Here is a 57,671-nt window from a genome sequence, read left to right on the forward strand (position 1 = left end):
AATCGGCAGCATGATTGCCTCGGCCGCTCCACTTAAAAATCTCAGAAAACTGTCCGAACGAGTGAGGCCACCTCTGAACGGCCAGGTAATCTCCAGATCGATAAGTCATCGCTTTCGGAAGTTTCAATTCAATGTGCTTTTTAGAGCGGCTGCCAGCGACGCTAATGTCGACCAGCTCTCTATTGTCGACGATGGACGCATGCGCCATGTCGCCCAAATTAAGCACCTTTTCACGGGAACTCCCGGCGAAGCTTACTTTCAATGCGACATCGTCATGTTGACTGACCGAGACTTCCTTCCCGGCGCTAATTGCAAAGCGATTCCACATTTCGGTGTACCAACAGTCAAATTCACCAAAGAAGTCGCCACCGGAGTCGAGTTCGCCTCTGAAGTGCACTCGCGTAGCACCGGCCTTCTCGAGCGCTTCATCGACGCGCTTGGGAATCGCCTGGTACGTCCGCGCCCATTGTTTGTTGCCGCACCCAAGAACCGAAAAATGAACGCCGTCCAGCGCACCCTCGTCCAGTGCTTCGACATACGGGACGAATGATTTTGCGTTGTCCGGAGGCTGTCCTTCGTAGGAGGCCGTGACGATCACGATTGCGGGATATCCGCCGAGTTTTCCTGCGAAGTCGTCGAGGGGCGCGCACGTGGCGTGAAATCCGTGACGACTCGCGTCCCCTGCAATGCGTCGTGCAAAGGATTCGGCGGAGCCTGTATTTCCCCCAAAGAGGACGAGCAGATTCGACACATCTTCGCCGGTAGGGATCGACTGAACCGGAGCGACGCTGGGGCTTTGAGCGTGCGAGCGGGTGCGAAGGGCCGTATCGGGCACTTTAAGCGCACCTCGGGCTCGCGGTTTCACGTTCACCCGGAAACCGGCTGGCTTCAGCGTCAGCGTTTCGGCGACGTCCAGCTCGTAGTCCGGATCGGCGAAAGAGAAATCGAATCGCTGAAGCAGCATGATCAGAACGAGATGGGCTTCCTGCATGGCAAAAGGACGGCCGATACAGGCACGTGCACCATTGCCGAAGGGTTTCCATGAATTGGGCGGGAGTTGCTCCGCATTCTCCGGGGCAAATCGCTCCGGACGAAACGCCTCGACGTCCTCGCCCCAGACGCTCACATCCCGATGCAACATGGGCGTCAGGATCATGATGATGTCGTCGGGAGAAACGGCGTATTTCCCGCCGAACGTGGTGTCGGCGAGCGGTTTCACGGCGAATCCCGGCGCCGTCGGCCAGATTCGCAACGTCTCCATGAGGATTTGTTCGACGTAGCGAAGTCGTGCGAGATGCTCGATCCGTGGTGTCTCGCTGCCAACGACCTCGTCGACCATGTCCCGTGCTTTTTGCAGGATGTCCGGGTTTTTGAGGAGGAAATAGGTGGCAAAGGACAGGAGCCCGCTTGTCGTTTCATGTCCTGCGATGAGAAACGTGATCATCTGAAAGACGATGTTCTCATCATCAAGCTTCTCGCCGGTCACCGGATCGATGCCGTTCAGCATGCGGTCAAGCAGGTCCATCGACTCTTCGCTGTCGTGCGGGTTCTTCCGCCGGTCTTCGATCATTTTGGTCGCAAGCGATCGCATGACTTCGATGTCCGCGTCGAACTTTCGACTGCGATTGACCATCAACTTCGAAACGAGTTTCGGTCGCAACTCGCGCTTTCCCGCCTCGCTGAGGGTGTTGACCATGGCATCGACAAACGGATGCTGGTCTTCGCGGTAGAAGCTGTTGAAACGACAATCAAACGCACAAAGGGCAATCGTGTCGAGCGTCAGTCGAGTCATGTGATCGGACACATCGACCGGCGTCTCCGGGCCGAACCGCTCCCAATGGAGAAACATCTGGTCGGCGATGTCGACCATCTTGTCGAACATCGACCAGATACTGAGCGGGCCGAACGCCTGCATCAGCACACGATGTGCTTTGGCCCAGTTCGGTTCGTCACCGAATGCCGTAAATAGCCCGTCCCCGATCGCGGGTCTGAGTTCGAGCAGCGACTGGTGTACACACTTCTGAAATCGGCTTTCGTCACACGCTTCATTCACAAGTGTTTGCCCGCTGACAACGTAGTAACCTTGCCCGAACACCTCGAACCAATAGACCGGCCCGTAAGTGCGCGCGAGATCCATCATCTTTGCGAGTGGAGATGGCCCGAGGACCTCCATCAGGTGACCGATGACGGGTTTCAGGGGCGGCTGGGGGACGAGGGATGAGGATTTCATTTCAATAGCCTTTCAGAGGTGTGTCGGCGCATCGCATCTCAATCTATTGAACGAATGTAAAATAGACAAAACCACGTGTCCAGAGCTTTTTATGCCACCTGATGTAAGCCCTAATACCGCCGATCCTCGCTTTCAACGGAGTTACGACGCGCTCGTTCGCGCCGTGACCGAACTGCTCGACGACGCGCCGCTGAACACACTCAGCATTGCTCAATTGGTGCAGCGCGCGGGCGTCGCGCGTCCGACGTTCTATCAGCACTTTCCCGATCTTCACGCCGCCGCTCAGCGGGCGGCGCTGGTGAGACTCGACAATGCGTTCGCGTTCGTCGAGGAGCAGGGCAAACTGCTGAACCAGCCGAACGACGCCTTCATCAAGTCAATGGAAATGGAAACCGCGCTGATTCTCGAGCATCTGCATGCGCATCAGTCTTTCTATCTGACCGTATTCAACGACGCGGCGACATCGGCGTTTTTTGATGAACTGGTGACGTTCGTCGCCGGCCGCATCCTTCCGCCCTATGAAGGTGTTCGCACGGAAGCAGAACAGGATTGCCTGACGGTGCTTGGCGGGGGATTGGTCTGGACGGCGGTGCACTGGCTTCGCCAGGGCGCCACGCGCGAGACCCCGGAGGAAATGGCGAAGCGAATGGCTACGACTGCGGTAACGATCCTCGATGCGTTCGGTCTTACGCTCGGGTTCTCGCAGGCGGATTCAGCGTAGCGCGAGGCGGTGCACGGGAAGCGGGCAGGTTGATCGACATGCGCCGCTCAGGTGCTGAATCGACTTGCACGCGAACTCACTGCCCAGGAATGGCATCTTCAGTCGTATCACCGACCGACAGATATTGATCGATGCGGATGATCGCGAGGCTCGGTCGGTGTGATCTTCACTTTGAAAAATAGTTTGTACTACTTGTTGTGTATACGTTGGCTGCGATGGCTTATCGCACTGCTTCTACATATTCAGAAAACGAAATGCGGCAGGGAACGCTAGCGCAGCATGCCGTGCCATCGCACCCATTCCCACCAGCGATCACCGATCCCCGCTTCATCGCTTCCGCCTTTTGAGCGTATGTCGTGTTGGCGCCGACTGATAAAATCGCCTCCAAGGGCCGGATCGGAGGGCCATGCCAGTATTGACTCCCGGCACGCGCGCCAGCCAAAGTTAAATCAATTGTGACGTCCGGGGTGTTCCGTCAGGGCAATCGCACGAAGGGGCTTACCAGCCAAGGAGTTGGGCGCGATAGTTATCGCTGGTCGCGGCCTTGAGCCAGCGGATTTTGAGCCCCGCTTTGGTTTGCGTATCCTTGCGCAGCAGGTTCATCGTGATGCGACGCAGAATGGCAAAGTTCTGTGCCGCATGTTCGAGCCGCACCCTGCATTGATCTTCGCCGAACGCCACGTCGAGCACCCAGTGCATCGAGTTCTCGATCCGCCAGTGCGAGCGCACGGAATGTGCAATGCGCGTTGCATCGGGGGGCAGGCTGCTCACGTAATATCGACGCTCAACCGTCACCGTGTCGCCGATCTCGCGCGTGGCCTAGACCATCGCGATCGATCGCATGCCCGACCAGAGGGCGGCCGTGCGCCATGTGTTCATCACGTCACTGACCAGGCAACGACGTGTTTCGATCCGACCATGATCCTTCTCGACGTCCCGATATTCGCTCGAACAGTCCCGTCGATCAGCGGGATGGAGGCGATCGATGGCTTCAAGCGTCGAGCGAATTTCCACCGGCAGCGTCGGCTGGTTCTCTTTGACCGCCAACACATAATCGGCACCATTCGCGACCAGTTGCCGTCGATCGCAATGACCTCGCCGGACAAGGTTGGAAACGCGCGGCTCAATCAGCGCGTGAAGCACGCCTCGAACTGACGCGGGTCGAGGGCAGCGAACACCTGGCCAAACGTGTCGTGAGACGGGATGCCGTTGCGCAGCCTCACGTAGCCGCGCAGCCACTCTAGTGTCTCTTCCCCCAGATCTGAATGGCCACCCAGCTATCCGCTCCCGATAGAATCGCGCACAGCGCCACGACCAGCATCTCTGACAAGTCGTGGGCGGGCGTTCGGCTTTGCGGGTCACGTAACTCGCCGAACGCGTCTTCGATGCTCAGGGCTTGCGTTTCCTCCATCCGATGCCTCCGCAAAAGATAGTAGTAAACGCTTGATTCGCTTCGGTTTACAAACCCGTCTGTAACTCCTTGATTGTTAACGCCCCTTCGTGCGATTGCCCTGGCCACCATGCGGATAAACCGCCAACGGTCGATTTTCCTGAAACGTTAGGATTCCGTGGATATTAACCGTCCACTTGTTCCACACACGGAGATCCCTGATGAAAAAGCACTTTGCAGTTGCAGCATTGGTCGGCCTGTTTTCGCTCGCGGCGTTCGCACAAGCGTCGAATCCCCAGGTGGCGCCCGCACAAGGTGGCGCGGCAACGCCCGCACCGATGGCGCAGACTCCTGCAACGGCGCAGATGAGCCAGCCGGCTGACAAGGCCGCGCCGGCAAAGCGCAAGCATCACCGCCATCACCGCCATCACCGCCACCATCACAAGGCGGCAGTGAACGCCGCAAGCAACGCCGGCGCGTAATAAGCCCGAAGGGAGCGGCGAGGCACTGCCTTTAGCGAACCACGTCGCACCGCTCCTTTCAACTCTGCACATAAAGCGCGGCGGCGGTGGTAACGCATCCGCAGGAATCGACACGAGTGACGCGTTCGGCCAGCGCTGGGTCGATGGAATGACGGTCGGCACGCTCGAGGTCTTGTGGCACCCGCTCAGGCACGCGTGGCACGGCACGACATTGATCTTCGTGTCACAGAGGTATGAACAAGGTTCGTGATTATGCTCTGCAGTGCATAATCACGAACCTTGTTCATTCCCCCACAATGATCCACTTGGATGACTTGCACGTCGTCGTCCCGTAGCAAGTTGGCGCTGACCTTTAACCGGCCTCAGCACACGAAATTCCTGACACGTCCCGACCCGCCTGCGAAGCCACGCCGCCGGACGCATGCTCAACTGTCTGAAGCGCCACCTAGGCTGCGTGGATCAATATGAACGATCCACCGCGGACCGGTCTGAAGCTCCACCCAGGTGGCGTCGATCGCCGTGTATGCTACGCCGCTGATCCCGACCAGCGCGTACTTCGACTGCTTGGCAGTGTGGATCATTCGATTCAGAACCGTTCCGAGTCTGACCACGTTCCCTTGGCTGGCGCCGGCAGGCGGCACGCGCGCCCCCACGCCGCGCAGGTGAGCGACGCCGGCGGTCAGCGTCCCGGTAAGCAGGCCGGAGAGGATCGTGTTGCGCAGCTGTGCACCGCTGATCCCCTGATGGTCGATCGCGGCAGAGGCGACTTCCGCCCCGGCGACATTAGCCCCCGCGTTCACGGCCGCTCCCGCGATCACCTTGATGACCCAGTTGTCGGTCAGGGCGGGTGTGATCGGGGCGAGGAATCCACTGATCCATCCCGACACGGAGCCAGAAGCTGCGCCCAGCGACATGGCATGCGACAGGCCGCTCCAATTCCACGAACGAGTGTGCGTGTTCAGATACCCCAGGCCGGAACTGCCTGCGCCGGTCGCCGCGCCGCTCAGGGCCCCCCCGGTGGCTTTGATCGCCATGCGGCTGGCCACGGCCCTGCCGCTTTGGCGCTCGGCCGCGGAGGCGGCCTGCTGGCCCGCGAGATCGGCGTCGCTGGCGATACCCGCATCCAGGTCAGCGGCGACCTCGTCAGACACCCCGCCCGTCACCAGCGAGCCGGCCACCCCCAATGCTGTCAATACGCCCATGCCCAGATACGCGCCGAACAGGCTCCAACTGAAATGCCCCGTCGGGTCGATGTGATTCGGCGGGCCGTTGAGTTCGAAGGCAAAGCGGTTCCACGCATCGGCGCGCTCCGGGCTGCGGGAGCCAAGCCTCGCATCCGGGGTGAGGAACCGGCCTGTCGCGGGAGCATAGCAACGGGCGCCGAAGTCATACAGGCCGGTCTTCGCGTCCCATGTCTTGCCTTCGTAGCGCGCCGGCCCGGCCCTCTGGGCGCGGATCGCCTCGGGCAGACCAAAGCCGTCGAAGGCGGTGACCTCGACCAGGGCTCCATCCTCAGCAAAGACATGCGTGATGTTACCTTTGCGGTCGCGGCGGAAATACCGGCGCTGGGTCGCCGATCCGGCCGTCTCGATCGACGCGGCCTGTCCCAGCCTGTCGATCAGCAATTTCACCACACGGGAGCCGCCGTCGGTGCCGACCTGCTCCTGGTAGACCGGACCCAGGTAGTAGATCGTGCTGCCGTCCTCCCGCACTTCCCTCAGGCGCTGCCCGAGTTCATCGGACCAGATGCGCCGCAACACCGTCTCGGCCTGCGTCACACTCGCCAGCCGCCCCAGGCCGTCGTAGCCGAACCGGAGCGAGTCGCCGCGAGATTCGTGGCTCGCCGTGCGCCCGCAGGCATCCTGCGTGGCGCGGTAGATCACGTCCTCGCCCTTGAGGATCGTGCGGGGAAAGTGGCCGCTGTAGTCGGAATAGCGGTTGCCGTCCTTGGAGAGCAGGTTGCCGCCGGGCCCGTAGACGTAGCGGCCATTGCCGTCCGGGAACCCGGGAACCTCGGCCGACACCAGCCGCTTGTCCACGTAGGTGAACGACTCGGTGCGGCGTGCGATGTGCTCGACCTCGCAGGTCAACTGGCCGAGCAGGTCGTAGTCCAACGAGAAATCCAGCCGCGCGACGCCGTCCTGGCCGGCGACCGTCTCGCCGTAACGGAGACCTAGAGGGCTGTAGCTGTACTCGATGCCGAGTTGGCCGCCCAGTTCCACCCGTCCCGGGTTCCCCATGGGCGTGGCCCGCTCCAGCGGATAGACGATCGACACGCCATCCAGGTCCTGCCGCGTCATCAGTCCGTCGCGATATTGCCGGATCAGCCGGGTGCCGTCCGGATAGCACTGCGACGTCACCCTGCCGAGCGGGTCGAATTCCGTCGTTGTGACGAAGGGAGCACGTGCGCCGGCGATCGCCAACGTCTCCTGATACGCTTTGCCATAGCAATCGTAGGCAAAGCGTCGCGACAGTTCCAAGGTGTCGTCCGCCGCAATGATGGTCACGGCACACAGCGCGCCATTGCCGTTGACGCCCTCGTCGTAGGCCTGCCTGAACACCCGTCCGTCAGCCATGCGGCGGCGGATCACGCGACCCAGCGCATCGTATTCGTAGCGGTCGATGCCACCCGCCGCATCGGTGATGGACGCCAGCAGACCCGTGTCGGCATCGTAGCGGTAACTCAGTGCATCGCCACGCGCCGTCGTGTTCTGGTCAGGGTTGTCATAGCGTGTCTTGCGGTCCAGCGCGTCGTAGGCGATGGTGTTGACCACGCCGGCGGCGTCCGTGGACCGCAGCATGCGGCCCAGCGCATCGTAATCGAAACGAGTTTCGTCCTGTCCTCGCGGATCCGACGCGACGCTCACCCGCAGGTCACCGTGGAAGAGGTGCGCGGTTGTCTGCCGAGCGTACGCCTCCGGCGCGCCGAAGGCCTCCGTAACCGTCTCGCGCTGGCCGGCATGGTATTCCCAGGCGCACACGGCCGAACGCTCGCCGGCCGATCCGGCGGGCACGACCAGCCGGATCGGCCGGCCCTGTATGTCGTATTGGCAGGTCATCTCCTGTGGCGCGGTCGGCCTGGACAAATCCGGCGCGAAGAACGGCACGCTGCGCGTGCGCGGCTTGCCGCAATCGGCATAAGTCGTCAGGACCGCTACGTTGCCCTGCGTGCCGTCGCGTTGCGTCGCCGTGAGGGTGATTCGAGCCAGTCCGTCGATATAGCGGCGTTCCCAGCTCGTCGCGCGCGCGGTGCTATCCGCGAACGATTGCAGGACGTTGCGCTGCGTATACAGGCCGATCACGCCGTCATCCAGATAGTCCCGTGACTCCAGGGTCAGCACGACCGCTTCGCGAAAATCCAGCGCGCCGGTGACCAGCGCCGTTACCTGATTCGGATCCCGCTGCGCGCAGTCTTGCGGCACCGGCCCTTGCCGGCATGCCTCGCGTCCGAAACTGTCCAGGCCGACGATATGCGTGAAGCCGTTCTCGTCCCGCTCCGCCACCTTGACGCCGAATCGCGGGTCGTAGCCGTGGTGAACGGCGAGCGAAACGCCCCGTTCGTTCGCCGGTGCAATGACCGTGGCGGGGTAGGTGTGATAGGCAGCCTCGAACTCGATTGTCGTGGTGGCGCCGCCCGGCCGCGTCTCGGCGACTCGATTGCCGCACGCGTCATATGCCAGCCGGGTGGTCAGGAATACTTCATTGGTGTCGTCCCAGCGGCTCAGCGTCAGCAAATCGCGGGTCTGTGGCGCGTATGCGTAGGCCGTGAGCTGGTAGTCGCCTGGCCGGAAACTCGAGATTCGGTCATCGCTGGCGTTGGCGGACAGCTTCTCATATAACAGGTAACCCAGCGCCCAGGAATCGCGCGGGCCCGCCGCGTCGTTCTGGAACAGACGGTGCGTATGAACGACTTCGTCCACGGCCAGCGGCTGGACGGCGGGGAAGGGCGCCGTCGAGTCGATGCCGGACGGGTCGATCCAGGCCACGTAGCCATGCCACACACATGTGTTCGGGTTGCCATAGTTGTCATAGCCGGTGCTGCTGGCCACCGCGTAATCCGGCACGCCGTAGTCGTAGCGGCAGGCCAGCGTGCCGGTCCGACGCACCTCGTACACGGCTGCCGCCGGCACCGGCCGCGACGCCTGATAGGTGTTGACCGAGAGACCCAGCACCACGTCCCGCCTGGCGGCCGTCACCCGGACATCCTGGGAAATCGAGGCGTCGGCTTCCAGGCACTCGCTGGCCAGATGCCCCAGATAAGGAAAGTCCTGCAGATAGCGCTGCACGTGACGCAATCCGGTTTGCAGATCCGTGCTTTCCACCTCGCCAAAACCCTCCCAGCCTCGGCCATTGAGATCGATGCGCGCATTGGCATAGTGCATGCGGAAGCTGCGTGCATAGGCGTATCGATTCACCTTGTCATCGTTGGTCAACGTGTAGTTCGAGACGACATAAATGGCTTGCCCGATCACCTCCTGCGTCGGGAACTGCGCGGGCGACAGATGGGCGGGGTAGCGCCGCGCGCTGACATGCGGGTACGCGAGTCTCGCATCCAAGCAATAGGTACCCGAATCGCTTAGCGATGTATAGTGGATCGAGACACGGCCACCCAGCCCGTTGGTGATCTGATTGACCAGATCCGGAACCGGACCGGTGGAGAGTAGTGGCTGCGCCAGTATATTGTTCTCGGGATCTGGGTAGGTGCAGATCAGGTCCGCCTTGCCGTCGCCATTGGCGTCGCCGATCTGGCAGTTGAGCGTAGTGGCGCCGCTCCCGGTATCGAGCGACGCGAGTTGCCGGAAGCTGCCGTCGGGCAGGGATCCATACACGGTCGCATTCAGGACGCTCTGCGTATCGCGCCAGCAATTCAGCAGACACGTTTGCGATCCGCCATTGAAGCCCATGGGGAGGAGGCCGGAGGTCGAGACCACTTGTCCGGAGAAACTCGACGACGGCCCTGTCACGAACCCGCCCGCCGCGTCCGACAGGAATGACTGGATCGTGAGCGGTGTCGACGAGGACTGGCAAACCTGAACGATGTCGACGATGCCGTCGCCATTGGCGTCCGCAGGCAGGATGAGGACCTGGTTCACCGCTGACACGTTCAGACACGACGACACCGCGCGGGCGAAGAACGTCACGCCGTTCGCACTGCTTTGCGTGACGAAGGACGTGGTATTGACGAAGCCGTCGCGGTCGTTCCACAGCAGTACCATGTCCACCATGCCGTCGCCGTTGACGTCAACGGGCCACAGCGCGTTTTGCGACTCTGGCGCCGGCGATTCGGTGACCGTGGTCAACGCTGGCGTGCGCAACCCGCCGCTATCGCCCGAGAATTGCGACAGGTAGGTGTCGAAGGCGAGTCGGCCCCACTGATCGGCATAAGCCACCACGAAGTCCGTGCGCCCGTCGGCATCGGCATCGAGCGGGTAGAGTCCAACCCACCCCCCCTTCCAGGGATCTTGTGTCAGCGTGTTTTTCGACTCGCTAAAGCCGTCTCCCGTGGACAGGAAGACATCAAATGCCAGGCACCCCTGGTCCGAGTACGCAATCACGAGATCCGTCAGGCCATCGCCGTTGACATCTCCGGGCAGGACTTGGTAGTCCGAGGTCGAACCATAGGCGCCCAATGTGCAATCCTGGCCCTGGACATAGGTCACCCGGCCCTGGTCGACGCGCGCCAGAAAGACCGTGGCATGCAGCACCGCGTTGGGATCGGCACTGATTTGCACGATATCGGTGATGCCATCGCCGTTGACATCCATGGAAATGGTCTGCAATACGTCGACGCTGTTCAACAGCTGGCTGGACGGCTGCGTGGTGTCGAAGCCCGGCTGGGACACGTCCTGCCAGCCGGCATGAATCAATGGCAGTGTGGCGCCATCGGCGCCCACGGCCGTGACGGTTTCAAGGCAGCTCAGCCGAGTTACGTTGCTGGTCCGATACGTCAGCGCGTATTTGCGCACCGGGACGCCGCCAGCGAGCGACACGGCGATCGTCTCCAGCAGATATGAGGTGGTGACGGCATGGCCGCCCAGATACGTGCGCATGACGTCCGGTCGTACTTGCGCACCGTAAGTGAAATCTATATAGCGGTTTGCCGCCAGATCGGCGCGGGCGGTATAGCTGATATGGGAGAGATAAAAGGCGCCGGTATCCTGGCTCCCCGCCACGGGCTTGTTCGTATAGCGGTATTCGATCCGGTTGCCGTGCAAGTCCTCCGTGGCGGCGAGCGCCCAGACGCGGACATGCCGGGTATTCCCCGCCAGGATGAGGCTATCCGGCGTCGTGCCGTACTCGTGTCTCGTCCCGTTCTTCAGGTAGACGATAAAGCCGTCCTGCGGCGTCACCCCGGCCACGACCTTGGACCAGTCGTGGATCTCGGCGTAGTACACCGTGCCGGCTTGCCCGTATGCGCCCGATACCGCGATCAAACGCTGTCCGTCGAGCAGGTACCGGTCGTCGGGGCCGTAGTCGACACAGCCGTTGAAGCCATCGACATCGAGCGTGGCTTTCGTGCGCGTGATCGCCGACAGTCCCGTCAGGCTCCAGCCCACGCCCAGCACGCTGTTGCCTTGCTGGTGCCCGTACGCCAGGCCGATGCACGGGTGCACCCCCGCGATGCCGGGAGGCACTTCAATGGGCAGGTGATAAGTGGCCTGCCCATTGGCGTCGACATCGAACTTGCCTTGCCGCAGACCCACTGCGGATCGAGTCAGTGTCATGGATGCCCCGCGCCAGATTTACGTGGATTGTTTCGGCTTCTTGATGTCCCACACGATCACCGAGCCTGGATAACCGTCGCTCTGCACCGTCGCGACGCAAGTTCTGGCAGTCGGCAGCATCCAGATACTGACGTTGTTCGGCGCGTGGGACTTCTTGTCGGTCCAGACCAGATTTGTGTCGCTGGAAAGCGTGACCTGTTCGCACAGATCCTGCCGGACGCATATCAATGCCGGAAAGGTTGTGAGGCCCGGCGGGTCGTTGAAATCCATGACCGCGATGCAGCCGAGCGCAAGGAAGCCGTTAGGCGGGACCGGCATATAAATCCCCAAATTGCTCGACTGGCGGTTACCGGTGCAGGTCCAGACTTCCACAATCGCGGAGGGAGTCGACACTCCACCAGCCTGGTCGCACCTGTAAACGTTTTGAGTCACCGATGGAGGAGCATTGTAGTTAGGCGTCGCGGTCATTCCCAGCATGCCCCAGTCGAGGGGGACCACCGGGCACCAGAATGAAATGGCGGCTTCTGCACCCGATCCGACGTCCGTGACCGGGGTCGGTGAGAAAGTACTGACGGCTTGACTTATCATATTTGGGTTAGCCATGTGTGCCTCCAGGGAGTTAGCTTCAAATAATAGTTCCCGCCTAGCCGCTGCGGTATTCACGAGAAATCATCGCGCCACCATCAACACATCATTCAATAATTTATTTGAAATAATAGTGATTGCCGCTCGTGGGGTGGAAGAGGTATATAGAGGTTTATTGTGAAGTTATTGATTAAAGGCAAGCGAGTGCGCAGTGTTCCAGGGTCGGTTTGCTTCATGTGCCACATGCTCTCCGGCTCGACGATTCATTGCAAGCAACCCCGGGCGCCAGTTGCGTAAGGTTTCCTCGGGTTCGCGGCCAGCCCGGCAATGGATCGTGCAGGCGGCATCGAGTGTCAGGTACGCCGGCGAGCTTGATCACATGACTGGTGTATAAGGGGATGCGCTATCGGCCGTCGATACGTCAGCCATTTCTTGTGCAACGAATAACTGGTTGGCCGCGAACGCTACCAGGATTGTCCAACCAGGCAATCGCCGACTGCGTTGGGCCGCAGACTCCCGTCGCGTCCATTTTTCCATTTGCGTGAATGTCGATGCTAAGGTTGCTGCCACCCATGCTGAACAACAGGCTTGCACCGGCGGAAGCGCAGGAAGATTGATTTATCAGGATCCCTCGTTTTATATGAATTGAGTAGCGATGTTGTTATGGCCTTGGTTCGAATTTTCAGTTGTGCGGCGGTGCTCATCTCAGCTTGCTGATATGCATTTATATTTGATTTTTGAAAAATGGCAAGCTTTTTCTCTTGTAAGCAGATCTATCCGTCGTTGCTGGCAATGTATTCAAGGTGGAAAGTCGATTTTAGATTTTCATCATAACTTTCCTGGGGGTTGTTTCTATTTCTAAAATTATCACCACGGGCGAACATAGGGGGCGGGTTGAGCAACTCGCGGCGACGCCGACGTGGACGACCAAGATAGGATTTCGTTTCGACAAACCCACGCACGTCATTTAACAAAATTAGCACTGTCATCGGGAGCGCGTGCAGCAGTCTTCGCGATCCCGTGCGTGACCCGACGGTATCGATGACGGTGTCTCTACAATGGCCGTCATCGAGATGTGCGGTCTTCGTGGATCTTCAACGAAAACATGCCTTGATTTTCCGGTGCGGTCTCTCCAGTGCCGACAGCAGCCAGCCGGATGCTTCGGCATCTTTGACGGTAGTCGCTACGCGACCGCGCGGAAGCGCCGTCTCCACAAAGGTTCAGCCCATCGATTGACAATCGAGTGGGCGTGCTTTCACGCCGAGGCGCATGCCGTTGTACTTCGACTGCTACTCGGGCTAACGCTGTCCAGCTTCCGCGAATGTGGTGCATGACGGCATCGGTATCTGTACCGATTCGTTCCATGAGAATATGGTCTGCCCAGCCGGTGCGTGAGGATACGTAGATTGGCCGGCATAGCTATATAGCGACACGTCACAGCTTCTGCGTCGGAGAAATGGTCGTCATAGGCGGCACGGCGACAGACGTCGTGGCGACGGGGGGCGCTGAGGTAGCAGCAAGCACCACGGATTTTCATCGAGATGCGGGGGCGTGCTCCATCGCTCAGAACGTGTCGCGTCTGCTTTTTAGTGTTCGGACTGCGGTAAGGGAAGTTTCGTTTTAGGGGCCGCAGCGGAAAGCCTTGCGGGCATTGGCTCAGATCACGGCCACGATTCAAAGTTAAATGAAATGTGATCACTCCCCGCCGCAAAATTTTGCACAATGGCGGCAGCGCGGCCCGTTGCCGCGCTTCACCCCCGGGAACCCGGCCAGCCGGACCGGGGCCGGCCCGAACCGATACCCGACCTCGGCACCGACGTGCCGCCGCCTGCCGCCATGGACCAACCGAAACGCATCCTGATCGTCGAGGACGACGCCGATATCGCCGACGTGCTGAGCCTGCACCTGCGCGACGAGCGCTACGAGGTCGTGCACAGCGCTGATGGCGCGGAAGGGCTGCGCCTGCTCGAACAGGGCGGCTGGGATGCGCTGATCCTCGACCTGATGCTGCCGGGCGTCGACGGCCTCGAAATCTGCCGGCGCGCACGTGCGATGACGCGCTACACGCCGATCATCATCACGAGCGCGCGTTCGAGCGAGGTGCACCGGATCCTCGGCCTCGAGCTCGGCGCCGATGACTATCTGGCCAAGCCGTTTTCGGTGCTGGAACTCGTCGCACGCGTGAAGGCGCTGCTGCGGCGTGTCGACGCGCTCGCGCGCGATTCGCGGATCGACGCGGGCACGCTCGACGTCGCGGGGCTGGCGATCGACCCGATCGCACGCGAGGCGAGCGTCGACGGCGCGCGGATCGACCTCACGCCGCGCGAATTCGACCTGTTGTATTTCTTCGCGCGGCACCCGGGCAAGGTGTTCTCGCGGATGGACCTGCTCAATGCCGTGTGGGGCTACCAGCACGAAGGCTACGAACACACGGTCAACACCCACATCAACCGGCTGCGCGCGAAGATCGAGGCCGATCCGGCCGAGCCCGTGCGGATCCTCACCGTATGGGGCCGCGGCTACAAGCTCGCCGCGCCCGGCCAGCGGGACGCATGATGAAGCTCACCCTTACCCAGCGGCTGTCGCTCGTATTCTCGGTGCTGCTGCTTGCGTGCTCGGGCGCGTCCGCGTGGCTGCAGATCCGCGCGAACGACATGCGCGAGCAGGAAGTCGTGCAGGGGCTGTCGCGCGACCTGGCCGCCAATATCGTCAACAGCGTGACCCACAGCGCGCCGCTGATGGATGCGAACGGGCTGCGCCCGGATGCCGTTCGCACGCTGTTCGGCCAGTTGATGGGCGTGAACCCGAGCGTCGAGGTGTACCTGCTCGACAACGCGGGGCGCATCAAGGGCGACGATGCGCCGCCCGGCCACGTGAAGCGCGACCGCGTCGATCTCGCGCCCGTGCAGCGCTTCATCGCTGGCGAGCCGCTGCCGATCCTCGGCGACGACCCGCGCAGCCCCGCCGCGCGCAAGGTGTTCAGCGCCGCGCCGCTGCAGCGCGCGGGGCAGCCGCCGTCGGGCTACATCTACGTGGTGCTGCTCGGCGAGGCGCACGACCAGTTGGCCGCGCGCGTCGACGCCGGCAACGTGCTGCGCACGACGCTGTGGTCGATGGCGCTGGTCGCGCTGCTCGGCCTGCTCGCGGGCCTCACCGCATTCAGCTTCATCACGCGCCCGCTGCGCCGGCTGACGGATGCGATGCGCCGCTTCGACGCGAACGGCACGCCCGACACGCAGCCGCCGGTGCCGCGCTCGCGGCCGGGCCGGCGCGGCGACGACATCGTCGTGCTCGAATCCGCGTTCGCGCAGATGGCCGACCGGATCGGCGACCAGTGGCGCGCGCTGACGCACCAGGACCAGCAGCGGCGCGAACTGATCACGAACATCTCGCACGACCTGCGCACGCCGCTCACGTCGCTGCACGGCTATCTGGAGACGCTGTCGCTGAAGTCGGAGACGCTCGCCGAGACCGAACGGCGGCGCTACCTGTCGATCGCGCTCGCGCAGAGCGCGAAGGTCGGCCGGCTCGCGCAGGCGCTGTTCGAGCTCGCACGGCTCGAATCGGGCGGCGTGCAGGCCGAGCGCGAGCCGTTCTCGCTCGTCGATCTCGTGCAGGACGTGTTCCAGAAATTCGAACTGACCGCGCAGGCGCGCGGCGTCGCGCTGCATGCGCGGATCCCGGCGCGGGTGCCGGTCGTGTGCGCCGATCTCGGGATGATCGAGCGCGTGCTGACCAACCTGCTCGACAACGCGCTGCGGCACACGCCCGCGCACGGCGAAGTCGAGGTCGTGCTGGAGCCGCGCGGCGACCGCGTGGTCGTGACCGTGGCCGATACCGGGGAAGGGATTCCGGTGGCGCGGCGCGAAGGCTTGTTCCAGCGGCCGCAGCGGCCGATGAGCGGTGGTGCGGTGACGAGCGGCGGGCTCGGGCTGCTGATCGTGCACCGGATGCTGGCGCTCAACGGCAGCAGTATCCGGCTGGTCGACCGGGCCGGGCGCGGTGCGGTGTTCGAGTTCGCGCTGGCGGTGGCCACACCTGCTGTCGGCGACGGGCGCTGACAGCCGTCAATGCCCGCACTCAACCGCCGCGCTTGCGCCGCACGTCGCTCGGCGTCATGCCGGTCCAGCGCTTGAACGCGTGGCGAAACCCCACGGCGTCGCTGAAGCCGAGCGTCATTGCGATGTCCTCGGTACTGAGCGTGGTCGTACTGAGGTAGTCGATCGCGAGCGCCTTGCGCACGCTCGCCAGCAGTTCGCTGTATGACGTGCCTTCGGCTTCGAGCTTGCGGCGCAGCGTGCGCGACGTGATGCACAGGATCGCCGCGATCGCGTCGATGTCCGGAAACTGCCCGGGCGTGCGCGTGAGTTCCTGGTACACGCGCCGCGTAACGCCGGCCTGGCTGCGCAATTCATCGAGCAGGCTCGCGCAATGCGACGACACCTGCGCGGCGGTAATCGGATTCGCGAGCTGCGGCGCACGCGTGAGCCAAGCGGCCGGGTAGCTGAGCACATGATGCGGCTGGTCGAAGGCGATCGGGCATTCGAGCGCATCGGCCAGCAGCGCCGCGTGAGCCGGCTGCGGTTGCGCGAACTGCGCGCGCGCGGGCACGCACCACGCACCCATCACGTCCTTGATGATCGTCACGTGCAGCGCGAACTGCATGTCGATCAGGAAACGGTACAGCGGCTCGTCGAGATCGGGCAGCGCGACTTCGTGCCGGTCGGGAAACAGCCACGACGCGGTGTCGCCCTGTTCGACCCAGCGGATCGCGAGCATGCCGTTCGCGAGCCGGTGATATTTGACGGCCGATTCGAACGCGTGCGCGAGCGATTCCGAACACAGCATCGCGTAGCCGTACATTCCGTAGCTCGATACGTGCAGCCGGTGGCCGACGCGCACGCCGAGATCGGAGCCGTCGTAGCGGCTAATCGCATTGCGCGCGGCCGTGAGGAACTGCAGCGGCGACGTGAGCGTGAACGGGTCCGCGACGGCGGCCGGCGTGAGGCCGGTACCGTCGAGCACCGCGACCGGGTCGAGGCCGGCTTGCGCCGCCACGTCGAGCAGCACGGCCAGCTTGGCCGGCGTGAAGCGCTGCTCGCGCAGTGCGTGGGTCGGCTCGACGTCCGGCAGGCGGGCTGCGCGGGCGGTCGTCGGGTTCAAGAGCGCACTGCCCGGCATGGGAGCATCCTGCGTCCGAATCGATATCGTTTACGGCACGCAATTCTGCGCGGGATCGGTCCCAAACGCCACAGGGTTCACCCTGATACGCATGCCGGCGCCACCCGGCGCGACCGGCGTCGGCCGCCTGCAACCGGCATCAACCGGCCCGGAACACGCCGGCCTCCCACGCGAACGGCTTCGCGAGCCGGTTCCACGTGTTGATCTGCGCGACGATCAGCGTGAGCGTGGCCAGTTCGTCGCGATCGAAGTGCGCGCGCGTCGCGTCGACGAGTGCGTCGCCGATCGTGTGCTCGCTGATCAGCGTCAGCGCTTCCGCCCAGCGCAGCGCGGCCTGCTCCTTCGGGCTGTAGAGATCGGGCGTTTCGTGCCACACGGGCAGCAGGTTGTAGCGCAGCGGATCGTCGCCCGCGTGAATGCCTTCCTTGATGTGACGGTCGAGGCAGTAGGCGCAGCCGTTGAGCTGCGACACCCGGGCGCGCACCAGTTCCACGAGCTTGAAATCGTGGCCGGTGTTGTTCGCATATTCCTCGACGTTGAGCACGACGTCGAGCAGCCGGGCGGGGAGTTGTCCAAACGAGATGCGTTCTGGCATGGCGACTGACCTTTGGAAGCGTTGTTGGATGTCGTGTTCCGGTTCGGTACGTTGTTGCGATCTGCGCCACATGAACAGTAATCCTGAATATATGGCGGCGGGATCGCCCGGCGAGCAAAGGCACCATGCACGCATGATCCGTTGTGCGGATGCGGCGGCTTCATGGGCGGCGGCGCGCGGCACGTGCGGCCGTGGTGAACCGGAGGCGAAGCGATCGTATCAGGTGCACCTGCCGACCGGAATCGCCGGATTCCGTATGTTGTTCATGCCGATGAGGAGATAGTCGACTCGCGAAAGCGGTCAGCCCTGATCGTCCGGATGCGTGCGCAGAATCGCGTCGGCGAACTCGACGAACCCGCTGCCGCCCGGGCCTCGCGTGATCCAGCGCGGCAACGCAGGCAACTGCTGCAGATACTCGACCACGGTGCTCATGCCGGCCGTGTGGGTGAAGTAGCCGAACATCGGCGCGTCGTTGGTGGAATCGCCGGAATAGGCCACGCAATCGCGTGCCGAACCGGCGTCGACGCCGAACGTGTCCGACAGCACGCGCAGCGACATCGACAGCTTGTCGTACCCGCCGACCCAACCGATGATCCACAGGTTGTTGATGGTCGCGTCCGCGCCGGCCGCGACCAGCGCGTCGCGTATCCGGTCGTCCTGGTCGCTGCCGGTGCGGGCGTACGCGAGCGAGGTCAGCCTGAAATCCTGGTCGTCCGCGTGGCGGGCGGCGGGTACGGCCGTCTCGACCTGCCGCGCGATGCGCGAGAGCGCGGCGCGTGCGTCGGCACGCACATCGTCCATGTGCCAGTAACTGCGTTCGGCGCCGTGCCCGTCCGCGCCGCGCCGGATGAACAGCCCGCCGTTTTCCGCGACCACCCCGTCGACGGGCCACATGCGCGCCATCTGGTCGCACCAGCCGGCCGGCGCGGCGGTCACCGGGATCACGCGGATGCCGTGCGCCTGCAGGCGTTCGAGTGCCGCATAGGTCTGCGCGGCCAGCCGGCCGCGATGGGTCAGGGTTTCGTCCATGTCGGTCAGCAGGAAGCGGACGGACGAGAAGGTGTCGGCGGGGGCCAGGGCAAGCGGCTGCATGGTCTCGACAGCGGAATGACGATCGTTGATTATGAAGAAGGGCGCGTGGCCGTGCCACGCCGCTTCCTGCTTAGCAATTCGCACCGGGGAATAAGCGGTCGCCTGCGCGGGTCGGCAAAGTTGTCTGGACAAGCTCGAACCGACACATGTCCGTTTCGATCATCTTTTCGGCCGCCCGGATCATTTTCAAAGTGCGTCGCGCGGGCGATAGTCGCCGGTCAGGCGATGGTCCGCGCTTCTCCGGCGTGCAGGCCATCGTGCGAACGGCGCGGCCGGCGCGCCGTCCCCCGTGGAGTGAGACATGACGAAGAGACACTGGACCGGGTCGTATGGCTCGATCCCCGCCGAGATCGATCCCGATCGCTTTCCTTCCGTAAGCGCGTTGCTCGACAACGCGATGCGCCGTTTCGCCGATCGCCCGGCGTTCCACTCGTATGGCCGCACGCTGACCTATGCCGACGTCGACCGCTTGTCGACCGCGCTGGCCGCCTATCTGCAGCAGGTCGTGGGCGTCCGCAAGGGCGATCGCGTGGCCGTGATGCTGCCCAACGTGCCCGCGTTTCCGGTCGCGTTCGTCGCGATCGCGAAGATCGGCGCAATCCAGGTCAACGTGAACCCGCTCTATACGGCGCGTGAACTCGAGCATCAGCTCAATGACGCGGGCGTCGAAGTCGCTGTGGTGTGCGGCGGTTCGATGGGCACGTTCGCCGAAGTGGTCGGCGGTACGCGCGTGCGCACCGTGCTGAGCGTCGGGCGCGGCGATCTCGGCGTCGTCGATGCGCCGGCCGGCGCCTGCGACGCACTGCCGCCCGGTTCGATCCCGCTTGCGGATGCCGTTGCCGCCGGGGAATCGCTCGCGCTCGAACCGGTCGCGCTGGAAGGCGCGGACCTGCTGCTGCTGCAGTACACGGGCGGCACGACCGGCCTGTCGAAGGGCGCCGCGCTGTCGCACCGCAACCTCGTCGCGAACATCGAGCAGTTCGGCGCGATCGTGCCGGCCGCGCGCGAGCCGGGCGAGGAGGTCGTCGTCACGGCGATCCCGCTGTATCACATCTTCGCGCTGACGGTGAACTTCCTGTCCTACTTCGCGATCGGCGCGCAGAACTGGCTGATCGCCAACCCGCGCGACATGGACGGCTTCATCGACGTGCTGAAGGCCGCGCGGCCGACGGTGTTCGTCGGCGTGAACACGCTGTACGCGGGGCTCGCCGGCCATCCGCGCCTGACGGAAGTCGACTGGTCGCGGCTGAAGCTGTCGGCCGGCGGCGGCGCGGCCGTGATCGACGTGATCTCGTCGCGCTGGAAGGCGGTGACGGGCAACTTCATCCGCGAGGGCTACGGGCTGTCGGAAACGTCGCCGGTCGTATCGTTCAACCCGCAGTCGATCGACTCGTTCACGGGTACCACGGGCCTGCCGCTGCCGTCGACCGACGTGAAGCTGCTCGACGACCAGGACAACGAGGTGCCGATCGGCGACGCGGGCGAGATCTGCGTGAAGGGGCCGCAGGTGATGGGCGGCTACTGGCAGAAACCGGACGCAAATGCGGCCGCGTTCACGGCCGACGGCTATTTCCGCACCGGTGACGTCGGCGTGTTCGACGAAGCCGGTTTCCTGCGGATCGTCGACCGCAAGAAGGACATGATCATCGTGTCGGGCTTCAACGTGTACCCGAACGAGGTGGAAGCCGTGGCCACCGCCGTGCCGGGCGTCGCCGAATGCGCATGCATCGGCGTGCCGGACGCGCGCACGGGAGAGGCGGTCAAGCTGTTCGTGGTGCTGGCGCAGGATGCGTACGTGACGGAGGAGCAGCTCGTCGCGCATTGCCGCGAGAGCCTCGCGGGCTACAAGGTGCCGAAGCTCATTCGCTTCGTCGACCGGCTGCCGAAGTCGACCGTCGGCAAGATCCTGCGCCGGGAACTCAGCCGCACCGACTGATGGCGCTGGCGCGCCGTGCAGCGCCCGGCGCGCCGAAGGCCCGGAAGGCTCCGCGCGGGCCGCTCAAGTACAATGCGAGCGGTTCGATCGACGGGGACGCGATGACCGGTTCAGATTCACTTTCCGCCCAGCCCGGGCCGACAGCCGGGCGTGCGTTGCCGTCGCCGAGCGCGACGGTGCCGATCTCGCTCGTCAACGGCTTCCTCGCGAGCGCGGGCGCGCAGCGCGACGTGGTCGAGCGCTACCTGCGCGGGGCCGGCATCCCGATCGAGCTGCTCGGCGAACCGCATGCGCGTGTGACGGAGGAGCAGTTCTCGACGCTGTACCGCACGCTCGCGATCGACCTCGACGACGAGATGCCCGGCATCTTCTCGCGCCCGCTGCGCGGCGGCACGCTGAAGTACCTGTGCCTGAGCCTGCTCGATGCGCGCAACCTCGAAACGGCGCTGCATCGTTTCGGCCAATTCTTCCATATCCTGCTCGACGATTTCTTCGTCGAATCGAAGCGCGACGGTCTCGTTGCGCAGGCGGTGCTGCGCCCGAACGACGCCATCGGCCCGATCGGCGCGCTCGGCCAGGAACTGATGCTCAAGCTCGTGCACGGCGTGTGCTCCTGGCTGATCGGGCAGAAGATCCCGCTGCTGCAGATCGAGTTCGCGTGCCCGCGGCCGCGCCATGCGGTCGACCACCTGTACTTCTTCACCGGCGCCGTGCAGTTCGACTGCGAGCGCACGCTGATGCGTTTCAGCGCGGACTACCTCGACGCGCCGATCCGGCAGAGCAAGCGCAACCTGCGCAAGTTCCTCGCGCGCGCACCCGGCGACTGGATCTTCGAATCGTTCAGCGAACAGCTCGTGTGCCATCGCGTGCGGCAGTACCTGTCGGAAGCGTTGCCCGACCTGCCGGTGATCGACCACGCGGCCGAGCATCTGCATTGTTCGGTGCGCACGCTGAGCCGCCACCTGGCCGCCGAAGGGACGACGTTCCAGGTGCTCAAGGACGAACTGCGGCGAGACATCGCGATCCAGCGGCTGACCGATACGCCCGATACGATCGCGGCGATCGGCGCCGACATCGGCTTCGACGATCCGAGCGCGTTCCATCGCGCGTTCCGGCACTGGACGGGGAGCACGCCGGGCACTTACCGGCGGCGCGTGTAACGCGTCGCGCGTCGCTTGAAGGTAGCCGGTTCCCATAACTGGCTACCCTCGCGCGCTCCCATGGACGGCTCCCCTGGGCGGGACGGTTTACGAATCCGGCGGACAGGCAGGGCGCCCGGTGCCGAAGCTGCGCACCGTGCTCGCGATGCGGGTGGCGAACTGCTCGATCATGCGCTGTTGCACGCGCACCATGTCGGCGTAGCCTCCGGGGGCCGCCTCGTTGAGCCGCGTGCTGCACGAAATGCGCGTGCCCGGCGTGTCCTGCTGCACACCGACGACCCAATCGGCTTCGAACTGCGCCATGCGCCCGGGCCACGCATCGAAGCGGCGCACCTGCGTGCGGATGCTCATGACGGTCTGGTTCGACGGACGCGGCAGGCCGGTGACGTTGCGCGCGCCCAGTTGCTCGACGAGCGCCGACGAAAGCGCCGCGCGCAGCTCGTCGCCGAGCGGTGCGACCCAGCGTTCGTTGTCGAGTATCACCGCGGTGCCCGTCCCGCTGCGCACGACCATCTGCTGCTGGTCGAGCTGGGCGGGGATGCCGACCGGCAGCACGTTGATCGCCAGCGGCGCGGTGGCGCGTGCTGCCGTTGCCGTCGCGGACGTGGCCGGCGAGACGAGCGTGTAGTAATGCACCGGGTTCGACGCGCAGGCGGTCAGCGCGATGACGGCGCCGGCGCCCAGGGCGATCGTCCTGGCGCGAATCGGGAAGCTCATGGTTGTCGTGGCTCCTGCTGGACAGGCGGGGTTGAAGGGGCGACAGGCGCGCTCGGCGCGTGATCGGCCCCGGTTCCCCGGAGCAGCGATTCGGGACGGCGGCCCAGCATGTCGGTCAGCGTGCGCAACGATCGCGCGGTGCGCTGGACTTCGGTCAGCGTGTTCGCCAGGTTTTCCTGAAGCGGGCCGTCGTCGGCGATGCCCTGGCGCAATGCGCCGAACGTCTGGTTCGCCTGGTCGAGCGCGCGCGTCGTCGACGGCAGCAACTGGCCGTTGACCTGCCTGAGCGTCGCGTCCAGGTTCGTCAGGCTCGAATCGACATGCTTGCCGATCGAATCCAGCGGCATCTTGTTGATCTTGTCGACGATGTCGGCGATCTGCTCCGGCAACTTGTCGAACGTACTCGCCACGGTGGGCAAGGTCAGCGGCGTCGCATTCGCATCGAACGGCACCTTCGGCGCGTTTTTCACGAAATCGAACGAAATGTAGAGCTGCTCCGTCAGCAGGTTGCCGGTACGCGCCTGCGCACGGAGCCCATGCTCGACCAGGCCCGCGAGAAACTGGGCCGCGCGCGGATTGCCGTTGCCTTCGGTCTTCTGCAGTTTCTCGATGACGGGGCCGAGCCGATACGGATAGACCTTCACCATGACGATGGACTGGAAGCGCCGGGTGGTACGGTCGAAGTCGAGCCGGGTCGAGACGACCTTGCCCATTTCGATGCCGGAAAATTCCACCGGCGCCCCGACGGCGAGCCCGCGCAACGGCTGCTCGAAACGGAGTCGAATGAGCTGGGATGGCCCGTCCGGCGCAGCCATCGCGAAAGTTTCGTTGTCGGCGAGCGTAAACAGGCGGCCGGCAGGGGCTGCCGCCGCCTCGCTGTCTTCCGGTGTCGCGAACGCGATGCCGCCGCCCATGATCGTGGCGACCGACTGGGTTTTCAGTTTCAGGCCGTGGGCGTCGAGCGACAGATCCATGCCGCTCGCGTTCCAGAAGCGCGTATCGGTCGTCACCAGCCGATCGTACGGCGCATCGATGAACACCTGCAGGTTCATGTCGCGGCTCTGCATGTCGAGCTTGTACGACGCGACGTGGCCCACCATCAGATGGCGGTAATAGACCGGCGAGCCGATATCGAGCGAACCGAGATCGGTGGCCCGCAACGCGAAACTCGTCCCCGGCATGCCGTTGATGACGGTAGGCGGCGTCTCGAGCCCCGTGAAGGCTTTCCGCGCGTTCTGCGAGCGGCCCGTGTCCATGCCGATGTACGCGCCGGAGAACAGCGTGTCGATACCCGATACGCCGCTCATGCCGACGCGGGGGCGCACGACCCAGAACCGCGTGTCGTCGTGAATCAGGTTGCGCGCATTCTTCACGAACGACACCGTCGCGACGACGTGCGAACTGTCGTCGCTCAGCGAGATGGCGGTCACGGTGCCGATCACGACGTCCTTGTACTTGACGGGCGTCTTGCCGGCTTCGAGGCCTTGCGCGGTGTTGAACGTGATCGTGATTTCCGGTCCGACGGACAACCACGCGTGTATCACCATCGACAGGCCGATCAACGCCGCGACGAGCGGCACGAGCCAGACGAGCGAAAGCCGCAGGCGGTTGCGTGTCACGGGCGGGTCGTGGGGTTCGAGGCCTTGCGGGCCGGATACAGGATTCATGCTTTCTCGGCGTCCCAAATGAGGCGTGGGTCAAAACTCATCGCAGACAGCATCGTGAGAATGACGACCATGCCGAAAAACAAAATGCCGGCGCGCGGTTCGATCTCGGACAGCGGACCGAACTTCACCAGCGCACAGATGATCGCGACGACCAGCACGTCCAGCATCGACCAGTAGCCGACCAGCTCGACCGCGCGGTACAGCACGGCCCGCTCGCGCATGGCCGACACGCTGCGCCGGCCCGTCGTGACGAGCAACGTGCCGATCGCGAGAAACTTCGTGCACGGCACGACGACGCTCGCGATGAAGATCACCGACGCGATGCCGTACGAGCCGCTTTTCCAGAACACCACGACGCCGCTGAGGATCGTCGATTCGCTGTGGCTGCCGAGCAGCGTGGTGCGCATCACCGGCAACAGGTTGGCCGGGATGTAGAAGATCAGGCTGGCGATCAGGAGTGCCCACGCGCGCACGAGGCTGTTCGAACGACGCGCGTGCAGCGCGGAGCCGCACCGCGGGCAGCGTTCCGCTTCGGCGGCATGCGCGTGCGCATCCTGCGCGGCGGATGCGTGCGTGCGGCAGACGAGGCCGCACGCATGGCACCCGATCATGCCCAGTTGACTGGCGCGTACAGGCAGGCTCACGGGCGGCCTCCGGACGTTTCCACCGGCACGACCCAGTCCCACAGCTGGCGCGTGTCGTGACCCGCGATCAGCGGGATCAGCACCATCAGCACGGCCGTGGCCCACAAGCCGGCGCCGGGAATGATCTGCATGATGCTCGACAGCTTGATGATGGCGATCAGGATGCCGAGCAATCCGACCTCGATCATGCTCCAGGGCCGCAGCGCGACGAGCAGCCGCATCAGCGGGCCGAACGCGGGCGCGCGACGCCCGGCGCGGGCAAAGGCCAGCAACCAGATCAGCGTGGCGATCTGCAGGAACGGCACCACCACGATGGCGAGCGCCGTCGGAATCGCGATCGGCGCGGCGTAGCCTTCGGCAAGCGCGAGCGCGGATTGCCACAGCGTGGCTTCGCTATGCAGCCCCTGTACGCTGATCCGCATGATCGGGCAGAGGTTGGCGATGGCGAACACCACGCCTGCGGCAACCGCCAGCGCGAGCCACCGGTCGATATCGAGCCAGCTCGATCGAAACAGCACGGCGGAACATCGCTCGCAACGCGCGACCTCGTGAGGCCCCAGCGCACGGCGTCGATAGACGCTGTCGCAATGCTCGCAGGCGATCAGGGTCGGATACGTGTCCATGTGTTCGTGTTGCTCGCGCATGCGCGCTCGATGACTTGCTTCGCAGTGTGCTTGGCGTCGATGGACGTTTTTGTGCGGTTTGATGGAGAAATGATGGAGCCGGAATGTGCTTGAATGCGGTGCGTTTCCATCGATCGCGATATCCTCACGCCTTCGCGGAAATGGCGCGGAGTTCCTCGAGATCGAGGTCGCGCGTCAGTTCGTGCAGCGTGTGCTCGTCGATGTCACCGGCGCGGTAGAGGCGCATGAGCTCGGCACGTGCCGCCGCGATCAGTTCCAGCACGGTATCCGAACGCGCATCGAGTTGGGACTTGTATTCGTCGGCGTGCCGCGCGTAGCGGGCCATGTCCTCGGCCTTGTGCTTGTGAATGTCCAGCAGCATCGGGTGAACGAGTTCGCCTGTCGCGTTGTATGCCCGTTTCGCCATCAACTCATACTGCACCTTGGCAATCACGGCCTCCGCCTCGCTCATGCTCAGGCGAGGCTTGTCGCTTTCCGGCGCCGCGAGCCCCGTCCAGCGGATCACGGCGCCGAGCGACTGCCCCTGCACCAGCACGGTGGCGAGGATGACGGCAATGGCGGTGACGAGGATGAAATCGCGCCCCGGAAAACTGTCCGGCAAGCTGGCGGCGAGCGCCAGGGTGATCACCCCTCGCATGCCGGCCCAACTCAATACCGTGGCATCGGCAAGCCCGAGCGGATGGAAGCGGGTCACGCCCAACTTCCGTAGCAGGATGAGCGCGCCGTCCGACACATACACCCAGGCAAACCGCGCGAGGATCACGGAAAGAACGACGATCAGCACCGGTACGCCCATCTCCGCGAGCATCGTGTCGAGCCCGTCGCCGCGCTGGATCAACTCATGCAGCGACGATCCGATGATCAGGAAGACGAACGCCTCGAGAATGAAGATCGTGACTGTCCAGAAGCCCGTGCCGTACAGGCGCGCCGACGCGTTGAGCACGCGATGCTGGAACCAGGCACAGATGAGCCCCGTGGTCACGGTGGCGATCACCCCCGAAACGTGGAAGCGCTCGGCCAGAAGATAGGAGCCCCACGCACATAGCGGGCTGGCGGCGATGACCAGGCTGTCTTCGTCGAGATGGCGCATCAGGAGCACCCAGGCGCCACCGACGAAGGCGCCGATCAGTACGCCACCCAGCGCGAGCAGTGCGAAGCTGCCAAGGGCTTCGGCCGGACTGAACAGGCCCGTCACGCCCGCTGCCACCGCAAAGCGAAACAGCACGAGGCCCGTCGCATCGTTGAACAGGCTCTCTCCCTCCAGGAGGATCAGGAGGCGGCGCGGCAGTTTGACTTGCTGCAGCGCGGCGCGGGCCGAAACCGCATCCGGCGGCGCGACCAGTGCGCCCAGGGCCGCGCAAGCCGCCCAGGGCAGGGAGGGCACCAGCCAGTGGGTGACGAGGGCCACCACGACCGTGGTGAAGAGCACCGCACCAATCGCCAGTGCCCCGACGCCCAGCATGTGCCGGCGCAGATGGTCGAGTGAAATTCCCAGGGCGCTGTCCATCAGCAACGGGGGCAGAAAGATCACCAGCACCAGTTCCGGATCGATATGCACCTCGGGCAGCCCGGGCAGAAAGGCGATGAAACCGCCGCCGATGATCAGTGCGACGGCGGGGGGGAGCCCGAGCTTATGCCCGACATAGTGCAAGACAAGGATCGCCAGTAGCAGCGCAATCATCAATTCGAAAATAGCCATGGTGATGGTTTTGTTGTCAGAGCTTCAGTGGTGAGCTGCCCATGCGCGCTTCAGCCGGACGGAAGGCGCAATGCGGGGCCTGGTTTCCAGAAGCCGGACAGCTTCGGCGTCCGGCCGGGAGTTTGAAGCGAGCCCCGTCTATTTCGTGATCCGGGCAAAGTCGATGCTGGAGATGTGAAGCGCGAGTATCATCGCGGCCCAGTTCGTCGGGCGGCCATTCCGCACGCTTGGCCGAAAAATCTCGTCGCCCGGTTCGATAGGCATTCCACTCGCCGCACATAACCCTGTCCGTCGGGCATATCCTTTGTGCCAGGTTTGATAGCCATAATGTCCGCCCGTTGAATCCCGCCACGAAAGCACCACCGTGCTGGACGTCGGTTGATCAAGAATATCGATCGTTGCGCAGCACTTCGATCGATCGCCCGAAGTCGTTTTTCTACGTGAATCAACCGCGCAATCCTTGCGTGGCCGGTTGATTCGCGCGCCGTCGCTGCATGCGTTGAGTGAGTGCATCATGCGGCGCCAGCGTTCCTCCGGTTCGATTTCGTCGATCGGAATCGGCTTGACGCAGCCAATCCGTGAATCATCGCTTCTTTCCAGTTCGCGAGAATCGCCATCGATTGACGAAGAGACATTTCCATGACTTCTCATTTCGCACCTCGCTGCGCGCATGCAGTTGATCAGATCTCTGGAAAAGAAGTTCTTCCGATAATTAAATCGAAAATCCGATTTTTATCGTGATTCAGGAAACAACCCGATTCAAAAACAAAGGAATCGCAGTGTGGCCGCACGCGTGCAATGCGCGTCGGCCTGTTCCTACAAGCCGGTTCCGCGCGCCAGTCTGACGAGGTCGATGACCGTCGCGACCAGCGCGGCCAGCAACACGGCGGCGAGTATCAGATAGCTCGGCGTCTCGCGGATCACGCCGGCGATCGGGTTGTCGGTCGCAGCAGACGAAACGGCGAGGATCAGGCCGTAGATGAGAAACCATCCGGTCGCGATCGTCAGCACGACAGCGGCGACCATCAGGAAGCCGATGATCCGTGCCACGCGCCGCCGCGATCCATGGCGCGTGTTCACTGGGTGCTGCGCAGCCGGTAGCCGACGCCGCGCATCACCTCCGGCATCCCGGACGCGCCCGCGCATTCGAGCTTCTTGCGCAGCCGGCTGATATGGCTGTCGACGGTACGCTCCAGTGCATCGATGTCGGCGAGGCAGGCGTCGATCAGTTCGCTGCGCGTGAACACGCGGTTCGGCGAGCCGGCCAGGTGCGCGAGCAGCCGGAATTCGGTCAACGTCAGCGAGATGCTGGTTTCTCCGGTGTCCGTGCGGACCGTGGTCAGGTAGCTTTGCGTGTCGATTTCAAGGTTGCCGACCTTGATGAAGCGTCCCGAGGCGGCCGTTTCGAACCGGCGCAGGATTGCACGGATGCGCGCGACCACCTCGGCCGGATTGAACGGCTTCGTGATGTAGTCGTCCGCACCGAAACGCAGCCCCTGCAGGCGGTCGATCTCGCGGTCGAGCGCAGTGATGATGACGATCGGCGTGTCGCCGCGGCGGCGCAGTTCGACCAGGACTTCCCAGCCGTCCTTCTTCGGCATCCTGACGTCGAGCAGGATCAGGTCGGGCTTCAGCACGGGCTGCACGTCGAGCACGGCCTGGCCGTGACCGACGCGGTAGGTACGAAAGCCGTCGTGGGCGAGGTAGGCGTCGAGTATTTCGGCGATCTCCGGATCGTCTTCGGCAATGAGTATCAGAGGGTTCATCGGGTTCACTGGAAGTGAGCGTGACCGGTAGGCGGGCCGGCGGCGCGGCACGTGCGCCGCCGGACTTCACCGTGCTTTCAGTCGTCGCGAACGGATCGGCGACGGCTCATGGCTCAGTTGTTCGCCACGTTGTTGGCGGGAGGCACGTCGGTGTCGGTCAGCCCGCCACCGAGCGCCTTGTAGAGCGCGACCGCGTTGCCCAGTTCGGCGTTGCGCAGATCCAGCAACGCCTGGCGCGCGGCATACAGCTGCCGCTGCGAGTCGAGCAGTTCCAGCCGATCCTCGATGCCGGCGCGATAGCGCAGGTTCACGAGATCGGTACGGCGCTCGGCGCTCTTGACGACCTTCGCTTGCGCATCGATCTGGCGGCTGAAGGTCTCGCGCCCGGCGAGGCCGTCGGCCACTTCGCGGAACGCGGTCTGGATCGAGCGTTCGTACTCGACGACCGCGCTGGACTTGCGCACTTCCGCGAGATTCAGCTCGGAGCGCAGCCGGCCGCCCTGGAAGATCGGCAGCGTGACCTGCGGCGCGAAGCTCCACACGCGCTGGCCGCCGTCGAACAGGCTGCCCAACCCCGGGCTGAGGAAGCCGATCGACGAGGTCAGCGACAGGCGCGGGAAGAACGCGGCGCGCGCCGCGCCGATGTCGGCGTTGGCGGCGACGAGGTTCTGCTCGGCCTGCTGGATGTCCGGCCGGCGGTACAGCAATTCCGACGGCAGCCCGGCCGGCAGTTGCGTCATCACCGGCTGGCGCTCCAGCGACAGCGGGTCGGGCAGGTTCTTCGGCAGGTCGGTGCCGACCAGCAGCCGCAGTGCGTTGCCCGCCTGCTCGACGGCGCGCGAACGCGCCTCGAGATCGGCGCTGGCGCTCGCGACCTGGCCTTCGGCCTGCGCGATGTCGACGCCGCTGGCCTGGTCGGCGAGCTTGAGGCGGCGCGCGAGGTCGAGCGACTGGCGCCAGTCGTTCAGCGTGCGTTCGGACAGCGCGCGCTGCTCCTGCGCGAGACGCTCGGCGAAATACGCGTTGGCCACGGAGCCGACGAGCGCGATCTGCACTGCCCGGCGGCCGTGATCGGTCGCGAGGTAGCGCGCGAACGCCGCATCGGACAGCGATTTCACGCGGCCGAACAGGTCGATCTCGAACGCGCTGAGGCCGATGTTCACGCCGTACTGGTTCTGCGTGTTTTCGAGCAACGGCGGGTTCGATTGCGAGTCGGCGGGCGTGCGCTGACGGGTGAAGCTTGCGCCGGCACCGATCGACGGCAGGCGCGCGGAACGCTGGATGCCGTACTGCGCTTCGGCAGCCTGCACATTCAGCGCGGCCAGGCGCAGGTCGCGGTTGTTCTCGAGCGCGAGCTCGATCAGGCGCTGCAGGCGACGGTCGCCGAACATCGTGCGCCAGCCGAGATCGGCCGCGTTCGCGTGCTGGTCGGCCGCGGCAGCGGTCGTATAGGCGGTCGGCACCGGCATCTCGGGCTTGACCAGCTTCGGCGCCATCGAGCACGCCGACAGCGCGAGCGCGGCGGAAACCGCGGCGGAAAGAATGAGTGATCGCATGGCATCAACCTTCATGTTCGTGGGTCACGGTGGCGGGCTTCTTGCCGGATGCGCGCCATGCCGAGATGCGTTCCTGGATGCTCATCACGAACACGTAGAAAACCGGAACGAAGAAAATGGCCAGCACGGTGGCGGTCACCATGCCGCCGAACACGCCGGTGCCGATCGCGTGCTGCGTTTCGGCGCTCGCGCCGGTCGCGATCATCAGCGGTACGACGCCGAGGCCGAACGCGAGCGAGGTCATCAGGATCGGGCGCAGACGCAGCTTCGATGCCTGCACGGCCGACTCGATCAGCCCCATGCCTTCCTCGCGCAACTGCTTCGCGACCTCCACGATCAGGATTGCGTTCTTCGCAGACAGGCCGATCACGGTGATCATCCCGACCTTGAAGAACACGTCGTTCGGCATCCCGCGCAACATCACCGCGCCGAGTGCGCCGATCAGGCCGAGCGGCACCACCAGCATCACCGACAACGGAACCGCCCAGCTCTCGTAGAGCGCCGCGAGCACCAGGAACACGACGACCATCGACAGCGCCATCAGCATCGGCGCCTGCGAAGCCGACTCACGCTCCTGCAGCGACTGGCCGGTCCACGCCACCGTGAAGCCCGGCGGCAGCTGCGCGGCCAGACGCTCCATTTCGACCATGGCCGCGCCGCTGGAGTAGCCGGGGGCCGAGCCGCCGGAGATACGTGCAGACGGATAACCCTGGAAGCGCACCAACTGCAGCGGGGTTTCCGACCAGACCGGGCGCACCACTTCGGACAGCGGCACCATGCCGCCGGTCGCGTTGCGCACGTAGAGCTTCATCACGTTCTCGATCTGCATGCGTGCCGGGGCATCCGCCTGGATGATCACCTGCTGCATGCGGCCCGCGTTCGGGAAGTCGTTCACGTAGGTCGAGCCCATCGCGGCCGACAGCGTGTCGCTGATGGTCGTGAACGACACGCCGAGCGCTTCGGCCTTCTCGCGGTCGATGTCCAGCTTCACGCTCGTGCCGGCCGGCAGGCTGTCCGGATAGACACCGGTCACCACCTTGCTTTGCGCGGCCAGTTCGAGCAGCTTGGCTTCAGCCGCCTTGAGCGCCGCGTAGCCCTGGTTCGCGCGATCCTGCAGGCGCATCGTGAAGCCCGAGCTGGTACCCAGCCCGTCGATCGCGGGCGGCAACAGGCTCATGACCGTGCCTTCCGTCACGCCGCCCATCGCGGCCTGCGCGCGCATCGCTTCGTCCATCGCGGTTGCCCCTTCGCGCTTGTCCCAGTCCTTGAGCACCGCGTAGTTCAGTGCCGCGTTGGAGCCGAGGCCGGAGAAGCCGTAGCCGATGATGGAGATGCTCGACTCGATGCCCGGACGCGATGCGAGGTGCTTCTCGAGGGTCTTGACCACGTCGCCGGTGCGCTCGACGGTCGAATCCGCCGGGAGCAGGAAGCCGGTCATGAAGTAGCCCTGGTCTTCCTCGGGCAGGAACGACGACGGCAGCATGCGGAAGCCGAACACCAGCGCGGTGGAAATCGCGACGAACAGCAGCATCACGCGGCCCGTGCGGCCGACCAGCTTGCCGACGCGCGTTTCGTACCAGTTCGTCATGCGGTCGAAGCGGCGGTTGAACCAGCCGAAGAAGCCGCGCTTCTCGTGGTGGCCATGCTCGACCGGCTTGAGCATCGTCGCGCACAGGGCCGGCGTGAGCGTCAGCGCGAGCAGGGCCGAGAACATGATCGACACGGCCATCGACATCGTGAACTGCTGATAGATCACGCCGACCGAACCGCTCGACATTGCCATCGGCAGGAACACGGCCGTCAGCACCAGCGTGATGCCGATGATTGCGCCGGTGATTTCCTTCATGGCCTTGATCGTCGCGTCCTTCGGCGACAGGCCTTCTTCCACCATCAGGCGTTCGACGTTCTCCACGACGACGATCGCGTCGTCGACGATGATGCCGATCGCGAGCACCATGCCGAACATCGTCAGCACGTTGATCGAGAAGCCTGTCATCAGCATGACCGTGAAGGTGCCGAGCATCGCCACCGGCGCGACGATCGCCGGGATCAGCGTGTAGCGCACGTTCTGCAGGAACAGGTACATCACCAGGAACACGAGCACCATCGCTTCGATCAGCGTGTGGATCACCTTCTCGATCGAGATCTTCACGAACGGCGCGGTATCGAACGGGATCGAGTAGGTCATGCCGGCCGGCATCGTCTTGGCGATCATGTCGAGCTGCTCGCGCACGGCCTCGGCGGTCTTCACCGCGTTGGCGCCCGGCGCCAGCTGCACACCGGCGAAGGTGGCGGGCTTGCCGTTTTCGCTGTTGACGAAGGTGAACGTCTGCGGGCCGAGTTCGACCCGTGCGACGTCGCCGAGCACGACCTTCGAGCCGTTCGCGTTCGCGCGCAGCACGATCTTCGCGAACTGCTCCGGCGTCGTGAGCTGGCCTTGCGCGGTGAGCGGCACCGTGACGCGCTGGCCCGGCAGCGCGGGCGCCGCACCGAGGCTGCCCGGGGCGATCTGCACGTTCTGCTGGCTGACGGCCGTCGTCAGGTCGTTCATCGACAGCCCGTAGGTGATCAGCTTCTGCGGATCGACCCAGATGCGCATCGCCTGTTCGGAGCCGAACAGTTGCACCTTGCCGACGCCTTCGACACGTCGCAGGTCCTCGACGACGTTGCGCGCCATGTAGTCGGCCAGCGCGTTTTCGTCATAGCGGCCGCTGTCCGACTTCAGGCCGACGAACAACAGGAAGCCCGTGGCGGCCGACTCCACGATCACGCCGTTTTGCCGCACGACGGGCGGCAGGCGCGGCTCGACCGACTTGAGCTTGTTCTGCACCTCGACCTGCGCCATCGCCGAATCGGTGCCGGGCTTGAAGGTCGCGGTGATCTTCGCCTGGCCGGAGGTATCCGACGCCGATTCGAAGTACAGCAGGTTCCGGACGCCGGACAGCTCGCGCTCGATGAGGCTCAGCACGCTGTCGTTCATCGTCTGCGGCGTGGCGCCCGGGTAGGTGGCGGTAATGGTGACGGTCGGCGGCGCGACCGACGGATAGCGCGCGACCGGCAGTTCGGGGATGGCGATCAGACCCAGCAGGATGATGAAGAGGGCGATCACCCACGCGAAGATCGGGCGCCGGATGAAGAATTGGGACATGACTGGATGCTCCCTGTGACTCAGTGCGAGGAAGCGGTCTTGACCGCTTCAGGCGCTTTCCATGCGGTCGCCGTCACGGTCGCGCCGTCGCTCAGGCGCTCCATGCCTTCGACGACGACCTTCTGGCCCGCCTGCAGACCCGACTTGATGCGGTAGCTGCGGTTCGTCAGCTCGCCCACTTCGACGGCCTTCAGGTGCGCCTGGCTTTTCGCGTCGAGCACCCAGACCTGCGGCTTGCCGCCCGCGCGGACGATCGCCTGTTGCGGCACGGTCAGCGCGTTGTCGTAGTGCCCACGCGGGATGCGGGCACGCACGTACATGCCCGGCAGCAGCTCGCGCTTCGGGTTGTCGACCAGCACGCGCAGCAGCACGTCGCCGGTGCCCGGGTCGACGTTGACGCCCGAGAACAGCATGCGGCCCTTCACGTCGTAGCGTTTGTCGTCGTCGCGCAGCACGTCGACCGGCAGCCCGTTGCCCGCGCCGTCCGGCTGGGCCGCGAGCGCCCCGCGCAGCGATTCGAGCGACGCGGCCGGCTGGCGCACGTCCACGTAGACCTGGTCGATCTGCTGGATACGCGCCATCGGCTGGCTGTCGCTGCTCGCGACCAGCGCACCCTCGGTCACGAGGGCCTGGTCGATGCGGCCCGTGATCGGCGCCTCGACGGTCGCGAACTTCAGGTCGAGCTGGCGTCGCGCGAGCGTCGCGCGGGCTTGCGCGACGTCGGCGGCAGCCTGGTCGCGTTGCGACACCGAGTCGTCGTAGACCTGACGGCTGATCGCGTCGGCCTCGACCAGCGGCTTGAGCCGGGTGGTCTGCACCTTGGCCCGTGCGAGCGCGGCTTCCGCGCGTTGCAGGGCCGCCGCGGCCGTGTCCATGTCGGCCTTGAACGGCGCCGGGTTGATCTGGAACAGCGGCTGGCCGGCACGCACTTCCGTGCCCTGCTCGAACAGCCGTCGCTGCACGATGCCGCTGACCTGCGGCCGGATCTCGGCGATCCGGACGGCCGCAACGCGGCCCGGCAGGTCTTCGGTCAGGTCGAGACGCGAGGCTGCCAGCGTCATCGCCGCAACCGGGGTGGCCGGCGCGGCGGCCTGCTGTTCGGAGGGCCCGCAGCCCGCCAGCATCGCCGCCACCAGCGCGCACACGGCGCCGTAGCAGGCTCGTTTCTGATTCTTCATGTGGACTCCTTGGGACGCAGGCACCCATTGGCCCGCATTTTCGGTTCGCAGTGTGGATGCGCCCGATGGAGTTTTTTGTGCGGAAAGATGGAGGTTTGATGGAGGAGGCGAAAGAATCGCGAAAGGGGGATGCGAGGGCGGGTCGAGCCCCAGGATGGCGGGCTCGGGGACGACTGGGCGGTATCCGGAAGCGGGATGGGTGGCACGGGGATCGCGGAATGTCGCAATCGTCTAATGAAACGCCGGTGGCCGTGCGTGCCATCTGCATGCCCGGGCCGGTGCCCGGGGGGATGCTATTGCGAGGTTCGCTTCGGTGAGGGCGGCGTGCGCATCGCGCGGGCCACGGGCGCCTCCTGTTCAGCGGTGGCGGGCGTGTGCGCCGCGCCGCGGGGCGGCAGGCCGGCCCACGGGGCGCGTCGACCGCTTGCCGCGAGGCCTACCGTGGGTCGGGATCGAGGGTGCGTTGCGGGGCGAGCGCCGGGTCCTTCCGATCCGGCGCCGCCGCGCGCGCCGATACGGGGCTGTCGGGCCAGCGCAACTCGAACGCCGTGCCGCCGCGCGCGGTCGGGCGGCACGATGCTGCTCCGGCATGAGCCTGCGCAATGGCGGCGACCACGGCCAGCCCCAGGCCGCTGCCGCCTTTCTGGTTGGAATGCGTATCATCCACGCGCCGGAATGCATCGAAGATCCGGGCTGCGCAATCGGCGGGGATGCCCGGACCCTCGTCTTCGACCACCAGCTGGCACGCACCGCTTTCGACCCGCGTGTGAATGCGGATCGCGCCGGGCACCGCATAGCGCCGCGCATTCTCCAGCAGCGCGAGCAGCGCCTGGCGCATCCGGAACGGGTCGCAGTGTACGGGCCGCGTATCGAGATCGAGCACCATGTGTTGACCGGCCGCGGCCAGCGAATCCTCGAACATCTCGGCGACCGCCTTGACGTGCGTCGCCAGATCGGTCTCCTGGATGCTGACGCTCAGATGCCCGCTTTCGGCGAGGCTGATCACGCGGAGATCCTCGATCAGGCGCGTCAGGCCTTCCGCCTGGATCAGCAGGCTTCGGAACAGTGCCTCCCCCGGCTGGAAGACACCCTCCGCTAGCCCCTGCAACCGCCCGCGCAGGACCGTGACCGGTGTACGCAGTTCGTGCGCGATCGCGGCATTCCAGAATGCCTGTTCGTCCGTCATACGCTGCAGCTGGGTCGCGAGCGCATTGAAGTCGTCCGCGATCAGTGCGGCCTCGCGAATCGATCGATCGCCGGCGACGGCGCGCGCGGTCAGGTCGCCCTTGGCGACGCGGCGAATGCTGTCCGCGACCGAGTTGAGCGGCACGAGGATCTGATGCGCGAGCCGGGCAGACACGACAATGGCGATTGCGAGGCCGATCAGGAGCGTGGTGCCCAGCCATAGCCACTCGGGGTTCGACGGGAACCAGCTCGCCTGGTAGCAGATGTCGGTCCAGTACCGGAGCACCAGGTAGTAGAACGCATAGAGCGTCAGCACGACGACCAGCGTGATGCCGAGCGCCAGCTCCGCCATCGACACAGCGATCTTGCGGCCCAATCCTCCAAGCTTCATTTCGTGCTCCCAAGCGTGGTGTTGCGTCGATTCACGACGGGACAGTTGTGCGGCTGGATTGCCGTGGCGTCAGGGGAGAGGCGTGACCGGGGCGGGTGAACGGTGTACCGGTCAAGGGTTGCGGAAGTGGCGCGGAAGGGAGCGGCGCGCCTCGGTGTGTCGAGGTTTCCGGCGCCGGGTGTGCCGGAGGTGCCATGTCGCCCGGGACCGGAAAGGGGCGGGCTCGTATCGACGGGATCGCTCTCGACCGACAGGGACAGCGGCCGAACAGCTCGTCTTGCGCGGGACGGTATGGGTTCTTCAATCATGGTGTCCGCTTGGGATCCTGCTATTCACTCCATCGAATCGCAATATTACCGTACGAAATCGGCCACTCGATGACACGATGGTTCGGCGTGCGTTGGAACGCGCGGGACGCTGGCGTTACCGTGCGGCGCGGGCCGACACGCGTGTTGCCCGATCGGGTGACCGGGTGCCTCCCGGATGATTTCAAGTGATCCAGATGCTTGCGAGGCAGGGGAATACCCTGCTTTTTTTTATGAATAGTTGTTATGTATCATGACCTACATTGGGTAACGTTTTCTATCTTATGGATGCCCAAGGTGACTTGATCCGTCGGTGTCCGATGGAAGGGCGAGGATCGACGAAGGGTGTCGTGTGGTGTCGCTGCCGGTGCGAACGGGAAACATGAGCACACCGATGGACGTACGCAATCGAGTCGGGCGAGCGTTGATCCGGGAAGGAAATGAAGCATCGAACCGAATCGGTACTGGAAGTTTCATGATGGATCTCATATCTCCTGACATCGGGTTGTCCGTCGCCTTGCTGGCATGGGCGACAGGCACCTACGGCCTGAAGTTCGTCCGGAAGCGCAACCCGCTGCTCGGCGTCGCCTGGTGGGTCGTCACCGCTTCGTCCATCAATGCGCTGGTTTTCATGGCGACGGGCTGGTCATGCTCGTCCGGCATCGCGCATTTCCTCGACATGTTCACGCGAGGGTTCGGCATCCCGGTGATTGCGGCTGCCGGCATGATGGCCGTCACGCACGAATACCGGCCGATGGCCCAGCAGGTCGTCATGTTGTTCGGGATGGCCGTGGTGGGAACGATGGCGCTGATGACGCTCGAATTCGTCGATATCGTCCTGCCGTATTTCTATGTCGCGATGTGGGCGTTGCTGGCGCTCTATCTGGTTTATTTCGTCGTGCGGTTGTTGCGTGCGGGCGAAGCGTTGCATGCGATGACGACGACACTGGCGCTCGTGCTGTCGCTGGTCGTCGCGTACGTCGACGACCTGTACGAGATGCCTGGCAACGCGAACGGCGCCGTATTCGGCTTTCCCGTGCTGGCGTTGCTGACGTGGTCATATTTCGCGGTCGCGATCTATTACGCGTACTGCGCGCTGGAACGGAAGCGTCATGTCGAAAGGACCGGGGCTTCACGCGTGCTCCGGTGGCATGAATTTACCTCATTCGAATAGGAATCCTGACATGAATGAGGATCTGCAAGCGTGTGAAAAACCCGGCGTGGATCAGTCGGTGCATGCGGTGAAGCCGATGCCTCCGCGCGGAAAGAAAGGCGATGGCGAGACACGGGAGCGTCTGCTGAAAGCAGCACGCACGATCTTCGCCGAAAGAGGTTATGCGGCGACGAGCATCGAAAGCATTGCCGTCGCGGCGGGCTATACGCGTGGCGCGTTCTATTCGAATTTTCGCGACAAGACCGTCGTGCTGCTCGAACTGTTGAAGCGCGATTACGAAGACGTCGAGCGTGCGCTGATGCGCATCGTCGAGGCGCGCAACAGCCGCGAGGCGACGGAGCGCGCGATGCACACGTACTTCAGGAAGCGCTATCGCCAGCCCGACGCCTGCGTCATGTGGATGGAAGCGGCGCTCCTGTCGAGGCACGATCCGCCGTTCCGTGTTCAGTTCAATGCGTTTTTGAAAGAGCGGCGGGAAGGGAGCGCGGCATGCGATCGCGTGCTCGACGAGCCTGTGGACGTGCGGCTGCCGTTGCCGGTCGAGTTGCTGACGCTCGGCCTGACGGGGCTGGGCGACGACGTGTTGCCCGACGGCGCGAGCGGACGGTGGCACCTGACCGACGCATGGGTCGACGCGGCGGTGACGCGGGTGTTCGCGGGCAGCCCATGCGACGCGTCGATGGAATGACCGCGCGATCGCGGCGAGCCGGTGCAAGGACAAACTGACGAGGATGGAAGGAATATAAAAATGAATCGCAAACCCAGGCCGGATACCCAGACCCGGCGCAACATATTGCGCCTCGCAGCGGTAGGCGCTGCGTCGCTCGCGGCCGGCGAAGTGTCGATCGCGCAAGCGGCCAACGCAGTCACCAAAAACGACGGCGTGCTCGACGTCGCGATCATCGGCGCGGGCCTCGCGGGGCTGACCGCCGCGCGCGACCTGAAGCGTGCCGGATGTGAGTCGTTCGTCGTGCTCGAGGCGCGTGATCGCGTGGGTGGGCGCACCTACAACCACGACCTCGGCGGCGGGAGAATCTCCGAAGCCGGCGGTCAATGGTTCGGTCCCGGCCAGACGGCGATCGTCGATCTCGCGCGCGAGCTGAACGTCGATACCTTCGATACCTACTACGAGGGCAAGACGGTGTTCCTCGCGGACGGCGCCCGGGTAGCCCAGGACACGCACGGTACGGTGGGCGGCAACCCCACGATCGCGGCCCGGCTCAACGCGATGGCGAAGCACGTGCCTTCGGCGGCACCGTGGAAAGCACCGAATGCGGCGGCGCTCGACAAAGTGTCGCTGGGCGCGTGGCTCGCGCAGCAGGGCCTCACCAACGAGGAGAAATTCTCGTTCAGCCTGGCGGCCCGGTTGTCGCTCGGCACCGCGCCGGCGCAGCTCGGCTTGCTGCACTACCTGGCGACGATCAACAGCGCGAACAGCGACTACGACCAGCTCGAGTCGATCAAGGGCGGCGCACAGGAGTCGCGCTTCGTCGGCGGTTCGCAGGTGCTGAGCATCAGGATGGCGAACGAACTGGGCGAGCGGGTGAAGCTGTCCTGCCCGGTGCGCAGGATTGCCGGCTGGAATCGCGAGGTCGTCGAGCTCCACACCGACCAGGGCGTCGTGCGCGCGCGCCGCGTGATCGTCGCGTTGAATCCGGCGCTGTGCAACCAGGTCGTGTTCGACCCGCCGCTGCCGGACGGTCGCGCGCAGTTGCAACGCCTATGGCCCGCCTACGCGCCGATGCGCAAGACGGTTCACGTCTACGACCGGCCGTTCTGGCGGGACGACGGTTGCAACGGGCAGGTCATCCCGGTCAACGGTCCGCTGCTGTGGGCCTATGACAACTCGCCGCCGGACGGTTCGATCGGCGTCATCAATGGCTTCATCGCACCGGGCGCGCTCGCGAGCGACGCGAAGGTGGCGGAGCAGACGCTTTCCGCGATCTACGCGCAGGCGCTCGGCGACAAGGCGCTGCGCCCGACGCAGTTCCACGATTACGACTGGGGCAAGGTGGACCCGTGGTCGCTCACCTGCATTCATCCGATTCCGCCCGGCTTCTGGACCAAGTGGGGCGAGTACCTGCACCCGCCGGTCGGGCGGCTGATCTGGTCGGGAACGGAAACCGCCGACATCTGGGCCGGCGCAATGGATGGTGCGGTGCGTTCGGGGCATCGCGCCGCACTGCAGGTATTGGGTGCGCTCGCGCATCGGACGACGGAGGCTTGAGTGAAGCGAGCATTGATCATCGGTGTTGTCGTGGTGGCTGCGGTGTCGGCGGCCGGCGTGCTGTTCGGGCGCGATCTGTACGGCTATTACCGCTTCGGGAAAGTGCTGGACGGCGAGGTCGACGCGCGCCAGGCCGATGCCGGCCCGTGGCCTCAGCCGCAGGAGACGTGTTTCATCTGTCACGGCCCGCGCGGGCAGTCCGGTAACGGCGGATATCCGGCGCTGTCCGGCCAGCCGGCGGCCTATATCGAGGCCCAGTTGCGCGCGTTCGCCGGCGACCGGCGGCCGGACCCGTACATGGGGCCGCTGGCGCGCGGGATGGACGAGAAACAGATGAAGCTGCTGGCCGATTATTTCTCGCGCCAGGCACCGGTGCAGAACGAGAAGATCCGCGTCGACGCGGCGCTCGCCGCGCGCGGCATGTCGGTGGTGCAGGCGAGGAGCTGCGTCGCCTGTCATGGCGCGGACCTGACGGGCAACGAGCGCGCGCCTCGCCTCGCGGGGCAGGGCGAGGCCTATCTGGCGGACCAGCTCGTCGCGTTCCGCGCGGGCAAGCGGCATGACGAGACGGGCGCGATGAATGGTGTGGCCGCCGCGTTGTCGGACGACGACGTCCGGGCCGTCGCGCATTATCTGGCGAGTATCGCCCCGACGCACAAAGCGGCCGCGACTGCGGCGGTGGATCGTGCGCCGCGCCTCGCGAATCATGACGAGGCGGATCTGGTGAAGCAGATCACGGCCATCAAGACCGGGAATCGTGCGGTTCCGGCCAGTGCGATGCATGCCGCGGTCGGCAGGTTGTCCGGTGACGACATCCGTGCCGTGGCGTACTACCTCGCCAACGTGTCTTCCGGGCGCGACGGCGGCGTCAGGTAACGCTGGGAGAAGCGCGGCGATCCCGCCGGCTCGTTGCGGTGACGCGGGCGGTCGGTAGCGCCGCGGTGGAACGCGCGGGCTCGGCGCGGCCCCGGCCGCCGCGACGAATGGTGGAGGCGGCCGCCGGCCATCGAGCGGCGGCGCCCCGGATGGAAATTGGTGTCGGCATCGGGTATAGTCGTTCGCGACCGGCGTAACGCCGGTCCAATCACATCAGGAAGGCGGGAACGCCCAGATCACGACGGAAGCGATGACAGTGCCTATTGAGCAACCGACCAGGAAACGGCGCACATCGAGTGCTGCACCCACCGGCGCGCAGCCCGAAGGCCTTCGGGCCCAGGGCGTTCGGACGCGCAAACTCATCGTGCGCGTGGCGCGGAAACTCCTGCTCGAGGGCGGCGCGCTGGAGTTTTCCCAGCGTGCGGTCGCGCAGCGCGCCGGCATCAGCGTCAGCAACCTCCAGTACTATTTCCCGACGCGGCTCGCCGTGCTGCGCGCGGTCATGGAGCCCGAGATCGAGGCATACCTGACCGCGCTGAAGCGTGCGCTCGAAAGCGGCGCATCGCCGCGTGAAACGCTCGATGCATTGCTCGGGATGGCGCTCGAGAATGCGAAGGACGTCAAGGGCACGGCCCTGTGGGCCCACTTCATGTCGTTCGCGTCGATCGATCCCGAATGCGCGCGGCTGATCGACGAATGGTATGCGTCCTTGACACAAGCCATTACCGCGCTCGTCCGTTCCGTGAATCCGGGCCTCAAGGCGGCAGACGGTGAGCAAGTGGCGATGCTGCTCGTCGCGATGGCTGACGGGCTGGCACTCCAGTACACGATGGGGCGGCAGACGGAGGGGCTCGATGCGAGGTTCCTGGCGTCGGTGTACAGCCTGGTGGAAGGCAAGGCGTCCGGCGGCAAGAGCCGATAGCGGCCGCGGCCTGGCCAGGTTACACAGGAAGACAGGGCATGCCCCTGTCTTTTTTCTTTTGTCGCCGCCGTGTGCAATACCGCGTGGCGGGCGCCTCGTTTCGCAATCGCGGCGCGCAGGGCGGTCATTCAGCTTGCCGGCGACGGGTTGCCGAGCGTCCCACGGAATTTCGCGAGCTGACGCGATTCCGCCACGAGTTGCCCGCCCGTATCCCGCAGTTCACCGTCGATGACCAGCAGGCCGTTGCGGACCTCCTTCGTCACGAAGCGTGCGTGGATCGGCCCGGGACCAGGGTTGGCCTTGACGTGTACCGCATATTCGATCGTCGGCACCGATCCCCACTCGGCGCGATCGATGATGTTGTAGATCGGCGGCGGGAACGCATCTGCGAAGAGGGGCAGCGACGCGAGCGTCGGCGATACTTCGTCATCCATAGAAATCCATCCTTCGATGGTCGCTGTGTGTTCCGGCCCGCTGTTCTGTAATGCCCCGGGTGCGAGGCGCAGGTCGAACTGCGAGATGAACGACCGCATCGGTTCCGGGATCGCCAGCGTGTCGATGTTCACGCATGCGTGATAAGGCGTGGCGGGCAGCTGCGGCCCCGCACAATGCGACGCCGTGGCGCCGGTTGTCCGGGAGAAATCGGTGAACGTCGCCACGTAGAACGCCTTGAGTTCGTCATCCTGAATCAACGACAACGTCGCGCGCGACAGGCTTTTCGTCGATCCAAGTTCAACGATGCGGGCCATTGCGGGGCCGGCAACGGGATGGCCGAGAAAACTCGCGTTGATCGACAGCAGGTCGGGATGCGCGCTTCGGCCGGCGAGTGTTTCGGCTGCCAGCCTGGTGAGGTAGCCCCCGTTCGGATAGCCGAGGACGTTGAATCGGGACGAGATATCGACGGGTATTTCCGCGCAGGCGCCTGACATTCCTGTTCCCATGAAGCAAGGCCCCGTCGACGACGCGGGGAGCCGGATTGAGCGGCACGAGCGCCACGCCGCGGAAGCCAATTGCTGCCGCACATGGGGGCCGGCGCATGCGCGCCGTGCGGCGCTGTCATTGCGCGCGGATCGATGCGTTTTCTCGCGTGAATTCGTGGCGCCAAGCATAGCGGGCGCGTGTGCCGCATTGAAGTTTATTTTGTGAATCGGCACGTATTCGTGCGATGAATGATCGGCATTGAACGTCGTCATGTACAAGCGTGTACCGGTTCTCCGAAGGCAGGGTTATCCCCTGTCTTTTTTTTATTCCGATTATATGTATCATGACCTACGTTTGTCACATATTCCTACAAATGGATTGCATGGTTCGTCGACTTGCCTTGCGCCACGAGCGGGGCAGGGATGACAGCCGCACTCCGATCGGTTCGGAACGACGTGCCGAACGGGCCGCCTATCGTTCGTCATCCTGATGGACGGCTCCCGAGCGACTTTCATTGCAGTAGCCAACACACCATGCCAAAGAAGTCTTTCCCCAATCAAGCAGCCGATCCGCATCGGCGGCAGTGGCTCAAGTACGCGGGTGCGTCAGCCGCTGCCGTGGGCACGCTCGCGATCGGCGCACGGCAGGCGAGCGCCGGCGAAGGCGGCACGTCCGGCAATCCGGGCGACGTGCTCGATGTGGTCATCATCGGCGCGGGGCTGGCCGGACTGACGGCCGCACGCGATTTGCGCCAGGCCGGTTGCGAATCGTTCGTGGTGCTCGAGGCGCGCGACCGCGTCGGCGGCCGGACCCTCAACTACAACGTGGAAGGCGGATACGTCACCGAGGTCGGCGGGCAATGGATCGGGCCGGGCCAGACCGCCGTCGCGGATCTCGCGCGCGAGCTGGAGGTCGGCACGTTCCCGACTTACTACGAAGGCAAGACGGTCATCCTGGGTGGTGAAGGGCGCGCGACAGTCGACCTGAAGGGCACGTTCGGCACCGACGAAGCCATTGCCGCGAAGCTCAGCAAGATGTCGCGCGACGTGCCGTCGGGCGCGCCGTGGGCGTCGCCCCGGGTCGGCGAGCTGGACAAGCAGTCGGTTGGCGACTGGCTGGTGACGCAGGACATCAAGCCCGAGGACCGGGTGGGTTGGGAAGGCTCGTGCACGCTGTCCGGCGGCGTACCGCCGGCCCGGATGGGGCTGCTGCACTTCCTGTCGATGATCAATTCGGCGAGTTGCGACTATGCGCAGCTCGACTCCATCAAGCACAGCGCGCAGGAAACGCGCTTCATCGGCGGCTCGCAGGTTCTCAGCACGAAGATGGCCGGGCAACTGGGCGACAAGGTGCGCCTGTCGACCCCGGTTCGCAGGATCTCCAACTGGGATCGCGACATCGTCACGCTGCATACCGACCGCGGCGACTGGCGTGCGCGCAAGGTCATCATGGCCATTCATCCGGCCCTGTGCAACCAGGTGCGGTTCGAGCCGCCGTTGCCCGAGAAGCGCGCGTCGCTGCAGCGCGCGTGGCCTGCTCACTCGCCGGCGCGCAAGACCGCGATGGTCTATCGGCGTCCGTTCTGGCGGGAGAAGGGGCTGAACGGCCATATCTTCCAGGCCGGCGGGCCGGTCATCTGGGCCTTCGACAATTCCCCGCCCGGCGGCGAGATCGGGATCATCAATGCATTCATCCGGAACGCGCTGGTGCCGACGGACCGCAAGGCCGCGCAACGCATGCTCGCGGAAATCTATGCGCAGGCGTGGGGCGATGACGCGTTGTCGCCCGTGTCGTACCACGACCACGACTGGAGCCGGGTCGACCCGTGGACGATCACGTGTGTTTCCGCGATTCCGCCGGGCTTCTGGAGCGCGCATGGCGCCGGGCTGCATTTGCCGTGCGGCAACCTGATCTGGTCGGGGACCGAAACCGCGAACATCTGGGCGGGCTACATGGATGGTGCCGTGCGGTCGGGCCACCAGGGCGCATTGCAGGCACTGAACGGCTTGCGCCGCGCATAGGAGAGCCATCATGAAAAAACGCATTGTGCTCGCCGTCGCGGGGCTCGTCGCCGTGTCGCTCGCCGTCTTCGGGCCGACCCTGCTGGATCTGTATCGCCTTCAACAGTTCGTATCCGCGTCGGAAGACGCCTACCGTGCCGACGGCGGCCCGTGGCCGCATCAGACCGATACCTGCCTCGGCTGTCATGGCGTCAAGGGCACTTCGCTCGAGCAGGGCTATCCGAGCCTCGCGGGGCAACCGGCGTCGTACGTGGCGGCCCAGCTTCACGACTTCGCGAGCGGCAAGCGCGTGAACCCGAACATGGCGCCGCTGGCGATGAGCCTGAGCGAGACCGAGATCCAGTCGCTGGCCGATTACTACGCACGGCAGCCGGCCCGCCGCAACCGCTACTTCGACGCGGATCCGCAACTGGCGGCGCAGGGCAGGCAACTGGTCGAGAAGGCGGCATGCGCCGCATGTCACGGCGCGCGCCTGACGGGCCAGGCGCAGTTCCCGCGTCTGGCGGGCCAGGGGCACGACTATCTGCTCAAGCAGATGGACGCGTTTGCCGCCGGCACGCGCACCGAAGCGACCGGCACGATGCAGCGCGTCACCGCTGCCTTGTCGCAGAAGGACCGTGAGGCCGTCGCCCAGTACCTGGCGAGTTTGAACCCGGAGAAGGAATGATGAACCGTATGCAATCGGAATGGAGTGTTTGATCATGGACAGCAGATCGCTCGTGCTTTGCCTTGCCAGTGGGTTGCTGGCGACTACGACGGCCATCTACGGCTGCAAGTTTCTGAAGAAGCGGAACTACCTGCTCGGGATCGAGTGGCTGATCGTGACGGTTTCCTCGTCGAATGCGTTGATCTATTTCGCGACTCAGTACGAGACTTCGGGGCTCATCTCGCATTTTCTGGATGCGTTTTCACGGGGCTTCGGGATGCCGATCGTCGCCGTCGCGGGCCTGATGGCCGTGACGCGCGGCTACAAGCCCTCGGGGCGCCAGGATGTCTTGCTGTTCGGGATTTCGGTCGTCGGCACCGTCGTGCTCGTGTCCGGTCTCGTCGCCAAGGAGTTACCGTACTTCTATGTCGCGATGTGGGCATTGTTGACGATCTATCTCGCCGGTTTCGTCCGGAAATTGCTGGCGGCCGGCGAGCGGTTCCATGCGATGACTTCAACTATTGCAATGGTGACGTCGTTCGCGATCGCGTGCATCTACGATTTCTATCCGATCCCGGGAGACGCACACAACGTCGTGCTCAATTTCTATGTGCTGGCGCTGGTGACGTGGTCCTACCTGACGGTCGTGCTCTATTACGCCTACTGCGCGCTGGAGCGAGCAGCCCAGGCGCATGACGCCAGCCGGTTCCGCTCGACACGGAATGCGGGTCGTCGTCTCGCGTAAGCGCACGGCGGTACGCATCGGGACGATGGCGGTGCTCGGTGACACCCGCCGGGGACGGCCATCGAGTCGCCGGACCGTGCCGGGCTGAATCGCTCCGGGACGTATGGCGGCCGGCGGCGTGCGTGGCCGGCGGTGTGCCGGAGCGGCGCGCGTGGACATCGGCCCTCGCGTATCCATGAATCTTCATGGGGTGGTTTCGACATCGATACTTCGTCAACCTGAATACATCGTTATCCGAATTTATTTTGGATTGACGGGTATCGGGATGGGGCAGGCATCGACGCGTGAAGGGCGTCGAGTAATCGTCACATGAAAGAGGGGCGTTTGCCCCTCGTCTGATCTTTCGTTGGGCTCGTCAAGCGGCGCGCCAGCCGGCGCGTGGCCTCGCACGGCCGGTGGCAGAGCGGCCGTCGTCCCACTTGATCCACGCATGGAATCCGCACCGGGAATACCCTCTCTTTTTATTTCGTTCTAAATTTATCATCATTACCTAACATTGTTATTCCGAACTACTTTTGACGCACGACCGGGCACCCGTCAGCAGAGCGGGTGCGAACCAACAGGAGGTGACAGATGGACGATGTCAAGCGCAAGGCTTTCGCAGAGGACGGTGCGGTTCTGATCGAAGGTCTGTTGAACGAGGAACAACTGGCTCAATGCCGGCTCGCGTTCGACTGGGGGATTGAAAATCCGGGACCGATGGCGTCGAGTATGCTCGACGGCACCGATTTCCGGTCGCATGTCGACAACGCGAATCCGTACGCGAAGGAACGGCTCGACGAGCTGGTCGGCACGCTGCCGCTCGGCCGGTTGTTCGCCGACCTGTGGGGATCGAAGCACGCGTGGTATTTCGCCGAGGAACTCTTTCTGAAGCAAGGCGGCAAGGGCGCGCGCTCGTTGTGGCATCAGGACACCTCGTACCTGCCGTGGTCCGGGATGCACTTCGGCAACGCGTGGATCAGTTTCGAGGCGGTCCCCAAGCGCAACGCGCTGGAAATCGTCAGGGGCTCGCATCGTGGCGTGCGTCATGACGGCACCACGTTCCAGAACGCCGACGATCCCACCGAGCCGCTGCACGGCGGCGGCATCTGGCCGCGGATGCCGGACATCGAAGCCGAGCGCCGTGCCGATCCCGGCAAGTACGACATCCTTTCGTGGGCCACGCAGCCGGGCGACGTCCTGCTGCTGCACCCCGGCGTGCTGCACGGCGGCGGCGTGGTCGACCCGGCTTTTCCCGATCGCCACACCCTCGTGCTGCGCTTCTTCGGCGACGACGCCACGTTCAGCCCGCTGCCGGACAACAGTGCGTCCGGCTTTACGCCGGCGGGGATCCTGTTCGTCGAGGAAATCGCGTCATTGAAGGCGGGCGACCCGTTTCGCGCGCCGTGTTTCCGTCAACTCATCTGAATCCGGAGGATTCCCGTCATGGCAACAACCAGCAAGCGTCAACCGATCATTCCACCCGGGTTCAAGGCGTGGTACGACACCTATCACTTCGCCCCGGCAACGCGGGTGGGCGACACGATCTGGGTCTCCGGCCAGGTCGGAATCGGCGCGGACATGAGGCCGGGTGACGGCGTGCAGGCTCAGGCACGGATCGCGTTCGAATCGCTGAAGGCGATTCTGGTCGAGGCGGGCGCGAGTCTTGCCGACGTGGTGGAGCTGACGACTTTTCATACGGATCTGCGCGCGGAGGTCGAAGCCTTCGGCGCGGTGAAGGACGAATACTTCCCGGATCGCTACCCGTCGTGGACAGCGGTCGGGGTGACGCAGCTCGCGCTGCCCGAGCTGTGCGTCGAAGTGCGGGCGGTGGCAGTGGCCGGGTCGGGCGCGCTTTGAGCCGGTTGTCGCACCGTTAGTTCGGGCGGGGCGGCGGCCGCGAAGAAAGGAACGGTTCGCAGCCGCCGCATCCGGCACTCGAGGATCGTTCGGCCGGATGTGGCGAGCCCCCGAACCGGAGATGGATGGGGCGCGTATGGATTGAAGCAAGTCGGGCATCAGAACACGCAATATATTTCGGATGACTTACAACATGACGTGTATCGGCGAACCTCATGCCGGACGCGTCGCGATCGCGAAAGTCTCGCGAAGTCTGGCCAGGGGGCGGTGCATTCACCGCGCGAAACCGCAACGAAACGAACACCTGTCGCCCGCCAGCCGCGCAACCGGTGAATGAAAGCAGAGTCTCGGAAGGAGAGCATGATGAAGAAGCATACGATCGGAGCCGTGTCCGCAATCGCGGCTGCGTTGCTGATGATGGCCGGAAGCGCGATGGCCGACGATCTCACCCCCATGGGCGCCGAACGCGGCGCGAACAAGGACGGTTCGATTCCTGCTTTTGCCGGCAGACAGGAGCCGCAATCAGGCTGGGAATACGGCAAGACACGGGGCGATTTCTGGAAGCACCGGAACGAGAAGCCGCTTTATTCGATCGATGCCGCGAACGTCGACAAGTACGCGAGCATGCTGTCGCCCGGCCAGGTCGCCTTGATCAAGCAGCGCAAGGGCTACCGGATGGACGTCTATCCGTCGCACCGCGAGTGCCAGCTGCCGGATTTCGCCGAGCAGAACACGAAGGCCAACCTGACGGCCGCGAAGCTCGCGTCGGACGGAGAGACGCTCGAGGCGGCAGTCCTGCCCGGCGTGCCGTTTCCCCAGCCGAAGACCGGCGCCGAGGCGATCCTGAACTACGAGAACCGGTATCGGGGCATCGGCATCGAATGGCCGCTGGACGTCACGACCATTTCGCCGCGTCCGGGCGGCGGAGAATGGATCGACGCGATCGGCCCGCAGGTCTTCCATTTCCCGTCGGGCAAGACGGGCAAGAACGCGCCGAAGGACGTCGACCAGCTCAGCCTGGCCGCGTATTTCTCGGCCACCTCACCGGCTGCGCTGGCCGGGCAGGCATTCGTGCAGCGCCAGTATTTCAACAAGGATTCGGAAACCTACTACTACTTTCCCGGCCAGCGCCGCGTGAGACGCATGCCGGCCTACACGCACGACGCACCGCTGATCGGTTTCGAGAACCAGTATCTGATCGACGAAGCCAACATGTTCAACGGCTCGATCGACCGGTTCAGCTGGAAGCTCGTCGGCAAGCGCGACATGCTCGTGCCGTATAACGCCTTCGGCATGTACAAGTTCAAGAGCAAGCTGCATGACGTCGCCACGCCTGACGGCATCGCGTCGGCGAACCGGCGCTACGAGATGCATCGCGTGTGGGTCGTCGAGGCGACGGTCAAGCCGAGTGCGCGTCACGTCGCATCGAAGAAGGTGTTCTACCTGGACGAGGACAGCTGGCTCGCGCTCGTCGGAGAGGACTATGACGCGCAGGGCAAGCTGTGGAAGGTGCGCGAGAGCTACCCGATTCCGGTCTGGGAGCTGGGCGGCGCGTGCGACAACGAGCCGATGGCGCAGTACGACGTGCTGAACGGGCGCTACGTGTTCGATTCGTCGACGATCGGCCAGGGCAAGGATATTCGCTGGCACCAGGAGAACAGCGATCCGCACTTCAAGTCCGATTTCTTCACGGCGGAATCGCTGAGATCGGTCAGCGAACGCTGATTGCCGTAGTCATATAAAAAGAATGGGTCCGACGTGCGCGCTCGCGCCGTCGGCATCGGGTCTGGAGATGGGGTAGGGCGATGAAAGCAAGCAACATAGTTAGGCATACTACGGTGTCGATTGCAATGCTGGGTGCGGCGACATCGACTGCGTACGGGTACGATTTCACGCTCGGGGACGGCAGCGTCCAGGGGTCGTGGGTGACCAATCTCACCGCGGGCGGCGGGATCCGGACCAAGAGTCCAAGCTGCTCGCTGACCGGGGATCCGAACGCGTACGGTTGCGGCGCGGCCGCCAATACGAATCAGTGGGGCTATGGCGACGAAGGCGATCTGAACTACCGCAAGGGGCAGCCGTTCAGCACCTACGTGAGTGCGACCAGCGAGCTGCTGCTGAAGATGCCGAGCGAAGGGCTCAAGTTCATGGTGCGCGGCACCGGCATGTACGACTTCCTTGCCGGCAGAACGGCCAGGACGCCGCTGTCGAGCACGGCCGCCGCGCAGGTGGTGTACAACGCGCAACTGCTCGATCTGTGGGCGCAGAAGGATTTCACGATCGACGGGCACAGCGCGCACGTCCGGCTCGGCAACCAGGTGATCAACTGGGGCGAGAGCATGTTCGCGCAGAGCGGCATCAACGCGACCAACTCGCTCGACACGCAGAAACTGCTGATCCCGGGCTCGCAGCTCAAGCAGGCGCTGCTGCCGGCGCCGATGCTGAGCCTTGCGGCCGATCTGTCCCACGGCTTCAGCACCGAGGCCTACTACCAGTTCCAGTGGAACGGCAACCGCTTTCCGCCGGTCGGGTCGTACTGGTCGCTGGCGAACGTCATCGGCCGCGGCGCCGAACCGTTCACGATCAACGCGAACAACCCGAACCTGGCCGGCCCAGGGGTGGGCACGATCGCCAATGCGATCGGCGGCGGGGCCGCCGCCGGCAACCAGGACACGCTGAACGCGATCAAGAACGGGCTCGTGAACGGCGCGTTCGCCGGGCCGCCGTTCAACGACCTCGGCATTCCGGTCACCACGCAGCTGCCCGCGAAATACCGGCCGCAGTTCGGCGTGAAGTTCAATTATTCGCCGCGCGCGTTCGATGCGAACTTCGCGTTCTACTACCTGAACTACACGGATAAATCGCCGGTGCTGTCGACGCTGGCCAACGGCACCGCGCAGTGGTCGTATCTGCAGAACCGGCAGCTGTTCGGCGCGAGCGCGAACTTCGGGGTCGGGCCGTGGGCGATCGGCACCGAGTTGTCGTACCGGCCGCGCGATGCGGTCGCGCTGTCGAGCTGCTACGGCGCGGGCGGCCCGACCGACCTGATCACGAACGGCGTGCAGGGTGTCAACTGCCAGCAGTGGGCCGACAAGAAGAAGTTGCAGCTCGACGTCAACGGGATACTCGCCCTGACGCGCAGCGAGTATCCGTTCCTGAAGCTGATCGCCGCGGATTCCGCGACGCTGACCTGGGAACTCACGTGGATCTACTACCCGGGCCTCGGTTCGGACGTCACGCGCACGGTTGACGGGCAGCCGGTCACGCAGGTGCCGGCAACCGGCTATTTCCCGTGGCTGAACAACAACTCGGGCCTCGGCTACCCGATCACGCAGGGGCAGGGCACGTCGAGTTCGGTGGGCGCGACGATCGACTTCAACTGGACCTATGACGGTTCGCTGATTCCCGGCTGGCAGGTGACGCCGGGCGTGACGTTCAGCACCGGCCTGTACGGCTACACGCCGACCTTCACCGCGAACTACATGCAGGGCGCGAAGTCGGTCAACGTCTACGTGCTGTTCAACCACAATCCGCCGAAGTGGCAGGCGGGTATCAACTTCGCGGCGTTCTTCGGCGGCCATCAGTCGGTGGGGAATCCGTATGCGGATCGCAATTTCGTCGGTGTGTTTGCTACCCGGAACTTCTGACGGGTGCAAGCGGGAGCGAGTGCGCGTGTCGGGCATCGCCGGAAAACATGAAGGGGTCATGCAGTGCTTAATCGTCTGGTCAGCCGCCTTGAAAGGCTCTTCTTCGGTCATCGCGCGATCGTGCTCGCGGCGATCGGCCTGTTCACAGTCGCGATGGGCGTGTTCGCGCTGCAACTGCGCATGGATGCCGGCTTCGAGAAACAGATGCCGATCGGCCACGAGTACATCCGCACGTTCCAGCAATACCGGAACGACCTGCTCGGCGCGAACCGGATTACCGTCGTCGTGCGCGCGAAGCACGGTTCGATCTGGACGCCGGACGGCCTGACGCGGCTGTACAAGGTCACGCAGGCCGTGACCTACCTGCCGAACGTCGACCGGATCGGCGTGCGCTCGTTGTGGACGTCGAACGCGTTCGTCAACGAGATCACCGACGAGGGTTTCCGTGCGGAGCCGATCATCTCCGGCACGATCACGCCGGATCAGCTGACGCCTGCGATCGTCGAGAAGATCCGCCGCGCGACGACGCTGGGCGGCTATGTCGGCACGCTCGTGTCGCACGGCGAGGACAGCGCGATGATCACGGCCGAGCTGAACGAGCGCGACAGCGCGGGCAAGGTGCTCGACTACGTCGCGTTCAATCACCTGCTGGAGCAGAAGATCCGCCAGCCGTTCGAGGATGCCGGCTACGACGTCCAGGTCATCGGCTTCGCGAAACAGATCGGCGACATCGCCGACGGCGCGAAGGCCGTGCTCGGCTTCTGCGCGATCGCGCTGCTGCTGACCGCGCTCGCGGTGTACTGGTATTGCCACTCGCTGCGCTTCACCGTGCTGCTGATCGCGTGCTCGCTGACGTCGCTGGTCTGGCAGTTCGGCACGCTGAAGCTGCTCGGTTTCGGGCTCGACCCGCTCGCGGTGCTGGTGCCGTTCCTGGTGTTCGCGATCGGTGTGTCGCACGGCGTGCAGCAGGTGAACTTCATCGTGCGCGAGATTTCGCACGGGCACAGTTCGTACGAGGCGGCGCGGCGCAGCTTCAGCGGGCTGCTGGTTCCGGGCGTGCTGGCGCTGATCACCGCGTTCGTGTCGTTCATCACGCTGCTGCTGATCCCGATCCCGATGGTGCGCGAGCTGGCGATCACCGCGTCGCTGGGCGTGGCCTACAAGATCGTGACCAACCTGATCCTGCTGCCGGTGGCCGCGTCCTGCTTCAACTTCACGAAGCGCTATGCGGACAGCGCGCTCAAGCGCGGCGAGCGGCGCTCGGCATGGCTGCGCCCTCTGGCGCGTATCGCGCAGCCGAAGTACGCGGGCGCGACCGTCGCCCTGACGCTCGTCGTGTTCGCGCTGGCCGCGTGGCAAAGCCGCGACCGTGTGATCGGCACGTTGCAGCCGGGCGCACCGGAGCTGCGCGCGGATGCGCGCTTCAACCGCGACGCGACGTCGATATCCGGCAGCTACGACATGGGCCTCGACTGGCTGACGGTGGCGATCGAGTCGGCCGGCAAGGCCTGCGACAACCCGGCGGTCGGCCTGTATGAAGACGATTTCGCGGCCGCGATGCGCACCGAGCCGGGTGTGGTGTCGGTGCAGTCGTACTCGGGCATGCTGCGCGCGTACAACCAGGGCTACAACGAAGACTATCCGAAGATGAACGTCGTGCCGATCGACCCGGAGAACTACGGCGCGGTGTCGGTCGACGTCGGCCGCGTGAAGGGTTTCATGAAGGCCGACTGCACGATGTCGGCGGCGCACCTGTTCCTGACCGACCACAAGGCCACGACGATCAACCGGATTCTCGACGACGTGAAGCAGTATCGCGCGTCGCATCCGTTCCCCGGCATTACCGTGCGTCTCGCGGCCGGCAACGCGGGCGTGCTGGCGGCGACCAACGAGGAAGTCGCGGGCAGCGAGCTGCCGATGATGCTGTACGTGTACGGCGCGATCCTGATCCTCGTGTTCCTCGCGTACCGCGACTGGCGCGCGATGATCGCGTGCTGCGCGCCGCTGTCGGTCGCGACCTTCATCGGCTACTGGTTCATGAAGGAACTGCAGATCGGGCTGACGGTGGCAACGCTGCCGGTGATGGTGCTGGCGGTGGGGATCGGCGTCGATTACGCGTTCTACATCTACAACCGGCTGCAGGTGCATCTCGCGAGCGGGCAGACGATCGTGAAGGCGGTGCAGCACGCGCTGCTCGAAGTCGGTGTCGCGACGATCTTCACGGCGATCACGCTCGCGATCGGCGTGGCGACGTGGAGCTTCTCCGCGCTGAAGTTCCAGGCCGACATGGGCAAGCTGCTGGCGTTCATGTTCCTCGTCAACCTGTTGATGGCGATGACCGCGCTGCCCGCACTGGCCTCGGTGCTGGAGCGCCGGTTCCCGCGCCGCAAGCCGGCCCGCGCGCCGGGGCTCTTCAGCCACTGACGCCCGCCCACTTTCATGGAGATCTCCAGATGATCAAGACGCTCGTTGCCTGTATCGCGCTGTGCGCTGCCACTGCCGCATTCGCGCAATCCCGCGGAACCGTCGCGGAATGGGCCGCGAAGCCGGCCCACGCGTGGCCCGCGCCGACGCACATGATGCTGACGGACGCGACGCGCGCCGGCTCGCGGGTCGTCGCCGTCGGCGACCACGGCATCGTGGTGCTGTCCGACGACGACGGCAAGACCTGGCGGCAGGCGCGACGCGTGCCCGTTGCCGCGACGCTGTCGGCCGTCGCGTTCGCCGATGCGCGGCACGGCTGGGCCGTCGGCCAGTGGGGGACGATACTCGCGACCGATGACGGCGGCGAAACCTGGACGACGCAGCGCAGCGACACGTCGGTCGACCAGCCGCTGTTCTCCGTGCTGTTCACGACGCCGCAGGACGGGCTCGCGGTCGGCCTGTGGTCGCTGATGCTGCAAACCCGTGACGGCGGCAAGACCTGGGCGAAGGTGACGCTGCCGAAGCCGCCGGGCGGCGGCAAGGCGGACCGCAACCTGTATCACGCGTTCGGCGATCACAAGGGCGCGCTCTACATCTCGGCCGAGCAGGGCACCGTGCTGAAGTCGACCGACGGCGGCGCGAACTGGAGCTACCTGCAGACCGGCGGCAAGGGTTCGCTGTGGACCGGCGTGGCGCTGCCGGACGGCCGCGTGGTGGTGGGCGGCCTGCTCGGCAGCCTGTACCAGAGCAGCGACGGCGGCGCGAGCTGGACGGCCGTCGACAGTCGCACGCGGAGTTCGATCACCGATCTGGTGGCGGCAGGCGACGGCCTGATCGGCGTCGGGCTCGATGGGCTGGTATTGAAGCAGCCGGCGGGGGCGGCAACGGTCGAGGTCGCGCAGCGTCCGGATCGCGCAACGCTGACCGCCGCGCTGCCCGACAAGGCCGGCACGCCGATCCTGTTCTCGCAGGATGGCGTGCTGACGTCTCGCTGATTGCAACCAGAAACGCACGGGGTTCCCTCCCGTGGCACGAAATGGACGAGGAAGACATGAGCGATTCGCGATACGAAATGATGGATGATGCGATCGGGCGTGCGTCACGGCTCGACGCGGCTCGGGCCGACGGTGCGCTGCGAGCGTACCGGCCCATCGGTGGATGGATCGAGCAGCCGCACGATCTGCAGCCACAGCTGGAAGGCGACATCCGCGCGGATGTGATCGTCGTCGGCGCCGGCTTCGCGGGCCTGAACACCGCGCTGGAGCTGACGGCGCGTGGCGCCAGCGTCGTCGTGATCGAGCGCGAGTTCGCGGGCTTCGGCGCGAGCGGGCGCAACGCCGGCTATCTGGCGGGCGGGCAGGGGCTCGAATACGATCTGTTCGTGAAGCGCGTGGGGCGTGAGCAGGCCAAACGGATCGTCGGCTTTTACGACGAAGGTGTCGGCTACGTCGAGCGCAAGCTCGTCGAATACGGAATCGACTGCGACTACCGCGCATCGGGCATCATTCGCGCCGGCGTGCATCCATCGCAGGAGAAGCGCCTGCGCGAGAACATGGAGGCCGGCATCGCGCTCGGCTCGCCCGCGCGGTTTCTCGACGGCGCGGCGATGCGCGCGCGCGGGATTCCGCCGGCGTTCCTGTTCGGTTGTCATGTTCCTGGCGGCGGCACGCTCGATCCCGGCAAGTACGTGACGGGCCTGCGGCGCGCGGCGCTTGCCGCGGGCGTGCGGCTCTACGAGCACACCGCGCTGCTCGATTTCGACGCGGGCGAGACCGTGCGGATCCGGACGGCGCGCGGCAGCGCAAGCGCGCCGGCCCTGGTACTCGCCACCAATGCGTATACGCCGCAACTCGGCATGCTCGGCAACAAGGTGATGCCGTTGCGGGTGTCGGCGCTCGAAACCGCGCCGCTCTCCGATGCGCAACTGGCGGCGCTGGGCTGGCCGAATCGCGAAGGGATCGTGACACCGCACCTGACGATGGAGAGCCACCGGCTCACCGCGCGCAATACGCTGTTGGTGACGACCAAGCGGCTCGATTACGTGTATGGCTCGCGCACGCCGAACGTGCCGGACGAAGCCGCTTATCGCGCGCTGCTGGCGACGCTGCGCGCGCGTTTCCCGCAACTGGGCAACCTGCCGGTGCGCGCATGCTGGAGCGGCTATATCTCGGTCGCGAGCGACGCGTTGCCGGTGGTCGGCGCGACCGGCGCGCACCGTAACGTGTTCCATACGGCCGGATGCTCGGGGCACGGAGTGGGGACGCAGTCGCTGATCGGGCAGTTGCTGGCCGACCGGATCAGCGGGGCGGAGTCGCCGCTCCTCGACGCTCTGACGCACCGGACACCCGCCATGCCGCCGGAGCCGTTGCGATGGTGCGCGATCAAGGCCGTGCTGGGCATGGCGAACCTGCTGGACGAACGGGTGAACCGTCACGCGCGGCGCGGATAGCAACGCGCGCCACGGTTGCCACGATGCATGGCGCGCCGGGACGGACTGCCGGCACGCCACCTTCACGACGAATACGATGACCACCGCACCCAAAGCGCAACACGACAGCAGGAAGCGCCGCGCAGCGAGCGCCGCTTCGGCCGGAGGCGATCTCGACGGCTTGCGGGCCCACGGCCTGCGCACGCGCGGCACGATCGTCCGTGTCGCCAGGAAACTGCTGCTGGAAGGTGGCCCGCTGTCGTTTTCGCAGCGTGCGGTCGCCGCCGGCGCCGGCATCAGCGTGAGCAATCTGCAGTACTACTTCCCGACGCGGCTGGCCGTGCTGCGGGCCGTGATCGAGCCGGTCATCGATGCGTACCTGGGCGAGCTGAAGCGCGTGCTCGACAGTGACGCATCGCCGGACGACGTACTCGAACGCTTGATGGAACGCTCGCTTCGCGACGCGAAGGATGCGCAATACGGCGCGCTGTTCAGGCATTTCCTGTCGTTCGCGGCGATCGACCCGGAATGCCTGAAGCTGTTCGACGAATGGTACGGCACGCTGACACGCGAGGTCGCGAAGCTGTTGCGCGCCGTCAATCCGGCGTTCGATGCGGCCGACAGCACGCACGTCGCCACGCTGTTGATTGCCATGGCGGACGGCTTGACGTTGCAATCCGCGAAAACGCGAGATACGCCGGGGCTCGGCGCGATGTTCATGGAAACGACCCGCTGCTTCATCTACGGAAAGCGGAGCGGCCAGGGCGGCGATCTGCCGCCGAAGTAGGAGGCGCGGCGCCGGTC

The 57,671-nt window shown here is 64.9% G+C and carries 44 protein-coding genes and 1 pseudogene (1 of these 45 running past the window's edge); 23 read left to right on the forward strand and 22 right to left on the reverse strand.

The features are described 5' to 3' along the window. On the reverse strand, positions 1-2,230 hold a 2,230-nt coding region (locus BCO18175_RS38085), incomplete at its 3' end, for a cytochrome P450 (RefSeq protein WP_254608234.1). Between the two features lie 163 nt (positions 2,231-2,393). On the opposite strand from BCO18175_RS38085, the gene BCO18175_RS38090 reads away from it, so the two are divergent. Then, on the forward strand, positions 2,394-2,951 hold the full coding sequence (locus BCO18175_RS38090; protein WP_254608235.1) for a TetR/AcrR family transcriptional regulator: 558 nt from the start codon (positions 2,394-2,396) through the stop codon (positions 2,949-2,951). A gap of 498 nt (positions 2,952-3,449) precedes the next feature. Here the strand turns inward: BCO18175_RS38090 and BCO18175_RS40720 are convergent, their stop codons facing one another. After that, the gene (locus tag BCO18175_RS40720; protein ID WP_254608236.1) at positions 3,450-3,722 is read right to left on the reverse strand and encodes an ISAs1 family transposase; all 273 of its coding nucleotides are present in this window, start codon (positions 3,720-3,722) and stop codon (positions 3,450-3,452) included. 147 nt (positions 3,723-3,869) lie between these two features. On the opposite strand from BCO18175_RS40720, the gene BCO18175_RS41065 reads away from it, so the two are divergent. After that, positions 3,870-4,106: a hypothetical protein gene (locus tag BCO18175_RS41065; protein WP_368040728.1), complete on the forward strand. Its 237-nt coding sequence runs from the start codon at positions 3,870-3,872 to the stop codon at positions 4,104-4,106. Here BCO18175_RS41065 and BCO18175_RS41070 read toward each other — a convergent pair. Beyond that, a pseudogene (locus BCO18175_RS41070) lies at positions 4,079-4,473 on the reverse strand (ISAs1 family transposase). The gene BCO18175_RS41065 and the pseudogene BCO18175_RS41070 overlap by 28 nt on opposite strands. Positions 4,474-4,562: 89 nt before the next feature. Between BCO18175_RS41070 and BCO18175_RS38100 the strand changes: the two are divergent. After that, positions 4,563-4,823: a hypothetical protein gene (locus tag BCO18175_RS38100; protein ID WP_174988763.1), complete on the forward strand. Its 261-nt coding sequence runs from the start codon at positions 4,563-4,565 to the stop codon at positions 4,821-4,823. A gap of 425 nt (positions 4,824-5,248) precedes the next feature. Here the strand turns inward: BCO18175_RS38100 and BCO18175_RS38105 are convergent, their stop codons facing one another. Then, positions 5,249-11,548, reverse strand: a complete 6,300-nt coding sequence (locus tag BCO18175_RS38105; protein ID WP_174988765.1) for an FG-GAP-like repeat-containing protein — start codon at positions 11,546-11,548, stop codon at positions 5,249-5,251. Positions 11,549-11,566: 18 nt separating this feature from the next. After that, positions 11,567-12,151, reverse strand: a complete 585-nt coding sequence (locus tag BCO18175_RS38110) for a Vps62-related protein (protein ID WP_174988767.1) — start codon at positions 12,149-12,151, stop codon at positions 11,567-11,569. 1,818 nt (positions 12,152-13,969) lie between these two features. On the opposite strand from BCO18175_RS38110, the gene BCO18175_RS38115 reads away from it, so the two are divergent. Together BCO18175_RS38115 and BCO18175_RS38120 are read left to right on the forward strand one after the other, a co-directional pair. Then, positions 13,970-14,689 (forward strand): response regulator transcription factor, encoded by a 720-nt coding sequence (locus BCO18175_RS38115; RefSeq protein ID WP_039353478.1) that lies wholly within the window; start codon positions 13,970-13,972, stop codon positions 14,687-14,689. Continuing rightward, complete coding sequence (locus BCO18175_RS38120) at positions 14,689-16,194, forward strand: HAMP domain-containing sensor histidine kinase (protein WP_174988855.1); 1,506 nt, start codon at positions 14,689-14,691, stop codon at positions 16,192-16,194. The genes BCO18175_RS38115 and BCO18175_RS38120 overlap by 1 nt, the downstream gene beginning before the upstream one ends. Before the next feature lie 19 nt (positions 16,195-16,213). Here BCO18175_RS38120 and BCO18175_RS38125 read toward each other — a convergent pair whose 3' ends face one another. From BCO18175_RS38125 to BCO18175_RS38135, 3 genes are all read right to left on the reverse strand, one after another. Next, entirely contained in the window at positions 16,214-17,314 is a 1,101-nt protein-coding gene (locus BCO18175_RS38125) for an AraC family transcriptional regulator (RefSeq protein ID WP_174988769.1), read from the reverse strand. A 139-nt stretch (positions 17,315-17,453) separates the two neighbouring features. Then, the gene (locus BCO18175_RS38130; RefSeq protein ID WP_174988771.1) at positions 17,454-17,909 is read right to left on the reverse strand and encodes a carboxymuconolactone decarboxylase family protein; all 456 of its coding nucleotides are present in this window, start codon (positions 17,907-17,909) and stop codon (positions 17,454-17,456) included. Positions 17,910-18,209: 300 nt separating this feature from the next. Further along, on the reverse strand, positions 18,210-19,001 hold the full coding sequence (locus BCO18175_RS38135; protein WP_174988857.1) for an HAD-IIB family hydrolase: 792 nt from the start codon (positions 18,999-19,001) through the stop codon (positions 18,210-18,212). A 301-nt stretch (positions 19,002-19,302) separates the two neighbouring features. On the opposite strand from BCO18175_RS38135, the gene BCO18175_RS38140 reads away from it, so the two are divergent. Both BCO18175_RS38140 and BCO18175_RS38145 read left to right on the forward strand, forming a co-directional pair. Next, positions 19,303-20,937, forward strand: a complete 1,635-nt coding sequence (locus BCO18175_RS38140) for an AMP-binding protein (RefSeq protein ID WP_174988773.1) — start codon at positions 19,303-19,305, stop codon at positions 20,935-20,937. Next, positions 20,937-22,097 carry an AraC family transcriptional regulator gene (locus tag BCO18175_RS38145; protein ID WP_174988775.1) on the forward strand — a complete coding sequence of 387 codons (1,161 nt, stop codon included), beginning with the start codon at positions 20,937-20,939 and terminating at the stop codon, positions 22,095-22,097. The genes BCO18175_RS38140 and BCO18175_RS38145 overlap by 1 nt, the downstream gene beginning before the upstream one ends. An 87-nt stretch (positions 22,098-22,184) precedes the next feature. On the opposite strand, the gene BCO18175_RS38150 is transcribed toward BCO18175_RS38145, so the two are convergent. The 12 genes from BCO18175_RS38150 to BCO18175_RS38205 all read right to left on the reverse strand — a co-directional run bounded on the left by BCO18175_RS38150 (position 22,185) and on the right by BCO18175_RS38205 (position 36,692). Beyond that, entirely contained in the window at positions 22,185-22,814 is a 630-nt protein-coding gene (locus tag BCO18175_RS38150) for a PqiC family protein (protein WP_174988777.1), read from the reverse strand. Continuing rightward, positions 22,811-24,481 (reverse strand): intermembrane transport protein PqiB, encoded by a 1,671-nt coding sequence (locus BCO18175_RS38155; RefSeq protein WP_174988778.1) that lies wholly within the window; start codon positions 24,479-24,481, stop codon positions 22,811-22,813. The genes BCO18175_RS38150 and BCO18175_RS38155 overlap by 4 nt, the downstream gene beginning before the upstream one ends. After that, the gene (locus BCO18175_RS38160; protein WP_174988780.1) at positions 24,478-25,125 is read right to left on the reverse strand and encodes a paraquat-inducible protein A; all 648 of its coding nucleotides are present in this window, start codon (positions 25,123-25,125) and stop codon (positions 24,478-24,480) included. The genes BCO18175_RS38155 and BCO18175_RS38160 overlap by 4 nt, the downstream gene beginning before the upstream one ends. After that, on the reverse strand, positions 25,122-25,769 hold the full coding sequence (locus BCO18175_RS38165) for a paraquat-inducible protein A (protein WP_174968584.1): 648 nt from the start codon (positions 25,767-25,769) through the stop codon (positions 25,122-25,124). Before BCO18175_RS38165 ends, BCO18175_RS38160 begins: the two co-directional genes overlap by 4 nt. A gap of 124 nt (positions 25,770-25,893) precedes the next feature. Continuing rightward, positions 25,894-27,468 (reverse strand): Na+/H+ antiporter, encoded by a 1,575-nt coding sequence (locus tag BCO18175_RS38170; protein WP_174988782.1) that lies wholly within the window; start codon positions 27,466-27,468, stop codon positions 25,894-25,896. 138 nt (positions 27,469-27,606) lie between these two features. After that, complete coding sequence (locus BCO18175_RS38175) at positions 27,607-28,119, reverse strand: DUF3331 domain-containing protein (protein ID WP_174988784.1); 513 nt, start codon at positions 28,117-28,119, stop codon at positions 27,607-27,609. A gap of 165 nt (positions 28,120-28,284) precedes the next feature. Next, entirely contained in the window at positions 28,285-28,518 is a 234-nt protein-coding gene (locus BCO18175_RS38180; RefSeq protein ID WP_174988786.1) for a hypothetical protein, read from the reverse strand. A gap of 26 nt (positions 28,519-28,544) precedes the next feature. Then, on the reverse strand, positions 28,545-29,234 hold the full coding sequence (locus BCO18175_RS38185) for a response regulator (RefSeq protein WP_174968580.1): 690 nt from the start codon (positions 29,232-29,234) through the stop codon (positions 28,545-28,547). A gap of 113 nt (positions 29,235-29,347) precedes the next feature. Next, positions 29,348-30,790 (reverse strand): efflux transporter outer membrane subunit, encoded by a 1,443-nt coding sequence (locus BCO18175_RS38190; RefSeq protein WP_174988788.1) that lies wholly within the window; start codon positions 30,788-30,790, stop codon positions 29,348-29,350. Between the two features lie 4 nt (positions 30,791-30,794). Further along, positions 30,795-33,938 carry a multidrug efflux RND transporter permease subunit gene (locus tag BCO18175_RS38195; RefSeq protein WP_174988790.1) on the reverse strand — a complete coding sequence of 1,048 codons (3,144 nt, stop codon included), beginning with the start codon at positions 33,936-33,938 and terminating at the stop codon, positions 30,795-30,797. Between the two features lie 20 nt (positions 33,939-33,958). Beyond that, the gene (locus tag BCO18175_RS38200) at positions 33,959-35,116 is read right to left on the reverse strand and encodes an efflux RND transporter periplasmic adaptor subunit (protein WP_174968577.1); all 1,158 of its coding nucleotides are present in this window, start codon (positions 35,114-35,116) and stop codon (positions 33,959-33,961) included. Between the two features lie 436 nt (positions 35,117-35,552). Then, positions 35,553-36,692: an ATP-binding protein gene (locus tag BCO18175_RS38205; protein ID WP_174988792.1), complete on the reverse strand. Its 1,140-nt coding sequence runs from the start codon at positions 36,690-36,692 to the stop codon at positions 35,553-35,555. Between the two features lie 783 nt (positions 36,693-37,475). On the opposite strand from BCO18175_RS38205, the gene BCO18175_RS38210 reads away from it, so the two are divergent. The 5 genes from BCO18175_RS38210 to BCO18175_RS38230 all read left to right on the forward strand — a co-directional run bounded on the left by BCO18175_RS38210 (position 37,476) and on the right by BCO18175_RS38230 (position 42,196). Then, complete coding sequence (locus BCO18175_RS38210) at positions 37,476-38,171, forward strand: hypothetical protein (protein WP_438820530.1); 696 nt, start codon at positions 37,476-37,478, stop codon at positions 38,169-38,171. Beyond that, the gene (locus tag BCO18175_RS38215; protein ID WP_174988795.1) at positions 38,110-38,859 is read left to right on the forward strand and encodes a TetR/AcrR family transcriptional regulator; all 750 of its coding nucleotides are present in this window, start codon (positions 38,110-38,112) and stop codon (positions 38,857-38,859) included. The genes BCO18175_RS38210 and BCO18175_RS38215 overlap by 62 nt, the downstream gene beginning before the upstream one ends. A 60-nt stretch (positions 38,860-38,919) precedes the next feature. Continuing rightward, entirely contained in the window at positions 38,920-40,398 is a 1,479-nt protein-coding gene (locus tag BCO18175_RS38220) for a flavin monoamine oxidase family protein (RefSeq protein ID WP_174988797.1), read from the forward strand. Further along, positions 40,399-41,274: a c-type cytochrome gene (locus BCO18175_RS38225; RefSeq protein ID WP_174988799.1), complete on the forward strand. Its 876-nt coding sequence runs from the start codon at positions 40,399-40,401 to the stop codon at positions 41,272-41,274. 250 nt (positions 41,275-41,524) lie between these two features. Continuing rightward, positions 41,525-42,196: a TetR/AcrR family transcriptional regulator gene (locus BCO18175_RS38230; protein ID WP_174988801.1), complete on the forward strand. Its 672-nt coding sequence runs from the start codon at positions 41,525-41,527 to the stop codon at positions 42,194-42,196. Positions 42,197-42,324: 128 nt separating this feature from the next. Here BCO18175_RS38230 and BCO18175_RS38235 read toward each other — a convergent pair whose 3' ends face one another. Beyond that, entirely contained in the window at positions 42,325-43,389 is a 1,065-nt protein-coding gene (locus BCO18175_RS38235) for a thioesterase family protein (RefSeq protein WP_174988803.1), read from the reverse strand. Between the two features lie 261 nt (positions 43,390-43,650). Between BCO18175_RS38235 and BCO18175_RS38240 the strand changes: the two genes are divergently transcribed. The 11 genes from BCO18175_RS38240 (at position 43,651) to BCO18175_RS38290 (ending at position 57,654) form a co-directional block, all read left to right on the forward strand. Then, the gene (locus BCO18175_RS38240; RefSeq protein ID WP_174988805.1) at positions 43,651-45,138 is read left to right on the forward strand and encodes a flavin monoamine oxidase family protein; all 1,488 of its coding nucleotides are present in this window, start codon (positions 43,651-43,653) and stop codon (positions 45,136-45,138) included. A 10-nt stretch (positions 45,139-45,148) separates the two neighbouring features. Beyond that, on the forward strand, positions 45,149-45,805 hold the full coding sequence (locus BCO18175_RS38245; RefSeq protein WP_174988807.1) for a c-type cytochrome: 657 nt from the start codon (positions 45,149-45,151) through the stop codon (positions 45,803-45,805). A 34-nt stretch (positions 45,806-45,839) separates the two neighbouring features. Continuing rightward, positions 45,840-46,529, forward strand: a complete 690-nt coding sequence (locus BCO18175_RS38250) for a hypothetical protein (RefSeq protein WP_174988808.1) — start codon at positions 45,840-45,842, stop codon at positions 46,527-46,529. A gap of 573 nt (positions 46,530-47,102) precedes the next feature. Further along, positions 47,103-47,936, forward strand: a complete 834-nt coding sequence (locus BCO18175_RS38255; RefSeq protein ID WP_174988809.1) for a phytanoyl-CoA dioxygenase family protein — start codon at positions 47,103-47,105, stop codon at positions 47,934-47,936. 18 nt (positions 47,937-47,954) lie between these two features. Then, entirely contained in the window at positions 47,955-48,368 is a 414-nt protein-coding gene (locus tag BCO18175_RS38260) for a RidA family protein (protein WP_174988810.1), read from the forward strand. A gap of 360 nt (positions 48,369-48,728) precedes the next feature. Next, positions 48,729-50,093, forward strand: coding sequence for a DUF1329 domain-containing protein (locus tag BCO18175_RS38265; protein ID WP_174988811.1), 1,365 nt, complete (start codon positions 48,729-48,731; stop codon positions 50,091-50,093). An 80-nt stretch (positions 50,094-50,173) separates the two neighbouring features. Continuing rightward, on the forward strand, positions 50,174-52,015 hold the full coding sequence (locus tag BCO18175_RS38270; protein WP_174988812.1) for a DUF1302 domain-containing protein: 1,842 nt from the start codon (positions 50,174-50,176) through the stop codon (positions 52,013-52,015). A gap of 63 nt (positions 52,016-52,078) precedes the next feature. Next, a complete protein-coding gene (locus BCO18175_RS38275) occupies positions 52,079-54,439 on the forward strand; it encodes an efflux RND transporter permease subunit (RefSeq protein WP_174988813.1) in 2,361 nt (786 codons plus the stop codon). Positions 54,440-54,468: 29 nt separating this feature from the next. Further along, positions 54,469-55,434 (forward strand): WD40/YVTN/BNR-like repeat-containing protein, encoded by a 966-nt coding sequence (locus BCO18175_RS38280; RefSeq protein WP_174988814.1) that lies wholly within the window; start codon positions 54,469-54,471, stop codon positions 55,432-55,434. Positions 55,435-55,514: 80 nt separating this feature from the next. After that, entirely contained in the window at positions 55,515-56,888 is a 1,374-nt protein-coding gene (locus BCO18175_RS38285) for an NAD(P)/FAD-dependent oxidoreductase (protein WP_254608241.1), read from the forward strand. A 76-nt stretch (positions 56,889-56,964) separates the two neighbouring features. Next, the gene (locus BCO18175_RS38290; RefSeq protein WP_174988818.1) at positions 56,965-57,654 is read left to right on the forward strand and encodes a TetR/AcrR family transcriptional regulator; all 690 of its coding nucleotides are present in this window, start codon (positions 56,965-56,967) and stop codon (positions 57,652-57,654) included. Between the two features lie 15 nt (positions 57,655-57,669). Here the strand turns inward: BCO18175_RS38290 and BCO18175_RS38295 are convergent, their stop codons facing one another. Further along, a protein-coding gene (locus BCO18175_RS38295) for a PucR family transcriptional regulator (protein WP_217483943.1) crosses the window boundary here: on the reverse strand, positions 57,670-57,671 show a 2-nt sliver of it. Its footprint extends 1,252 nt past the window's final position; a 2-nt sliver of its 1,254-nt coding sequence is all that appears in the window; its start codon lies off the right edge, out of view — the gene reads right to left on this strand; its stop codon straddles the right edge of the window (only 2 of its three bases are visible, at positions 57,670-57,671).

Source organism: Burkholderia lata (assembly GCF_902499335.1).
GTDB classification, from domain to species: Bacteria; Pseudomonadota; Gammaproteobacteria; order Burkholderiales; family Burkholderiaceae; genus Burkholderia; species Burkholderia lata_B.

What these genes read in the sequence shown, in the direction of transcription:
- BCO18175_RS38105 (WP_174988765.1), bottom strand. Translation starts at nt 11,548, where the DNA reads ATGACACTGACTCGATCCGCAGTGGGTCTGCGGCAAGGCAAGTTCGAT.
- BCO18175_RS38205 (WP_174988792.1), bottom strand. Translation starts at nt 36,692, where the DNA reads ATGAAGCTTGGAGGATTGGGCCGCAAGATCGCTGTGTCGATGGCGGAG.
- BCO18175_RS38250 (WP_174988808.1), top strand. Translation starts at nt 45,840, where the DNA reads ATGGACAGCAGATCGCTCGTGCTTTGCCTTGCCAGTGGGTTGCTGGCG.
- BCO18175_RS38280 (WP_174988814.1), top strand. Translation starts at nt 54,469, where the DNA reads ATGATCAAGACGCTCGTTGCCTGTATCGCGCTGTGCGCTGCCACTGCC.
- BCO18175_RS38210 (WP_438820530.1), top strand. Translation starts at nt 37,476, where the DNA reads ATGGATCTCATATCTCCTGACATCGGGTTGTCCGTCGCCTTGCTGGCA.
- BCO18175_RS38110 (WP_174988767.1), bottom strand. Translation starts at nt 12,151, where the DNA reads ATGGCTAACCCAAATATGATAAGTCAAGCCGTCAGTACTTTCTCACCG.
- BCO18175_RS38245 (WP_174988807.1), top strand. Translation starts at nt 45,149, where the DNA reads ATGAAAAAACGCATTGTGCTCGCCGTCGCGGGGCTCGTCGCCGTGTCG.
- BCO18175_RS38165 (WP_174968584.1), bottom strand. Translation starts at nt 25,769, where the DNA reads ATGCGCGAGCAACACGAACACATGGACACGTATCCGACCCTGATCGCC.
- BCO18175_RS38115 (WP_039353478.1), top strand. Translation starts at nt 13,970, where the DNA reads ATGGACCAACCGAAACGCATCCTGATCGTCGAGGACGACGCCGATATC.
- BCO18175_RS38285 (WP_254608241.1), top strand. Translation starts at nt 55,515, where the DNA reads ATGGATGATGCGATCGGGCGTGCGTCACGGCTCGACGCGGCTCGGGCC.
- BCO18175_RS38100 (WP_174988763.1), top strand. Translation starts at nt 4,563, where the DNA reads ATGAAAAAGCACTTTGCAGTTGCAGCATTGGTCGGCCTGTTTTCGCTC.
- BCO18175_RS38290 (WP_174988818.1), top strand. Translation starts at nt 56,965, where the DNA reads ATGACCACCGCACCCAAAGCGCAACACGACAGCAGGAAGCGCCGCGCA.
- BCO18175_RS38260 (WP_174988810.1), top strand. Translation starts at nt 47,955, where the DNA reads ATGGCAACAACCAGCAAGCGTCAACCGATCATTCCACCCGGGTTCAAG.
- BCO18175_RS38155 (WP_174988778.1), bottom strand. Translation starts at nt 24,481, where the DNA reads ATGAATCCTGTATCCGGCCCGCAAGGCCTCGAACCCCACGACCCGCCC.
- BCO18175_RS38120 (WP_174988855.1), top strand. Translation starts at nt 14,689, where the DNA reads ATGAAGCTCACCCTTACCCAGCGGCTGTCGCTCGTATTCTCGGTGCTG.
- BCO18175_RS38190 (WP_174988788.1), bottom strand. Translation starts at nt 30,790, where the DNA reads ATGCGATCACTCATTCTTTCCGCCGCGGTTTCCGCCGCGCTCGCGCTG.
- BCO18175_RS38175 (WP_174988784.1), bottom strand. Translation starts at nt 28,119, where the DNA reads ATGAGAAGTCATGGAAATGTCTCTTCGTCAATCGATGGCGATTCTCGC.
- BCO18175_RS38150 (WP_174988777.1), bottom strand. Translation starts at nt 22,814, where the DNA reads ATGAGCTTCCCGATTCGCGCCAGGACGATCGCCCTGGGCGCCGGCGCC.
- BCO18175_RS38185 (WP_174968580.1), bottom strand. Translation starts at nt 29,234, where the DNA reads ATGAACCCTCTGATACTCATTGCCGAAGACGATCCGGAGATCGCCGAA.
- BCO18175_RS41065 (WP_368040728.1), top strand. Translation starts at nt 3,870, where the DNA reads ATGATCCTTCTCGACGTCCCGATATTCGCTCGAACAGTCCCGTCGATC.
- BCO18175_RS38170 (WP_174988782.1), bottom strand. Translation starts at nt 27,468, where the DNA reads ATGGCTATTTTCGAATTGATGATTGCGCTGCTACTGGCGATCCTTGTC.
- BCO18175_RS38140 (WP_174988773.1), top strand. Translation starts at nt 19,303, where the DNA reads ATGACGAAGAGACACTGGACCGGGTCGTATGGCTCGATCCCCGCCGAG.
- BCO18175_RS38230 (WP_174988801.1), top strand. Translation starts at nt 41,525, where the DNA reads ATGACAGTGCCTATTGAGCAACCGACCAGGAAACGGCGCACATCGAGT.
- BCO18175_RS38265 (WP_174988811.1), top strand. Translation starts at nt 48,729, where the DNA reads ATGATGAAGAAGCATACGATCGGAGCCGTGTCCGCAATCGCGGCTGCG.
- BCO18175_RS38135 (WP_174988857.1), bottom strand. Translation starts at nt 19,001, where the DNA reads ATGCAGCCGCTTGCCCTGGCCCCCGCCGACACCTTCTCGTCCGTCCGC.
- BCO18175_RS38195 (WP_174988790.1), bottom strand. Translation starts at nt 33,938, where the DNA reads ATGTCCCAATTCTTCATCCGGCGCCCGATCTTCGCGTGGGTGATCGCC.
- BCO18175_RS38125 (WP_174988769.1), bottom strand. Translation starts at nt 17,314, where the DNA reads ATGCCGGGCAGTGCGCTCTTGAACCCGACGACCGCCCGCGCAGCCCGC.
- BCO18175_RS38235 (WP_174988803.1), bottom strand. Translation starts at nt 43,389, where the DNA reads ATGACGACGTTCAATGCCGATCATTCATCGCACGAATACGTGCCGATT.
- BCO18175_RS38240 (WP_174988805.1), top strand. Translation starts at nt 43,651, where the DNA reads ATGCCAAAGAAGTCTTTCCCCAATCAAGCAGCCGATCCGCATCGGCGG.
- BCO18175_RS38270 (WP_174988812.1), top strand. Translation starts at nt 50,174, where the DNA reads ATGAAAGCAAGCAACATAGTTAGGCATACTACGGTGTCGATTGCAATG.
- BCO18175_RS38145 (WP_174988775.1), top strand. Translation starts at nt 20,937, where the DNA reads ATGGCGCTGGCGCGCCGTGCAGCGCCCGGCGCGCCGAAGGCCCGGAAG.
- BCO18175_RS38215 (WP_174988795.1), top strand. Translation starts at nt 38,110, where the DNA reads ATGTCGAAAGGACCGGGGCTTCACGCGTGCTCCGGTGGCATGAATTTA.
- BCO18175_RS38220 (WP_174988797.1), top strand. Translation starts at nt 38,920, where the DNA reads ATGAATCGCAAACCCAGGCCGGATACCCAGACCCGGCGCAACATATTG.
- BCO18175_RS38200 (WP_174968577.1), bottom strand. Translation starts at nt 35,116, where the DNA reads ATGAAGAATCAGAAACGAGCCTGCTACGGCGCCGTGTGCGCGCTGGTG.
- BCO18175_RS38130 (WP_174988771.1), bottom strand. Translation starts at nt 17,909, where the DNA reads ATGCCAGAACGCATCTCGTTTGGACAACTCCCCGCCCGGCTGCTCGAC.
- BCO18175_RS38255 (WP_174988809.1), top strand. Translation starts at nt 47,103, where the DNA reads ATGGACGATGTCAAGCGCAAGGCTTTCGCAGAGGACGGTGCGGTTCTG.